This window comes from Ensifer sp. GW101-20A05 (genome assembly GCF_059424735.1).
Map to the genome: position 1 here is coordinate 341,292 of NZ_JBWKZT010000004.1, position 55,233 is coordinate 396,524.

The window sequence follows — 55,233 nt, forward strand, 5'->3', positions numbered from 1 at the left end:
CTGGGAGTTCAAGCCGGTCCAGCGCGACATCGATATCCGCATCGGCGAAACTGTGCAGGTGATGTACCGGGCGAAGAACCTGTCGTCGAAGCCGACGACGGGCCAGGCGACCTTCAATGTCACGCCGATGCAGGCCGGTGCCTATTTCAACAAGGTACAGTGCTTCTGCTTCACCGAGACGACGCTACTGCCGGGAGAGGAGATGGAGATGCCGGTGGTATTCTTCGTCGATCCGGAGATCGTCAAGGCGGTGGAGACCAAGGACATCAAGACGTTGACGCTTTCCTACACCTTCTACCCGCGCGAACCGTCGAAACCGGTGGCGCAGGTGAAGACGGAAGAGAACAAACTTTGACTGGAGGTCCTTTTCGGCTATGCCGGAAGGGCGACAAGAGAGAGACATTTCGGGGATTACTGACATGGCCGGTGCGCATCAGAAGAATCACGACTACCACATCATCGACCCGAGCCCCTGGCCGTTGCTTGCCTCGATCGGCGCCTTCGTCATGGCGTTCGGCGGCATCTGCTACATGCGCTACCTCGCGGGCAGCTCGCTGAAGATCTTCGGCCTCGAGCTCGCCAACGTCTGGATCCTGCTCGCCGGTCTGATCATCGTTCTCTACACCATGTTCGGCTGGTGGTCGGACACGGTGAAGGAAGCGCATGAAGGCCACCACACCCGTGTCGTGTCGCTGCACCTGCGCTACGGCATGATCATGTTCATCGCTTCGGAAGTGATGTTCTTCGTGGCCTGGTTCTGGGCCTTCTTCGATGCGAGCCTGTTCCCGGGCGAAGCCATCCAGGCAACCCGCGCCACCTTCACCGGCGGCGTCTGGCCGCCGAAGGGTATCGAAGTGCTCGATCCGTGGCACCTGCCGCTCTACAACACCGTCATCCTGCTGCTTTCGGGCACGACGGTCACCTGGGCACACCACGCGCTCCTGCACAACGACCGCAAGGGCCTGATCTCGGGCCTGATGCTGACGGTCGCGCTCGGCGTGCTGTTCTCCTTCGTTCAGGGCTACGAATACGCCCACGCTCCGTTCGCCTTCAAGGACTCGATCTACGGCGCGACCTTCTTCATGGCGACCGGCTTCCACGGCTTCCACGTTCTGGTCGGCACGATCTTCCTGCTCGTCTGCCTCATCCGTGCCCTGCGCGGCGATTTCACGCCCAAGCAGCACTTCGGCTTCGAAGCGGCTGCCTGGTACTGGCACTTCGTTGACGTCGTCTGGCTCTTCCTCTTCTTCTCCATCTACATCTGGGGCAGCTGGGGTGCGCCGATCGCTCACGGCTGATAGCGCGAGCATCTCGATCTTTATGAACAGGGCGGTTGCAGCCATGCAGCCGCCTTGTTCTTTTGGTGGCTTGTGATGATGGCAACGCGACGGGGGTGCGAAATGCGGGTTGCGTCGATCATGGTCATGGCGGTGCTGGCCGGCTCCGTCTCGGCTGCGGCGGCCGACGTTGCGGATAGGGTCGTCGTCCACAAGGAACGGCGGCTCTTGCAGCTCTTCCACGGTGGCCAGTTGATCCGCGAATATGCGGTCGCGCTCGGCGGAAACCCCGTTGGTCACAAGCGGCAGGAAGGCGACGAGAGGACGCCGGAAGGGCTCTATCTCCTCGATTGGCGCAATCCGGGAAGCGGCTACTACAAGTCCATCCACGTCTCCTATCCGGCGCCGGAAGATACCAAGGCCGCGGTCGCAAATGGGGTCGATCCCGGCGGCATGATCATGATCCATGGCCAGCCCAATTATTTCGGTTGGCTGGCGTTTTTGACGCAGCGCTTCGATTGGACGAATGGCTGCATTGCCGTTACCAATGCCGAAATGGAAGAAATCTGGACGATGGTCCCCAACAACACGCCAATCGAGATCAAGCCGTGAGCGAAGACAAGGCACATTTCCCGCCGGTGGACCCGGTGATGACAGGGATCAAGGGGCTTTGCCCGCGCTGCGGCCAGGGCAGGCTGTTCGACGGCTTCCTCAAGGTCAAACCGGCCTGCACAAGCTGCGACCTGGACTATCGCTTTGCCGATGCCGGCGATGGCCCGGTGGTCTTTGTCATCCTGATCGTCGGCTTCGTCGTCGTTGGCGCGGCGCTTTGGGCGGAGGTCAACTTCAACCCACCGCTGTGGCTGCATTTCCTGTTGTGGATCCCGCTCGCGACCATCCTCAGCCTCGGGCTGACACGCATTCTGAAGGGCGTCCTGATCAACCTGCAGTACCGCAACAATGCGCGCCCGGGCGAAATCGACCGTGGCTGAGATCGAAGTCAAGAAGCGCGGCCTCCTCGGACGCCTCGGCGCCTTCCTATTGCTCGCCGTCGCCTTCGCCATCCTTATCTCGCTCGGCACCTGGCAGATGCAGCGGCTGCACTGGAAGGAAGGCCTGCTGACCGCGATCCAGGAGCGTCGGTCGGCGCCTCCGGTGTCGCTTGGCGACATCGAGAAGATGCTCGCAGATGGGGTGGACATCGATTACCGCACCGTCACGGTTACAGGCACCTTCGATCACAGCAAGGAGCGGCATTTCTTCGCGACCTTTAACGGCCGCACCGGCTATTACGTCTTCACGCCACTGACGCTCGACGATGGCCGCGTGCTCTTCGTCAATCGCGGCTTCGTGCCCTTCGAACAGAAAGAATCGTCGACCCGTCTCGCGGGCGAGCTTCCGGCCTTCGTAGGTGTCCACGGTCTTGCAAGACCGAAGCTCACCGAAAAGCCGTCGTCGCTCGTTCCGGACAATGATCTCGCCAAGAACATCTTCTACTGGAAGGATCTCGACACGATGGCGTCGTCGGTCGGGCTTCCGGCCGACAGGGTGCTGCCGCTGTTCGTCGATGCCGATGCGACACTCAACACTGGCGGTCTGCCGATCGGCGGCGTTACCCAGTTCGACCTGCCCAACAACCATCTGCAATACGCCCTGACTTGGTATGGGCTGGCGGCAGCTTTGGTGCTGGTCAGCGGCATTTACGTGGCGCGCCGCGGGCGATAGCCCGGACGGCGCCGCCGTGCTAACCCTGCTGAAGGGATCGACAGCGGGGAACAAGGATGGCGATTATCGCGAACACTCTGATTGCGTTGACGGGTTTGCTGCATGTCGGCTTTCTCGTGCTCGAGATGTTCCTGTGGACAGGGCCTCGGGGGAGGGCTGTCTTCCGCATGACACCGGAGCAAGCGGAGACAACACGCGTCCTTGCGGCGAACCAGGGTCTCTACAATGGTTTTCTCGCGGCCGGCCTGTTCTGGTCGTTGATCCAGTCGGAACCGTCCTTTGCCTTCGAGCTGAAGGTGTTCTTCCTTGTGTGCGTGATCGTTGCCGCTATATATGGCGCGTGGTCGGTCAAGCCGCGCATCCTCTTAATCCAGGGCGGCCCGGCGATCGCAGCGCTTGTTTTCCTTCTATTGGCATTCTGATCCATGGCATCATCAGCGGCAGCAAAATCCCCGATCACCATTCGCCTCTGCGGGCCGCGCGGTTTTTGCGCCGGCGTCGACCGGGCGATCCAGATCGTCGTCCTGGCGCTGAAGGAGTTCGGCGCGCCCGTCTATGTCCGCCACGAGATCGTGCACAATCGCTATGTCGTCGAGGGCCTTGAGGCCAAGGGCGCGATCTTCGTCGAAGAGCTCGACGAGATCCCGCCGGAGCACCGCAAGCAGCCGGTGGTCTTCTCGGCCCATGGCGTGCCGAAATCGGTGCCCGCGGATGCTGACGCCCGCAATCTCTTCTATCTCGACGCCACCTGCCCGCTGGTCTCCAAGGTCCACAAGCAGGCGATGCGCCATCACCGCCTCGGTCGGCACGTCGTGCTGATCGGCCATGCCGGTCATCCGGAGGTGATCGGCACCATGGGGCAATTGCCGGAAGGCGCCGTATCGCTGGTCGAAACGGTCGAAGATGCCGACGTCTACCAGCCGCCGGACCCGGACAATCTCGGCTTCGTCACCCAGACGACGCTGTCGGTCGACGACACGGCCGGCGTTATCAAGCGGCTGCACGAGCGCTTCCCGAACCTGACGGCGCCGGCAGCCGATTCGATCTGCTACGCCACCACCAACCGCCAGGAGGCGGTGAAGCAGGCAGCGCCTGGCTGCGACCTGTTCCTTGTGGTCGGTGCGCCGAATTCGTCCAACTCCAAGCGTCTGGTCGAAGTGGCGCTGAAAGCGGGAGCGAAGAAATCCGTGCTGGTGCAGCGTGCATCGGAAATCGACTGGGATGCGATGGGCGACATCTCGACGGTAGGTCTGTCGGCCGGCGCCTCGGCGCCCGAAGTGATCGTCAACGAGATCATCGAGGCATTCCGCGAACGTTACGACGCGAAGGTGGAACTTGCCGATACGGTCGAGGAAAACGAAAACTTCCTCGTCAACCGCGAGATCCGCCATGTGCCGCTGACATCAGCCGATATGGCCTTCGTCAACGGCGAATAATCACATTTCTTGCCCGCATTTCTTGAGAGTGGAAGCCCTTGGCAGTTTACACCGATATCACGGAAGACGATCTCTCCCGTTTTCTCACCGCCTATGACGTCGGCCAGCTGACCTCCTACAAGGGGATCGCCGAGGGCGTCGAGAATTCCAATTTCCTGATGCACACGACCAAGGGCTCCTACATTCTCACGCTTTACGAAAAGCGGGTGAACGCCGATGACCTGCCATTCTTCCTGGGATTGATGCACCATCTGGCCGACGGCGGCCTGTCCTGCCCGCTACCGCTGCCGCGGGCCGATGGTAAATTGCTCGGCGAGCTCTCCGGTCGCCCCGCCGCCGTCATCACTTTCCTCGAAGGCATGTGGCTAAGGAAGCCCGAGGCAAAACACTGCCACGAGGTCGGCAAGGCGCTTGCCGCCATGCATCTTGCCGGCGAAGGCTTCGCGCTGAAGCGCACCAATGCGCTTTCGGTTGGCGGCTGGCGGCCACTCTGGGTCAATTCAGAGGCGCGCGCGGACGAGGTGCAGTCGGGTCTCAAGGACGAGATATCGGCGGAACTCGAGCATCTGGAACGTCATTGGCCGCAGTCCTTGCCGGATGGCGTCATCCACGCCGATCTCTTCCCGGACAATGTCTTCTTCCTCGGCGACCAGCTTTCCGGCCTGATCGACTTCTACTTCGCCTGCAACGACTATCTCGCCTATGACGTTGCCGTCTGCCTGAATTCCTGGTGCTTCGAGAAAAACGGCTCCTACAACATTACCAAGGGCATGGCGATGCTTTCGGGCTACGAGAGCGTGCGCAAGCTGACGCCGGCGGAGGTCGACGCCCTGCCGCTGCTCTGCCGCGGCTCGGCGCTGCGCTTTTTCCTGACGCGGCTCTATGATTGGCTGATGACGCCCGCTGGCGCGCTCGTGGTCAAGAAAGATCCGCTCGAATATCTGACGAAGATCCGCTTCCACCGCGCCATCGCTTCGAGCGCTGAATACGGCCTGAGACGCGAAGAGGGCCGGGCATGAAACACGTCGACATCTTCACGGACGGTGCCTGCTCCGGCAATCCGGGGCCGGGCGGCTGGGGCGCCGTGCTGCGTTACGGCGAGGTGGGAAAGGAACTCTCCGGCGGCGAAGCCGAGACGACCAACAACCGCATGGAATTGTTGGCGGCGATCTCGGCGCTCGATGCGCTGAAGAGCGCCTGCGAGGTCGATCTCCATACCGACAGCAAATATGTGATGGACGGCATCTCCAAGTGGATCCACGGCTGGAAGAAGAACGGCTGGAAAACCGCGGACAAGAAGCCGGTGAAGAATGGCGAACTCTGGCAGGCGCTGGACGAAGCCAACCGCCGTCACAAGGTGACGTGGCACTGGGTCAAGGGCCATGCCGGCCATCCGGAAAACGAGCGCGCCGACGAGCTCGCCCGCAAGGGCATGGAACCCTACAAGAAGGGGCGCCGTCCGGACTCTCTTCTCGTGAAATGAAAAACGGGCCCGTTGAGGCCCGTTTCCATTTGCACTTAACTCTGCGCTCAGAGCTGCTCGAGCATCGCCGCAGCGCCGGAAACGGTCGCCTGTCCCGGGCTTTCTTCGAGATTGAGCGACTTCACCACGCCGTCTTCCACCAGCATCGAATAGCGCTTCGAGCGGACGCCAAGCGTGCCGGCCGACAGGTCGATGTCCATGCCGAGTGCCTTGGTGAAAGCGGCGTTCCAGTCGGAAAGGAAGTGGATTTTGCCCATGCCGCCGGATGCGGTTGCCCAGGCACCCATCACATGCAGGTCGTTGACCGAGACGACGGCGATATCGTCGATGCCGCGGGCAAGGATCGCGTCGCGGTTTTCGAGGTAACCTGGCAGATGGTTGAGCGAGCAGGTGGGCGTGAAGGCACCTGGAACGGCGAAGAGCACGACGCGCTTGCCCGCGAAGAGCTGATCGGTGGTGACCTCCACCGGACCGTCGGCGGTTTTTTCCTTGAAGGTTGCGGCTGGCAGTTTGTCTCCGACGGCAATGGTCACGGCACTCTCCTTGCGTTGCTTGCGTCTTCACTTCTCCGTACTCGTCGGAGAACTCGGCGGACTATAGATGCGGCCTAGTCAAAGGCAAGGGTCGTCTCCATGCTGCGGCCCTTGGCGCGTATGGTGACAACGATCGGCTTGCCCTTGAGTTCCCTGTCCTTGCCGGAGAGGCGAACCGGGACGGCTGCGCTGAGGCCCGTCTCGCCCTCGATCGCGATCTCGGGCTTGCCGAAGGAAACGCCGGAGGGGCCGGCCAAGAACAGCCCCGGATGGTCCGCGCCATCAGGCAAGTGCACGGAGAGGTGCAGCACGGTTTTTTCCGCATCATAGCGGCTCGCCGTGATGGCAAAGTCCTTGGACGGCGCTTCCGGCAGGGCGGCAACGGCGTCATCGATGCGCGCGCTGTCGAGCGGATTGTCGAAGTCGCCCTGCTTCAGCGCCAGCGTCAACTCGCCCTGGACCGGGATGCAGATGTCCTCGCAGATGCCGAGAAACACTGAGGCGCGAATATTGATGTCGCCCGTGCCCTGGACGCGCTTCAGCGTCAGCGGGAAAGCGACCGACTTGTCGTAGCCGACATAGCGCACCACGCCATCGTCGAACGTCTTCGGCACGGGGAAGCCGACCTTCTCGAGTACGACGCCGCTCGCCGGATCGATCGTCACCTGCGGAGGGATGCCGCTTGCGCCGGGCTCGCGCCAATAGGTCTTCCAGCCAGCGTTAAGCTTGACTTCGAGCGTTGCGGGGATCGTACCATCCTGCCTGGGTTGGGCTGCGACGAGGCGGATCATGCCGCCTGGAGAGGTCACCCAGTCGCTGGTGGCCGCCTGTGCAGCGACGGTAAGAAAAAAAGCGGCGATGAGGCTTGCCGCGCCAATGAACTGGGCCATGTTCTGATGTGTGGAGCGCTGGATCATGTCGGAAGCAATATCGCTTTTGCCGATGCTGCTCCAGACGCTGCGAAGAGAGCAACGATCATAATCGCTTGATCGGACACGGCGAAGTGAACGTCGTGCGTGCAATATTTCCCGGCCGCGACGCTGAGGCGCTTTTCATTTCGCGGTGAATTGGTAGGCTGTTCCCATGATGTCGACTCCGATGGCGCAGAAGAGACGGGAGCGAGGTTTCCTTGACGGTCAATTCCTGATCGCCATGCCGGGAATGTTTGATGCCAATTTCGCCCGCACGGTGATCTTCATCTGTGCCCATTCAGACGACGGCGCGATGGGCTTTGTGCTCAATCGGCCTCAACAACTGACCTTTCCGGACGTGTTGCTCCACCTCGATATTCTCGACGAGGAAGAGGCGATCCGGCTTCCGCAGATGACACGAGACTTCCAGATTCAGGCCGGCGGACCGGTTGAGACCGGGCGCGGCTTCGTGCTGCATTCCGACGACTATCTGAGCGATTCCAGCATTCCGGTCAGCGATGACATCTGCCTGACGGCAACGCTTGATATCGTCCGCGCCATTTCGCGCGGGGAGGGGCCAGTCAGGGCGACGATGATGCTCGGCTATGCCGGCTGGGGTCCGGGGCAGCTCGAGGCGGAAATCACCCAGAACGGCTGGCTCACGAGCCCGGCACGCGAGGAACTGATCTTCGACAAGGCGCTGGACGACAAATACGACCGGGCGCTGGCGCTGATGGGCGTGTCGGCCGCGATGCTCTCGGTGGACGCAGGTCACGCCTGATCGCCGTCTTAGCCGGCGTTCTTCAATCATTCATGCTGAAATGAAAAGCCCGCCGGGCTATAGCCGACGGGCTTATGGCGATCTGCGCGCTGAGCGGCGTCGTGTTGCCGAACTCACGCCCGCTTCATCAGCGGAAAGCGCTCCTTCAACAGTCGCTGGATCGATTCCGAGCCGATCGGCGGGCCGAAGAGGAAACTCTGTCCGTAGTCGCAGCCCATCTGTGAAAGCTGGATTGCATCGTCTTCGGATTCGATACCCTCGGCCACCACCTGCATGTCGAGCTCACGCGCCATGGTGATCACCGAGCGCAGCAGGATGCCGCGCTTGTCGCTCGGGTCGCGCACCAGCGCTTTGTCGATCTTGATCGTGTCGAAGGGGAAGCGGGTGAGGTAGGAAAGCGACGAATGGCCGGTACCGAAGTCGTCGAGTGCCAGTTTCAATCCGGCTTCCTTCAGCTTTTCGAGAACGAGACGGGCCTGCTCGGGATTTTCCATCACCAGCGATTCCGTCAGTTCCATCTTCACCTTGGCGGGATCGCAGCGGTTTTTGGTGAGAATTGCGCGGACGTCGTCATAGAGCTCGTTGTTGAGCAGCTGCGCGCTCGAAAGGTTGATCGAGACGAAGATCGGCAGGTCGCCGGCCTGGACTTGCCATTCCGTCAGATCGCTCGTTGCCTTGTCGAAGGCGAACATGCCGAGTTGGTTGATGAGGTCGGAATTCTCGGCAATCGGAATGAACTCGGTCGGCGAGATGTTGCCGCGCTTCGGATGATCCCAGCGCATCAGCGCTTCGAAACCGGCGATCTCGGCATCATTCAGCCGGACGATCGGCTGATAGACCAGCGAGAGCTCCTTGCGTTCGATCGCCCGCTTGAGATCGGCTTCGAGCTGAAGCCGGTCCGATCCAGAAGTACGGAAAGCAGGGCGGAAGGGCTCGACACGATTGCCGCCTTCCTTTTTCGCCCGGAACATGGCGAGCTCGGCATCGTCGAGCAGGCCTGCTGCGCTTTGCTCCTGGTCGAGCCAGGAGACGAGGCCGATCGAAGCCGTCAGGTTGATTTCGCGGTTGCCGTAGTTGAGCGGCACCATGATCGCCTTGCTCACCGCGTCGGCGAAATCCGCGACCTTGGCGGGATCGCGCTCCGACATCAGGATCAGGCCGAACTGGTCGCCGCCGAGGCGGGCAAGCGTGTCCTGCGGGCGCAGGAGCCGCCGCAACCGTCGCGTCAAGGCGATCAGGATGTTGTCGCCGGCGGCGATGCCCAGGAGATCATTGACCTGCTTGTAGCGGTCGATGTCGATTGCGAGCACCGTCGGGCGCACCGAATTGCTGCCGTCGGCCATCAGCAGGATCGCCTGCAGCCGGTCGAGGAAGACCTGGCGGTTCGGAAGGCCGGTCAGATTGTCGAGCAGCGCGTTGTGCAGCAGACGCTCCACGGAATTGCGCTGTTCGGTGATGTCGATGATGGTGCCGACACAGCGGATGATTTCGCCGTTGGCGCCGAGCACTGGCCGGGCGCGAATGGAAAGCCAGTGATAGTGGCCGTCCTCGGCGCGCACGCGGAATTCATGATTGAGCTTGCCGCGGCGGCGCTCCAGAAGCACGTCGAGCGTCGCCCGGAAGCGGTCGCGATCATCGGGGTGCAGACGCGGCAACCAGTTGCGCAAGGGGCCGTGCATGCTGCCGAGCGACAGGCCGAGCTGGGTCGAGATATCGGGCATGGTCACCACGCGGTCGCGCGCGACGTCCCAGTCCCAGACGGTGTCGCCGGAGCCGGTGAGCGCGAGCGACTGGCGTTCGAGATCCGAGAACAGGCCCTGCTGGTAGCCGCTGCCGGCAACCGCATGCTGCATGACGGTGAAGCCGATCAGGAGCACGATGAGGACGAGACCGCCGCCGAGCGCCGGCTGCACGATGTCGTTGGCGAGCTGGCCGGTGACGGTCAGCCACGCGCCGAAGAGCCAGACGAGTATGAGCAGCCAGGCCGGCACCAGAAGGATTGCGCGGTCGTAGCGGTTGAAGCCGAGATAGGCGATCAGCACGATCCCGACGGTTGCCGTCAGCGCGAAGGAGAGGCGGGCGATGCCGGACGCAATTGCCGGATCATAGACGGCGACGCCGAAAAGCAGGCCGAGGCCCAGGATCCAGGCGAGTGTGGCGTAACCCAGATGCTGGTGCCAGCGGTTGAGATTGAGATAGGTGAACAGGAAGATCACGAGGCCCGCCGCGAGGAAGACCTCGGTGCCCGCTCGCCATATTCGTTCGTCGCCTGCGGTGACGCTGATGAGCTTCGACAGGAAGCCGAAATCGACGCAGATATAGGCGAGAACCGCCCAGGCGAGCGCCGCCGTTGCCGGCAGCATCGAGGTTCCCTTGACGACGAAAAGAATGGTCAGGAACACCGCGAGCAGGCCGGCAATGCCAAGCACGATGCCGCGGTAGAGCGTGAAGGCGTTGACCGTGTCCTTGTAGGAGTCCGGCTCCCACAGATAGATTTGTGGCAGCTCCGGCGTCGCGAGTTCGGCGACGAAGGTGATGATGACGCCCGGCGCCAGCGTAATACGGAAGACGTCCGCCTCGTCGCTCGGCTCGCGGCTGAGCGCGAAGCCTTCGCTGGGCGTAATCGAAAGGATGCGCTTGGAGCCGAGATCCGGCCAGAAGAGCTTGGAATTCACCAGCCGGAAATGCGGCGCCACGATCACGCGGTCGAGCGGTTCGGCCGAAACGTTGGCGAGCGCGAACACCGCCCAGTCGCCCTGATGGTCTTCGCTGCTGGAGCGCACTTCGATGCGGCGCACGATGCCGTCGGTTCCGGGCGCGGTCGACACCTGGAAGGCCTCGTTGCGGCCGCTGTAGATCTCGGTCGTTGCCGTCAGGTCGAGCGCGGTGTCCTCGCGCGAAATCTTCACCGGCTCCAGAGCCTGGGCCGCACCGCCGAGCGCGCAGAAAAACGTCGTGAGCGTAATCAGAAACGCTGCCAGCTTCGGGGCTGACCAGGCGAAGGGCGAGCGGGCTAGAGGCATCAAAGGGGCATATTCCTGTTCGGTAGGGCATCGTCGGACAGGAGAGAAAAGAGCACGTGGTCTCGCCACTGGCCATTGATTCTCAAGTACTGTCTTAAGTAGCCTTCACGCTCAAAACCGGCCTTTTCAAGGAGCCGGATGCTTCTTGAGTTGTCCGGAATACAGGCTGCTTCAATACGGTGCAACTCAAGGGTCGAAAAGATGTAGGGAATAGCGAGCCTCAGGGCCGCGTACATATGGCCCTTGCCGGCGTGGCGCGCGCCCATCCAGTAGCCGATCATGCAGTTTTGCCCGGCGCCGCGGCGAATGTGGCCGATGGTCAGCCCGCCGAGCAGCGTCTCGTCTGGCTTGTGGAAAAGAAAGAGCGGCACGGCCTGGCCGGACGAATATTCCTGTTCGTTGCGGATGACCCGGCTGCGAAAGGAACTCTCTGTCATCTCGTCAGTACGCCAGGATGGTTCCCAAGGCTCCAGGAAGGCGCGGCTCTCGCTTCTGAGCTGGTACCATTGCCGATAATCGGCATAGCGCGGGAGCCGCAGCAGATAATTCTGGTCGGCAATTTCGATCGCCTCCGGCTGCCGCGACAGGAACCGAAAAACCGATCGTGTCATAGCTGCCTCCGAGGCCGTCCAGTTTGCGTGCGGGGACCTTTTATCATCCGCCCGGCAGCGCGCCTTTGCGCTGTCACAAACCGAAACGTTGCATAACTTTGCGCGCAAATCGAATCCGAATTTGCGAAAAGACGCAAAGACTTCACCATTTGGATTCGGTGTTTGTGTCCTCGGCGGCCCGGGGCAATTTCAGGAAAAGTGGCAAACGCTTTCCGCCAGGAGTTGCCTGCAGCGCCGCGCGCCTTGTCAGACGCGCAAAGGTCGCTGTAGCACCTTGATTTTCTGCATGTCTTTGTCCTTAAGTCGAGGTCGATTTAAGGAGACATGCAGTCGCCTCGAAACGGCAAGTTCATTTCACGGTTTCGATGAAACCATGAAATGATCTGGGCCTGTTTAGCTGGCGACGGCGTGCGGTACGGCGGCCTTGCCGGTCAATGTCGACAGGATGTCGTTCATCGGGGCGAGTTGTTCCAGCGGGCCGATGGCCGAGAGCGTCGGCGTCGTATCGAAGAACAGCCGGCCGGCAAGGTCGGTCAGACGCTCGATGGTGATGCCGGAGAGGCGCTCCATCAGTTCTTCGTTGGGGATCGGGCGGCCGTAGAGCATCATCTGGCGGGCGATCTGGCCGGCGCGAGCGGCCGGGCTTTCCTGGCCCATCAGCAACTGTGCGCGGATCTGGGCGCGGGCTCGCTCGATTTCCTGCTGCTCGATGTTCATCGAGGACTTACGCAGTTCGTCGACGATGACGGGCATCAATTCCGGCAGGTTCTCGCCGCCGGTTGCCGCGTGCACACCGAAGATACCGGTGTCGGAAAAGCCCCAATGGAAGGCATAGACCGAATAACAGAGGCCGCGATGTTCGCGCACTTCCTGGAAGAGGCGGGAGGACATGCCGCCGCCGAGGATGTTGGCGAGGATCTGCGAGCAATAGAAGTCGCGGGCGTGATAGGCCTTGCCTTCGAAGCCGAGCAGAACCTGCGCGTCCATCAGGTCGCGCGTCTCGCGGCTCTCACCACCGGTGTAGCGGGCGGTTTCGAGCACCGGGGTCGCGATCGGCGTGCGTGGAAGTGAGGCGAAACGCTCCTCCACCTGACGCACGAAGGCGTCGTGCTCGACCGCGCCGGCGGCGACCACGAACATGCGATCGGTCGTATAGTTGCGGCCGAGATACTGGCGGATCTGGTCGGCGGAAAACGACATGACCGTATCGGGGGTGCCGAGGATCGGACGTCCGACGGTCTGGTTGCGATAGGCGGTTTCGGCGAAACGGTCGAAGACCACGTCATCCGGCGTGTCGTCGGCAGCGCCGATTTCCTGCAGGATCACCTGCTTCTCGCGCCGCAGCTCTTCGTCGTCGAAAGTGGATTCGGTGAGGATGTCGGCGAGAATGTCGACCGCCAGCGGCACATGGTCCTTGAGGACGCGCGCATAGTAGGACGTCGTCTCGGTCGACGTGGCGGCGTTGACTTCGCCGCCGACATTTTCGATTTCCTCGGCAATCTGGCGGGCGGTGCGCCGCGCGGTGCCCTTGAAAGCCATGTGCTCCAGCAGGTGGGCAATGCCATGTTCGCCCAGGGTTTCATTACGCGAACCGGACTTGATCCACACTCCGAGCGCCACGCTTTCGAGATGCGGCATCTGCTCGGTTACCACCGTCAACCCGGAAGGGAGCCGGGTGCACTCAACTTTCATCATACGTTTCTTCTCGTTCTTACCCCCGGAGACGGGTGCGCTCGCCGATAAAGGTCTCGACGCTCTTCAGGTCCGTATCCAGGATATCGAAACGCTCCTCCCTGTTCATCAGGTCAGCAAGCCACGTCGGAAGCGCCGGGTCAATACCACTGGCCGATTTTACCGCGTCCGGGAATTTCGCCGGATGGGCGGTGGCGAGCGTCACCATGGGGGCGGACGGCTTCTCGTGCTTGGCGGCGACGAAGACGCCGACAGCGCTGTGGGGATCAAGCAGATAGCCGGTTTTTTCCAGCGTCTTGGCGATCGTCTTGGCCACTTCCTTCTCCGAGGCGCGGCCGGCGCGGAATTCCTTGCGGATGGCCTTCAGCGCCTTGTCGCGAATGGTGAAGGAACCGGACTGCTTGAGGCCGTCCATTGCCGCGCGCACTTCGCCCGGATCACGGTCGTTCGCCTCGAACAGAAGCCGTTCGAAGTTCGACGAGATCTGGATGTCCATCGACGGTGCCGTGGTCGCCTTGACGTCGCGCATCTCGTAGCGTCCGGTCTTCAGCGTGCGGGCGAGGATGTCGTTTTCGTTGGTGGCGATCACCAGCTTGTCGATCGGCAGGCCCATGCGCTTGGCGACGTAACCGGCGAAGATGTCGCCGAAGTTGCCGGTGGGCACCGTGAAGGAGATCTTGCGATCCGGCCCGCCGAGCGCGACCGAAGTGGTGAAATAATAGACGATCTGGGCCATGATGCGCGCCCAGTTGATCGAGTTGACGCCCGAAAGCTTGACGCGATCACGGAAAGCGGCGTCGTTGAACATGGCTTTGACGAGGTTCTGGCAATCGTCGAAGTTGCCCTTGACGGCGATGGCGTGAACGTTCGATGCCTGCGAGGTCGTCATCTGCCGCTGCTGCACCGGCGAAACCTTGCCGTGCGGGAAGAGAATGAAGATGTCGGTGCGTTCGCGGCCGGCAAAGGCATCGATCGCCGCGCCTCCGGTGTCCCCCGAGGTCGCGCCGACGATGGTGGCGCGCTCGCCGCGCTCGGCGAGCACGTAGTCCATCAACCGCGCGAGCAATTGCATTGCCACGTCCTTGAACGCGAGCGTCGAGCCGTGGAACAGCTCCATGACAAAGGCATTCGGGCCGGTCTGGACGAGCGGAGCCACGGCCGGGTGGCGGAAGGTGGCGTAGGCTTCGTCGATCATTTCGCGGAACTTGGCCGCCGGGATCTCACCGTTAGTGAAGGGCTCGAGGACGGCGAACGCGATCTCCTGATAGGATTTTCCGCGCAAGCCGCGGATTTCCTTCTTCGAAAACTTCGGCCATTCCTTGGGGAGATAAAGGCCGCCATCGCGCGCAAGACCGGCAAGCAGTGCGTCGCAGAAGCCGAGAGGAGCGGCTTCGCCGCGCGTCGAGATATACTTCACCATGATTGTCCTTCGTCCCACCTGCCGATCGCGACGACCCTAGAAAGCGGCGCCGCGGTTTGCCCGTCTTATTGCGTCAGTCCTTGACAAAGTCTGCATCTATTCTTGTCACCGACGCAATTTCCGACCGTAGATCAGGTTTCGGAAAATTCGGAAGGGACACGCCGACCCAATCGATTTTTCAGTTTGTCGCTGCTATAGACGATGCCCGAAGGCCACGAAAGGTCTTCCGGCCGAGATTTCGGTCAAGGAGTTTCAACCGGTCCAGCAGAGGTTGTTCAACGTGTTTGGCAAAGTATCCCGGCCTGTTCTCGCAATATCTTTTCTCGCGGTCCTCGCCGGCTGCAACAAGACGCAATCCGGCGGAGCGATCGATGCGGGCGGCAGCGCCACCGCTCCGACGCCAGCCGTCGTCCAAGCCGCGTGCCCGCAGGTCATCCTGCGCGATGGCACGTCGGTGTTCACCAGCTACGCCAAGGGCGCCAAGAACGACCCGACGAAGGTCGTTTATCAGGCCTCTCTTGCCGACACGACGCGCCAATGCGTACAGAGCGAGAGTGCTATGACCATTACGGTCGTGGTCCAGGGCCGCGTCGTCAGCGGTCCCGCCGGCGGTCCCGGCAAGATCACCATGCCGATCCGCGTGGCTGCGACCGACGAGGACAAGACGCTCTATTCCGAGCTGACGCAGCATGCGGTCGAAATTCCTTCGACCGGCTCGACGCAGTTCGTCTTTACCAAGGCCGACGTGACGCTACCGGCAGGGTCCGGTTCCAATGCCACGGTCTATGTCGGCTTCGACGAAGGTCCGCCGGCAAAGGGCAAGAAAAAGTAAGCTGCGATTGCAGCCTGCAAACAAAAACGCCGGGGCAAGCCCCGGCGTTTCTATTTGATATCGCGCTCTAGCTTACTCCGCCGGAACGCTCTTGCCGCCTTCCCACTTGTAGAGCGAGAAAGCCTGCGAGGTGAGGTCGCCGGCTTCGCCGTAGGTCAGCTTGCCGAGCACCGTGTCGATCGCTTCGCCGGACTTGATCGCAGTAGCAACTGCAGTCGCGTCTTCGGCGGAGCCGGCCTTCTCGATGCCGGCCTTCAGCACCTGCACGGCGGCATAGGCGTTGAGGGTAAAGGCTTCGGCCGGGATGTTCTTCGCCTTCAGCGCTTCGACGGCCGGCGCCGATGCCGGGTTGCGGGTCGCGTCGCTGGCGTTGGTGTAGACCGTGCCGGTCGCAGCTTCACCGCCGATTGCCCAGAACTCGGTGTTCGACAGGCCGTCGCCGCCGAAGATCTGTGCCTTCACGCCCTGGTCGTGCATCTGGCGTGCGAGCAGGCCGCCTTCCGGATGGTAGCCACCGAAGTAGACGACATCGACATTCTCGGCCTTCAGGCGGGTGACGATGGCGCTGAAGTCCTTGTCGCCCGGGTTCAGGCCTTCATAGACGACCTCGGTGATGCCGCCTGCGTTGATCGCCTTCTTGAAGCCGTCAGCGAGGCCCTTGCCGTAGGGTGCCTTGTCGTGCAGCACGGCGACCTTCTTGTCCTTGAGGTTCTTGACCACATAGGCGGCAGCGACTTCAGCCTGCTGGTCGTCGCGGCCGCAGGTGCGCAGCACGTTCCAGAGGCCGCGGGTGGTGAGGTCAGGCGTCGTTGCCGTCGGCGTCACCATCAGAATGCCGTTCTCGGCGAGAACGTCGGAAGCCGCCATCGAGGTGCCCGAAAGCACCGGGCCGACGACGTAGCGGATGCCTTCGCCGGCCGCCTGGTTGGCAACCGAAACGGCCTGCTTCGGATCACCGGCATCGTCGAGCAGCTTCAGGACGATCTTCTCGCCGTTGATGCCGCCAGCCTTGTTGATCTCTTCAGCGGCCGTTTCCGCCCCGTTCTTCACCTGCTCGCCATAGGCCGCGACCGGGCCGGTGAGCGGCGTGATGACGCCAACGGTGATATCGGCAAAGGCGAGCGGGCCGAAGGCGACGCTGGCCGCCAGGGTCAGGCCTGTCAACATTGAAAGACGCATAGTGTTTCCTCCTAGAAATACCCCTGATGGGGCTTGCTTGATATGGCCCTCGTGCGCGGCTTTTCGAAAACCGGGGAGATTTTCTAGGGGACGCGACGCGACTGCAATGTGTCATCGTGTCCCTCGACGCCTATTTGGACGCCTGCCGTGGTGGCCGAAGGCTTCTTTTCCGCTCCGGCTGAAGGCCGGGGCGAAAGGGGGCAAAATCGGTCGGCCGCGGCGTCTCAGGCTGTCAGCGATTCCGACCATTCGGAAAGTGCTGCGATCACGCCCGGAAGGGCCGTCATGCGCGAGATCACTGTCTCCGCGCCGGCTTCCGTCAGCTTGTCGGCATGCGACGGGAAGGTGTGGGAGCCGCCGGTGAAGCCGACGACGCGCATGCCGGCGGCACGCGCGCCGTGGATGCCATGCACCGAGTCCTCGATGACCAGCACCCGCGACGGGTCTACGCCCATCTGCTTGGCACCATGCAGGAAGATGTCCGGCTTCGGCTTGACGCGATCGGGTCCGAGGTCGCGCGCCGAGTAGATGCGCGGGCCGAAGTGGTCCTTGATGCCGACCTTGCCGAGCATCATGGCGAGGCGCGCCGAGGTGGAGTTCGAGCAGATGCAATGGGGCAGTGTGAGCTGCAGCAGCATCGGCTTGACGCCGTCGATGATCTTGACGTCGCGCTCCAGACGTTCGTCGAGAATGGTGTCTACCTTGCCGATCAGCGACGCGGAAAGCGGGATGCTCGCTTCCTTCTCGATCTGCAACAGTGTGTTGTGCCAGGTCATGCCGGCAAAACGCTCCGCCATTTCTTCGACGCTGATCGGATAACCCGCTTCGGTGAGCAGCGCGGCTTCGACTTCCGAAGCGATGATTTCGGAATCGACGAGAACGCCGTCGCAATCAAAAATGATGAGATCGATACCGGACATTTGAAACAGTTCCCTGGGAGAAGAAGGCGCCGCAGGCAGGGGGAGGATAGCTTGCGCGGCGCGGGGCTTTCGTACGCCAGAGCTTTATACGAAGGCGGCCGAAAGCTCAACCTTTGGAAATTATCGAAACCGCTGTTCCGCTTGCTCGACAGTATTGTTTCGCGGCTCTATCTGTAGGCGATGGAAAAGCAACAGGACGACACACTTGCAAGTCGCATCAGCAGGGCACTCGCCGAGAGGATCATCTCCGGCATTTTGATGCCCGGGGAGCGCTTGCGGCAGGATCACATCGCCGAGGAATTCGGCGCGAGCCACGTTCCCGTTCGCGAGGCTTTTCGGCGGCTGGAGGCCCAGGGGCTTGCCGTCAGCGAACCGCGCCGCGGCGTCCGCGTCGCCTCCTTCGATCTCAAGGAGGTGAGGGAGGTTGCCGAGATGCGCGCGGTTCTCGAAGTGCTGGCGCTTCGCCATGCGATCCCGCATTTGACGCCGGCGATCCTTGATCGGGCCGAAGCGGCGACGGTCGCCGCCGACACCTCGCGCGACGTGCGCTCCTGGGAAGCGGCGAACCGCGCCTTTCACCGATTGATCCTGCAGCCCTGCGGCATGCCGAGGCTCTTGGCCGCGATCGACGATCTGCATGCGGCCAGCGCCCGTTTTCTCTTCTCCGCCTGGCGCACGAGCTGGGAAGCGCGCACCGACCACGATCACCGCGCGATCCTCGCAGCCTTGCGCGAAGGCCGCGGCGACGAGGCTGCAAAGATCCTGGAACGCCATGTTGGATGGATCGGCAAGACGCCGGTGAGGACAGCGGCCGGCGAAACCCGCGAAGCCTTCTCGATCGTCGGCTAGAAGCAATTCCAGGAAAAGTGTGAAGCGGTTTTCCGTCCGGAATTGCGTCGATTGAGACGCGCAGCCACTACTGCGGGAACAGCTCCGAAAACGCCTTGTCGCCATTGGCCGTAAAGCGGATGGCGCGGCTGTTGGCCTCGCGTTTTGCCCAGCCCTTGTCGATGAACAGCGTCAGCAGCGCTTCGCCCAGAGATCCCGCGAGATGCGAGCGACGCTCGCTCCAGTCGAGACAGGTGCGGCAGATCGGCCGGCGAGATTTTTTCAGTGCCGCATAGTCGATGCCGAGCGCCTCGATCCGGCTCTGGCCGGCCGGCGTCAGCGCCAGGTCGTCACCGGTGATCTCGATCTGCTTCTCGGCAATCAGGCGGTCATACATGCGTACGCCATAGTCGCCGGCGAGATGGTTGTAGCAGACGCGCGCCTTCCGGAGCGCCGGATCCTTCGGGCCTGGTCGATGGCGGTTCATGCCGCGGCTGGCGGCAAAACCCATCAGGTTCTCGAGCATCAGCCCGACTTCGTCTTCCGCGAGTTGGAAATAGCGGTGCCGTCCCTGCTTGCGCTGGGTGAGCAGGCCACCGGCTTCGAGTTTGGAAAGGTGGGAACTGGCGGTCTGCAGCGTGATGCCGGCGTGGGTCGCAAGTTCGGTCGCCGTCAGGGCACGGCCGGCCATCAGCGCCGTCAGCATGTTGGCGCGGGCGGGATCGCCGATCAGCGATCCGATGAGAGCGATGTCAGGACCTTCCTTCATACTTCGATCGTAGTCGAAGCATCCCTATCGAACAAGCGGGCATACTCCACTCATCGAAGGCCCGCAAAATGCCGTGGCCACAAGGAGACGACGATGATCACCTGCTTCATCCGCTACGAAATCGATCCCTTCAAGAAGGAGGAGTTCGCCACCTATTCGCGCAACTGGGGCGAGGCGATCCCGCGCTGCGGCGCTGATCTCATCGGCTATTTCGGACCACACGAGGGTTCGGCGACAACGGCCTACGGGGTCTACAACATCGAGAGCCTCGCGGCTTACGAGGCCTATCGCGCCCGGCTTGCCGCCGATCCGCTCGGCCGAGAGAATTACGCCTTTTCCCGCCGCGAGCGGTTTATCCTGAAGGAGGAGCGAATCTTCCTGAAGAACGTATCTATGCCTGCCGGAGGTAAGTGAAACATGATTGCCGTCATCTTCGAAGTCCTGCCGGCCGAGGGTTGTCGCGACACCTATCTCGGCATTGCCGCCGATCTGCGCCCACTGCTCGACGACATCGATGGTTTCATCTCGATCGAGCGGTTCCAGAGTCTCGCCAATCCCGACAAGGTGCTGTCCCTATCCTTCTGGCGCGACGAGGAGGCGGTGAAGGCTTGGCGGAACGGCGCCGAACATCGCGCTGCGCAGGATGCGGGACGCCATGGCGTCTTTGCCGACTATCGCCTGCGCATCGCCTCCGTCATCCGTGATTACGGGCTGAACGAGCGCCGTGAAGCGCCGGCCGACAGCCGCACCTTTCACGACGCCAAATGAAACGCCGCTGCAAAAGTTCTCACTAACATGGCGTGAATACGAACTTTTTCGGAACGGCCTTCAGGCTTTGGTAACCATCTTCGGTAACCATAAGCTCCATAGTCCGTTCCGAGTAAGCGTATTTGCGAGTTGTCCATGTCTTCAGTTGTTTCGCTTGCCGAAGTCTCCCGTTCCACCCGCCCGCTGGGCTGGCTCGACAGCATCATCAAGGGTGACTGCGTTGCGGCGCTCAATGCGCTTCCCGACAATTCGGTCGACGTCGTTTTCGCCGACCCGCCCTACAACCTCCAGCTCGGCGGCATGCTGACCCGTCCCGATCAGTCGGTGGTCGATGCGGTCGATGACGAATGGGATCAGTTCGCCTCCTTCGAGGCCTATGACGCCTTCACCCGCGCCTGGCTGCTCGCCTGCCGCCGCGTGCTGAAGCCGACCGGCACGCTCTGGGTCATCGGCTCCTACCACAACATCTTCCGCGTCGGCGCCATCCTGCAGGACCTGCACTTCTGGATCCTCAACGATATCATCTGGCGCAAGACCAACCCGATGCCGAACTTCAAGGGTCGCCGGTTCCAGAACGCCCATGAAACGCTGATCTGGGCGACGCCGAACGCAAATGCCAAGGGCTACACCTTCAACTACGATGCGATGAAGGCGGCCAATGACGACGTGCAGATGCGCTCCGACTGGCTGTTTCCGATCTGCTCCGGTCACGAGCGCCTGAAGGGCGACGACGGCAAGAAGGTGCATCCGACGCAGAAGCCGGAAGCACTGCTCGCCCGTATCCTCATGGCCTCCACCAAGCCTGGCGACGTCGTGCTCGATCCCTTCTTCGGCTCCGGCACGACCGGTGCCGTCGCCAAGCGCCTCGGCCGCCATTTCGTCGGCATCGAGCGCGAGCAGGATTATATCGACGCGGCATCGGCACGCATCGACGCGGTCGAACCGCTCGGCAAGGCCATGCTGTCGGTGATGACCGGCAAGAAGGCCGAACCGCGTGTCGCCTTCAACACGCTGATCGAAAGCGGGCTGATCAAGCCCGGCACGGTGCTCACGGACGCCAAGCGCCGCTACAGCGCGATCGTCCGCGCCGACGGCACGGTCGCTTCCGGCGGCGAGGCCGGCTCAATTCACCGCCTGGGCGCCAAGGTCCAGGGGCTTGATGCATGCAACGGATGGACATTCTGGCACTTCGAAGACGGGAACACCCTGAAGCCCATCGACGAACTCAGAACCGTCATTCGAAATGATCTGGCAAAGCTGAACTGATCAACCAGTTCGCCGGATCCTTCGAAAAGCGCTCCGACCGGTTTTTGTACCTTCAGTCCCGGAAGGAGTGCTTTAAATGCCCGGAATCCTCACAAGGGGATTCCGGGCATTTGTATGTTCCCGGTACGCTTGCCGGGTTGACGCGATAGGCAACGAAGCTTCGCCTGATTGCCAGTCCTTGCGTCCGGAATTAGGGTTCGGAGAAACCAGTCTTCACCCGAACATGGGGTGCCTTCCGCATGACCTCTCCCGATCGACTCAAGCGCGTGAAGCAATGGGCGCGTCAAATCAAACGCGACGTCGTAGCACTCTGGTTCGCTGCACGAGATCCTCGAACGCCGCTTTCAGCGAAATTCGTTGCCGGCGCCGTGGCGGCCTATGCGCTGTCGCCGGTCGACTTGATCCCCGATTTCATTCCGGTGCTCGGCTACCTTGATGATCTGGTCATCGTTCCGCTCGGCATCCTGTTGGCGGTGCGTCTCGTGCCGCCGGCGCTGATGCACGAATTTCGGGAGCGGGCGACGGCACAGGAGGGGCGCCCGTCCAGCCGCGGCGGTCTGGTCGCGATCCTATGCATCTGGCTGGTGGTCGCAGCGCTTGCTGGCTGGGTGGTGTGGCGCATGGTTTCAGCCGAAAGCTGACGATACCGCAACTTAGCTGGCCATCGGCTGGTTTTCGGCGAGACGGCCTGCGTCAGGGATGGATGCCGTAGGCGACGAGGTCGGCCTTCAGTTTCTCCGGATCGACGAAGTGTACCGCATGCCAGCCGGCGAGCCGTGCGGCTTCGACATTCGGCACGCTGTCGTCGATGAAGAGCGTGGCCGAGGGGGTAAGCCCGAAGGTGCGGGTGTGCGTCTCGTAGATGGCAATATCGGGTTTGATTAGCTTCACGTCGCCCGAAACCGTGACGCCGCGCGGCAAGGTCAGGAAGGGATAGAGCTGCTGGGCCTCGCGGAACGTATCAGAGGCGAAATTGGTCAGCATGGTCACGTCGCGCCCTTCGGCGATCAGCCGCTCCAGCAGCGAGACCGTTTCGACATAGGCGTGCGGGACCATCTCCTGCCAATGCTTGCGGAACGCACGGATCTGCTCTTCGCGTTCCGGATGGTCTTTCATCAAAAGCGCTTCGGCTTCCTCCCAGGGGCGGCCACGGTCCTGCTCGATGTTCCAGTCATGGGTGCAGACATTGGCGAAGAACCATTCGCGCTCCGCCTCGTCGGGAATGATGCGGCTGTAGGGCAGGTTGGGGTCGTAGTGGATCAGCACCTTGCCGATGTCGAAGACGATATGGCGAATATCGATGCTGCTCATAACTGCATTCCTTGCTCGATCTTTCAGCGTTCAGCCTTGAAGGCGTCAGGGATCGCCTGAGTGATCGCCTTTTTCATGACCGTCGGCAGCGCCTGGGCCGTGAGGGAGTGAACCGGTTCCCACCAGCCGTCGCCCTCCGTTCCGGCGCGCGCGACATTGGCGCGGTAGACGGAGAGACGCAACTCGAAATGTGTGAAGACGTGGCTGATGGTTCCGCAGTCTTCCCAGGGCGCAACGAAGGGTTGGGAGGCGAGCGAGGTGTCGCCGTCCTGTCGCGATGTCCAGTCGGTGCCGGGCACCTCGGTCATGCCGCCAAGAAGGCCGGTTTCGACCCGCTTGCGCAGATAGACGGCATTGTCGGCGTCGATCGCGACGAAGGCCGCGCCGCGCCGAAGCGGTTTGTCCTTCTTCTGCGCCTTGCGCGGAAAGGTCTCGGGATCGGCAACCGAGAGCGCGCGACAGTGCGCACGGAAGGGACAGAGCGAGCAGGCAGGGCGCTTCGGCGTGCAGATCGTTGCGCCGAGATCCATCATCGCCTGGGCGAAATCGCCCGGACGATCATCAGGCGTGAGGATGGCGACGCGCGCCCGCATTTCGGGCTTCGCTGCCGGCAGGGGCGCTTCGATCGCATAGAGGCGCGAGATCACCCGCTCGACATTTCCGTCGAGTACGGCGCTCTTGCGATTGAAGGCAATCGCCGCGATCGCGGCTGCGGTGTAATCGCCGATGCCCGGAAGGGATTTCAGCCCGTCTTCCGTGTCGGGAAAACGGCCACCGTGACTGTTCGCGACGGCTTCGGCACATTTCTTCAGGTTGCGGGCACGGGCATAATAGCCGAGCCCGGCCCAGGCCTTCATCACGTCCTCGTTCTCGGCGCGCGCCAGGTCCTCGACTGTCGGCCACAGCGACAGGAACTTCTCGAAATAGGCCTTCACTGCCTGGACCGTCGTCTGCTGCAGCATGACCTCCGACAGCCAGACGTGATAGGGATCGGCAACGATCCCTCGGCTCGCCATAGGCGGAGAGACCCGCCAGGGCAGGTCGCGGTGGTGCCTGTCGTACCATTCCAAAAGTAGGGGAGCGGCGTCGGCCGCTGGGATTGAATCGTGCATGATTTGCCGGGAGTTCTCTTTCCGGCCTATACTTGGCGAAGCGGAGCCGCGGCATCAAGGCTCAATCGACGTTGCATACAGAAAGTCGCTTTCGTGAGTGAGCAGAAGCCCCGCAAGGGTGTCGTCCAGATCAGCGAAGTCGCCAACGGCCTGATCGACCCCGTCCTCGCCAAGCGGGCAGGCATCAACACCATGCTGCTCGGCTCCTGGGACGAAATTGCCGGGGAAGGCTTCGCCGATTGCACGCGGCCGGAGAAGATCGCCTGGCCGCGCCGCGCCTCGGAAATCTCGGGTGAGGGCGGCTACCAGCCGGGCGTGTTGACGGTCGCTTGTGAAGGCGCACGTGCGCTCTTCCTGACCCATGCCCAGGGCGAACTGATCCAGCGCATCAACGGTTTCTTCGGTTTCTATGCCATCGGCCAACTGCGCATCGTTCAGAAGCCCGTGTCGCCGCAGCACAAACACCGTGGCAAGCCGAAGCCACTTTCGGGCGAGCCCGCGCGCCGGCTGGAAGCGATGGTCGAGGGCATAGAGAGCGAAGAACTGAAGGCGGCTTTGCGTCGGCTTGGGACGGCCGTGCTCGCGCCGCGTCGGCGGTAGGGCCATCAGCCGGTCACAATTCTTTGAATTCTGTTGACGACCGGCCACTTGCCGCCCCGCGCGCAGCAAGATATCGAATCCACACCATAAATCCCTCCGAACACGGGTCAAATTCATGTCCGCTTCCGCAATGAACCTTACGAAACGCCTGCTTAGCGGTGCCGCCATCGCAACCGTCGCCCTGGTGCTTGCTGCCTGCAGCGACGAAAAGAAGGAAACGGCATCAACCGCGCCGACCGAGGCGAGCGAGACGGCGGCAAATCCCGCTACGGACGCCATCACCACGGCATCGACGGCCGCGGCCCCTGCAAGCACCGAAGCAAAGCCGGCTGCAGGCACCGAAGTCGCCCAGTCGACCGCCGCTCCCGTGAAGGTCGAGCTTCCTTCTTCGGAAGGCTCGGTCGATCAGGCAAAGCTGCTCGAGCCGGGCGTCCTGCCGGAAATGGCGCTGGGCGAAGCCAATGCGCCGGTCACCATCGTCGAATACATGTCGATGACCTGCCCGCACTGCGCGGCCTTCCACAACAACACGTTCGAAGCGATCAAGACGAAGTACATCGACAGCGGCAAGGTCCGCTTCATCGTGCGCGAATTCCCGTTCGATCCGCGCGCGGCCGCCGCCTTCATGCTGGCGCGTTGCGCGCCGGAAGGCCAGTATTTCCCGATGATCTCCATGCTCTTCAAGCAGCAGCAGCAGTGGGCCGCGGCCCAGAACGGCCGTGATGCGCTGCTGCAAATGTCCAAACTCGCCGGTTTTACACAGGAGAGCTTCGAGGCCTGCTTGACGAACCAAAAACTTCTGGATGATGTGAACTCTGTCATGCAGCGGGGCGCAAAGGATTTCGGCGTACAGTCGACGCCGACCTTCTTCGTCAATGGTGAGCACTATTCGGGGGACATGTCGGTTGACGTTATGTCGGCCCTCATCGACAGCAAGCTCTGATCCTTCGCTTTTCCTGAAAACGGGCGACGGCAGCAGCCGTGCGCCCGTTTTTTTCGTTTCGCGGCGCTGTAGAGGGGGGTATCTCGTCGCCCCAGCGTCGCCCGCATGAAGTTCAACAAGCTCCGCCTGCTTGGCTTCAAATCCTTCGTCGAACCGACCGAGTTCATCATCGAGCGGGGCCTGACCGGCGTCGTAGGACCGAATGGTTGCGGCAAGTCGAACCTCGTCGAAGCGCTGCGCTGGGTGATGGGGGAAAACTCCTACAAGAACATGCGCGCCTCCGGCATGGACGACGTGATCTTTTCCGGATCCGGCAACCGTCCGGCGCGCAACACGGCGGAAGTCGGCCTCTATCTCGACAACGGCGATCGCACGGCACCGGCCGCCTTCAACGACAGTGACGAGATCCAGGTGACGCGCCGCATCGAGCGCGAACAGGGCTCCGTCTACCGCATCAACGGCAAGGAGGCGCGCGCCAAGGATGTGCAGCTCCTCTTTGCCGACGCCTCCACGGGCGCGCGCTCGCCGTCGATGGTCGGGCAGGGGCGTATCGGCGAGCTGATCGCCGCCAAACCGCAGGCGCGTCGGCAACTCCTCGAAGAAGCAGCCGGCATTTCCGGACTGCACTCGCGCCGCCATGAGGCGGAACTGCGCCTCCGGGCAGCGGAAACCAACCTTGAACGCCTCGACGACGTAACCTCGCAGCTCGAAAGCCAGATCGAGAGCCTCAAGCGCCAGTCGCGTCAGGCCAATCGCTTCAAGATGCTTTCGGCCGATATCCGCAAGCACGAGGCGATCCTGTTCCATATCCGCTGGGTGCACGCCAAGGAGGCGGAGGCCGAGGCGACGAGCCAGCTCAATCAGATCACGGCGCTGGTCGCGGAAAAGGCGCAAGCGCAGATGCAGGCGGCGAAGGATCAGGCGATTGCCAGCCTGAAGCTGCCGGAGTTGCGCGAGAACGAGGCGCGGTTCGCCGCCGCCTTGCAACGCCTGCAGATCGCCCGCTCGCAGCTTGAAGAGGATGCCGGCCGTATCCTCAGGCGGCGCGACGAGTTGCAGCGCCGTCTGGCGCAGCTTGCCGAAGACATCGCCCGCGAAGAGAGGCTTGTCGTCGACAATGCCGGCATCCTGGCGCGGCTCGACGAAGAAGAAGCCGAACTCAGCGACATGCTGGCCGAGGCCGATGACCGTGCGACGGAAGCACGCGAGCGGCTGGAAGAGGCGAACGAAAAGCTTGCCGGCAACGAAGCGCTGTTGGCGCGGCTGACGGCCGAACGTGCCGAGGCACAGGCCGGTCGCAACCAGCTCGAGCGCACGCTGCGCGATCTCTCGGAGCGCCAGGCCCGGCTTGCGCGTCAGCTCGCCGATCAGTCGCGCGATCTCGACGAGCTAAACCGGCAGATGGCCGCACTTCCCGATCCGCATGAGAAACAGGGCCAAGTCGAGGTTGCCGAGGCCGCGCTCGAAGAAGCGGAAATCAATGTGCTTGCGATCGAGGAGGCTCTGGCAGAGGCGCGCCGCGCCGAGGTCGAGGCGCGTCCGCCTGTTGATCGTTCACGCGCTACTCTCAACGGCATCGAAACCGAAGCGCGCACGATCCGGCGGATGCTGGAAGCGGCATCGGGCGGCACCTATCCCGCCGTCGTCGAGGAGATGAAGGTCGACCGAGGCTTCGAAATCGCGCTCGGCGCAGCCCTTGGCGACGATCTCGATTCACCGCTCGAAACGGACGCGCCGGCCCATTGGCGCGCCCCGGGAGATCATGCCGGCGACGCCGGCCTGCCGGAGGGCGTTACGTCGCTGATTGCGCACGTGAAAGCACCGGATGCGCTGACCCGCGCGCTGAAGCAGATCGGCATTGTCGCAAGCGAAGCGGACGCGGAACGGCTGCTGCCGCTGTTGAAGCCGGGCCAGAGCCTCGTCACCAAGCAGGGCTCCGTCTGGCGCTGGGACGGGCACGTGACCGGCTCCGAGGCGCCGAGTGCGGCCGCCCTGCGACTGGCCCAGAAGAACCGGCTGGCAGAACTCGATGCCGAAGCCGAGGGCGCAGCAGAGGCGCTGCGTCGCGCCGAGGCCGAACTCGCGGCCGCCGGTACGCGCATCCGCGCCGAAGACGAAAGACTGAGGCTTGCGCGCGATGCGCAGCGCATGATCACGCGGCAACTCGCTGAAGCCCGTGACGCCCTTGCTGCCGCCGAGCGCGCCTCCGGCGATCTTGCTCGCCGCCGTGCGGTGTTGGCGGAAACGCGCAGCCAGATCGAGGTCCAGGTCGAGGAAGTGGCCGAGCAGATCGAGACGGCCAACGACGCACTGGCGGATGCGCCCGATCTCTCCGAACTCGAATTGAAACTGCGCACCCAGACGGCCGATGTCGCCGCCGATCGCGCCGCCGTTGCCGAGGCCCGTGCCGCACATGACGGTCTGGCGCGCGAGAACGAGGCCCGCCAGCGGCGCATCACCGCGATAACCAACGAGCGCCAGACCTGGAAGGCGCGCGCCGCGAGCGCCGAAGAGCATATCTCCACGCTGCGTGACCGCGAAGCGGAAGCCCGCGACGAAGTGGAGGAACTGATCGACGCGCCCGACGAGTTCGACGACAAGCGCCGTGCGTTGATGAACGAATTGCAGAAGGCCGAAGCGGCACGGCGCGAGGCGGCCGACCTTCTCGCCGAGGCCGAAAATCACCAGCGCGAGGCGGATCGGCTGGCGGCGACGGCGCTCTCCGAGCTGGCGGAATCGCGCGAGAAGCGTGGCCGCGCAGAGGAGCGGCTGGTTTCGGCCCGTGAGCGCCGTGTCGAAATCGAAGCGCGCATCCAGGAAGCGCTCTCCTGTGCGCCGCACGAGGTGATGCGCCTGACCGGGCTCGCTGTCGATGCGGCGTTGCCGGACATGCGCAACATCGAGCGCGAACTCGAACGGCTGAAGATCGAACGCGAACGGCTTGGCGCCGTCAACCTGCGCGCAGAAGAGGAGCAGAAGGAGCTTTCCGAAAAGCTTGCTCTTCTCCTTAGGGAGCGCGACGACGTCATCGAGGCGATCCGCAAGCTCAGGAGCGCCATCCAGAACCTGAACCGCGAGGGCCGCGAGCGCCTGATCGCCGCGTTTGATGTGGTCAACGTGCAGTTCCAGCGGCTCTTCACCCACCTCTTCGGCGGCGGCACCGCCGAGCTGCAACTGATCGAGAGCGACGATCCGCTGGAGGCAGGCCTGGAAATCCTCGCTCGCCCGCCGGGCAAGAAGCCGCAGACCATGACGCTGCTTTCGGGCGGTGAGCAGGCGCTGACGGCGATGGCGCTGATCTTTGCGGTATTCCTCACCAATCCGGCGCCGATCTGCGTGCTCGACGAAGTGGATGCACCGCTCGACGATCACAATGTCGAGCGCTACTGCAACCTGATGGACGAGATGGCGGCCTCGACCGAGACCCGCTTCATCATCATCACCCACAACCCGATCACCATGGCCCGCATGAACCGCCTCTTCGGCGTGACCATGGCCGAGCAGGGCGTGTCCCAACTCGTCTCCGTCGACCTGCAGACGGCAGAGCGGTTGAGGGAAGTGGTGTAGCCACTCACTCGAATTCGGTGATGAACCCCGGCACCGGCCGCAATGCATCGCGCGCTCCCCAGGTATCGATGTAAGCGGCCAGGGGGACTTTGTTTGCGCGATATGCCGCATATAGCGTCGCAGCGCCTGCCTTCTCCGGCGGTCGCCTGAACCACCTGCTGTAGGTGACAACGGCGCCCGTCACCCAGGTCCATGCGTCGCCGATGCCGTTCTCGTTGACGAGCCCGAGCCAGGGTCCGACGCGGCGATGTTCCCCGCCTTCGAACAGGCTGTTGAAGAACCTGGCGTCCGTGTTTACCAGCGAGGCGACGAACGCATTTTCGTCACTGGATTCAATCGTGGCAAGGTGACCGCCGCAGCGTTCGGCAGTCGCCTTGGCTTCCTGCCAGCTGATCTGCTGCGCATTGTAGGCGGCCGCGTAGAGGCGCCCGTCGAACATGCCGTAGGTCAAGGACAACGGCGACAGGCAACGCACCATGGCCACCACTGCCGCATCCTCAAGCCCCTCGAGATCGGCGGCATCATAGCGGCGTGCGATTGCAGCCGAGAGGATTTGGTGGTCGACGCGAGCAAATCCCAGGCACCGGGCGGCGCTGGTCTCCTGGTCGAGAAATCCGGATTGCGTCAGACCGCGGGCTGTCTGAAACGAGGTTACCGCCCGGCGCGTCTGGCCACCGAAGGTCCCGTCTGTCTGGCCCGTATCGAACCCTTCGCTGCGCAATGCCTCTTGCGCGCTTGAACGCTTTTCCCTGCTGTCGAACACCTTTTGTTCCTGCGCCATCGCTACCAATGGCGACCGCAGGTCGTCAATTGCTCCGAGACGCCGAACGGATTGGCGGGCTGCGTCGGCGTAGCTGCCGCTGCCATGTTTGGCGATGAAGCGTTTCCAGGTTCGAATGGTGTCGACACGCATCGCCTTGCCAAAGTCGAGCGCGGCGAGATCCACGGTGGTCGCCGCCGAATGGGCAGGCTCTCTAACGGCTGTGTCGCGGCCGAGATAGAACTCCAGATCGAGCGAAGACAGAATCTGCGGTGACTGTTTCCCGTCCGTCTCTGAGCGTACTTCCCGGATCACGCGCTTGAAGGCCGTGCCGATTTCAAGGCCAGGGCCGGAGAGATTGGCGATCAGCGCACGGGTAAAGGGGGAGTGCCCGTCGGTGCCGTCTGCGGCGACCTGTCCGGGTGCCGCGGCAAAGGCCACGAGCGTGCCTGCACCCTGTGTGTCAATCGGTGCGAGCCCCCTGATGGCGCCACCGCGGCTTGCGCCCTCCACTTCGCGATTGAGCCGGTCTGCGAGCGGATTGTTGCGGCAGGCATCGAGGAAGATCAGCGAGATCTTCGCACGCTTTTCCAACGCGTTGACAATTTCGGAGAGTGCCATGGTTTCGGCTGGCACGTCGAATTCGCTTTCGAGCCTCGCATCGGTTGCGACAAGGAAATTATCGCCGTGCAGCTGCATGCCATGTCCGGCGTAGTAAAACAGTGCAACGTCTTTGGGGCCGATCTTGCGCGAAAAGCGCGCAAGCGCCTCGGCGAGACCCCTGCGATTTGTATTGAGCACGAGGTCGGCCTCAAAGCCCTGGTCATCGAGGAAGGTCTTGAACGCTTCGGCGTCGCGCGAAGCATTGGGCAGAATACCTGCAACGACGTAGTTGCTCATGCCGACGATCAGCGCCAACCGTTTGCCGTCCTCCTCGGCGAGGGCGTGCCCGACTGCAAGCAGGACGATCAGGGCCGAGGAGACCCAGGACGTGAGTTTTGTACGCCATTTCATGACCTACCCTCCGAGCCTCTGAGCCTGAACGGATTGCCATGACGGGACATTCTTGAATGCACCCCATCGCCGGAATCGATATGCGTGACTACTCAAATTCAAGAACGAGGCTCGGGGACATGTTGATGAGCCCCATGTCTTGCCACGTGTTGAGGTAGGTACTCCTCATGTCTTGCCGGCCGTCACGCTGGGTAAAATACATCGCGGAATCGGCGCCCGGCTTGAATTCGTATGGCGCGCCTGGGACCCATTTTGTGTAAGTCATCGCCTCGCCGCTGTCCCAGTGCCAGCCGCCTTTTGGCTCTTTGCCTTGCGGGTCCTGAACCAGGCCAATCCACGGCCCGATTTTGTAGCTTGTCCGGAGCGTAGTAGCCCATATCGAAAAAGCCCGGGTCGGCGTTAAACAGCGATGCGATAAAGGCATTTTCCGCGTCCGATGTGATCGAGGCAAGATATGTGCCGCAGTTCTTGGCGACGGTTTCGGCATAGGGTGCGCGAGTCGACCCCGTTCGTGCCACGACATAGAGATGGCCCCCGAAAGCACCATAGACGGACGGCTCGTGACCCAGGCATTTGATGGCGGCAAGGACACGCTCGTCTGTTTCGAGCCCGGTAAGGTCGTCGATGTCATAGATTCGCGCCGTCGTTGAACTGTATATGCCCTCTGCCCTGTCGTTGACCTTTATGCCAAGGGCTGCTGCAGTGAGCTCGGTGATGAAACCACTCGCCGGCTGACGGTTGGTGCTTTGGAAGCGTTTGATCGCTTCGCGTGTCTGTCCGCCGAAAACGCCGTCGGCCACGCCGGATGCAAAGCCCTTGGCTGCGAGTGCTAGCTGGACGTTTTTGCGCTGTTGCTTGTCCGGCAAGAGCCGCGCTTCTACCGACAGCGGAAGATGCGACTGGTTGCGCACCGCTGCGGGTTCGATCTGTGCCAGTGTCTGGCGCGCGAGTTGCGCATACTCGCCGGTGCGGTGCTTTTCGACGAAGAAGTGCCAGATCCGTGGCGTGCCGATCCTCAGGGCCTTCTTGAAATCCGCTTCCGCCCCAAGCGCAGCCGGGTCGACTGCCGGTGCCTGTATTGCAGGCAGGGTGGCATTGGTATGCGGCACTATCATCTCCGGCCCGAAGTAGAATTCCAGCGACAGGGAGGACAGGATTTGCGGCTGCTGTTTGCCCTGCGTTTCCTTGCGCACGTCGCGAACGACCCGCTTGAAAGCGGTGCCGACCTCAAGGCCAGCGCCGGAGAGATTGGCGATCAGCGCGCGGGTGAACGGCGAATGTCCGTCGGTTCCGTCGGCTGCGACCTGGCCAGGGGCGGCGGCGAAGGCGACGAGCGTTCCGCCACCCTGGGTCTCGATCGGCGCCAATCCTCTGGTTGCGCCGCCGCGGGTGGCACCCTCAACTTCGCGCGTGAGTCTTTCGGCGAGTGGGTTGTTGCGGCAGGCGTCGAGGAAGACCATCGATATCCTGGCACGTTTCTCCAGTGCATTGATGATCTCGGAAAGCGCTACGGTTTCGGCCGGGACGTCGAATTCGCTCTCAAGCTTTGCATCGGTCCCGACGAGGAAGTTTTCGCCGCGCAGCTGCATGCCGTGCCCGGCGTAGTAGAACAGGGCTGTGTCTTCAGGCCCGATCTTGCGCGAAAAGTTTGAAAGCGCGCCGGCGAGACCCTTGCGATCCGCGTTGAGCACGAGGTCGGTTTCAAATCCCTGGCCCTTGAGGAAGGCGTCAAACGCTTCGGCATCACGTGAGGCATTGGGCAGCGTTCCGGCAACGACGTAGTTGCTCATGCCGACGATCAGCGCCAGCCGTTTGCCACTTCCTTCGGCAAGAGCGTTCCCTGCAGCAAATAGGACCATCAGCGCCGAGAGGAGCCAAAATCTCAGATCCGCACGCCATTTCATGACCTACCCTCCGAGCCCTCGAGACTGAAACGGATTGCCATGACGGGATATTCATGGATGCGTCCCCATCGCGTGAATTATATTAGATAATTGTGATTTATCCAGTTATGCGGGCGTGCCGACCTGCGCGGTGGTCCAGGCGGTCACTCGAATTCGAGAATGAGACCGCCCGTTCCGTCGGTTGGCCCCATATCGTCCCAGGTGTCGACATAGACGGACTTCGTGTCGGCTCTGCCGTTGCGGTGCGCGTAGTACATGCCGATATCGTCGCCCTTCTTGCCCTCGTTCGGCATGTCCTGGAACCATTTCGTGTAGGTCAGAGGCTTGCCATTATCCCAGTGCCAGCCGCCCTTGGGCTCCTTGCCCTGTGGATCTTGCGTAAGGCCGATCCATGGGCCCATCTTGTAGCTGACGTTTCCGGTGGGATCGTAGCCCGTCTGGAAGAACCTTTGGTCGGCGTTGAAAAGCGAGGCGACGAAAGTGTTCTCTTCTTGAGAGGAAATCGCCGCAAGATGCGCGCCGCAACCGCTGGCTATCCCGCGCGCGTAAACTGCCAGAATCGTACCCGTTTGCACGGCGACATTGATGCCCGCCGAACGCGCCGTATACGGTATCGAAGTGGCGCAGGCAGGTTAAAGCCTCCAGAACACGTTTATCGGTTTCGAGACCTTCGAGGTTGGCAACATCGTAGCGTCGGGCTTTGGTCGCGCTGTAGATGCCTTCCGCGCTGTCGTTGACCTTGATGCCGAGGGCTGCTGCGGTGCGCTCGGTAATGAAACCGCTCGCCGGCTGGCGGTTGGTGCTTTGGAAGAGTTTGATCGCTTCGCGCGTCTGTCCACCGAAAACGCCATCGGCCGTGCCCGCCGCAAATCCCTGGGCGGCAAGTGCGAGCTGGACGTTTCGCCGCTTGTCTTTGTCCGGCAACAGCCGTGCTTCGACGGATTGTGGCAGATGAGACTGGTTGCGCACCGCCGCGGGCTCGATCTGTGCCAGCGTCTGGCGAGCGAGTTCCGCATATTCGCCGGTGCGATGCTTTTCGATGAAGAAGTGCCAGATCCGAGGCGTGCCGATCCTCAAGGCCTTCTTGAAATCTGCTTCGGCCTCCAGTCCTTCGGGGTCTATGGCCGGTACCGCAACGGCCGGCAGGGCGGCCTGGATCTGCGGCGCGGCCGCTTCCGGTCCGAAATAGAATTCGAGCGAAAGCGATGACAGGATCTGAGGCTGCTGCTTGCCCTGCGTTTCCTTGCGCACGTCGCGAACGACGCGTTTGAAAGCAGTGCCGACCTCCAGGCCAGCGCCGGAGAGATTGGCGATCAGAGCGCGCGTAAACGGCGAGTGCCCGTCGGTTCCATCGGCGGCCACTTGCCCGGGCGCGGCGGCAAAGGCGACGAGCGTGCCGGCACCCTGGGTCTCGATCGGCGCCAACCCTCTGGTCGCGCCGCCGCGGGTGGCGCCTTCGACTTCGGTATTCAGCCGGTTGGCGAGCGGGTTGTTGCGGCAGGCATCGAGGAAGATCATCGATATCCGGGCACGCTTCTCCAGCGCGGTAATGATCTCGGACAGGGCTATGGTTTCGGCGGGAACATCGAACTCGCTCTCGAGCTTAGCATCCGTGCCGATGAGAAAGTTCTCGCCGTGCAACTGCATGCCATGGCCGGCGTAGTAGAAGAGGGCGACATCCTCCGGGCCGATTTTGCGCGAAAAGCTTGAAAGCGCGGCCGCAAGGCCCCTGCGATCTGCGTTGAGCACAAGATCGGTTTCAAATCCCTGCCCGTTGAGGAAGGTGCCGAATGCTTCGGCGTCGCGTGAGGCGTTGGGCAGCGTTCCTGCCGCCACGTAGTTCGTCATGCCGACGACGAGCGCAAGCCGCTTGCCGCTCTCCTCGGCGAGGCCATGCCCGACCACGAGCAAGACCATCGCGACCGAGAGGAGCCAGGATCTCACTTTCGCACGCCATTGCATGACCTACCCTCCAAGCCCACGGGACTGAAACGGATCGCCATGACGGGATATTCTTGGATGCGCCCCATCGCGTGCATTTATATTAGGTTTTTATAATGGATCGGGCAATGTCGACACTCAAGCCTCTGGCGGGCATTTGTGGTGCCGATAGAAGAGGCAAAGCCCATGTTGTGCGGGTTCTGCCCCTCGGCCTGCCAATATGTTGCATTGTTACAGAAAATGATGCGGTGCAGCATAAATCTTCGCCGGATGCATTTTCAGCATGAAGCATATACTGTAAATCGTCATAAAACACTGTATCTGGGTGGAGAGCAGGCATGACGAAATGGGTTTACACCTTCGGTGGGGGCAAGGCCGAAGGACGTGCAGGTGACCGCGAGCGGTTGGGTGGCAAGGGCGCAAACCTTGCCGAGATGTGCAACCTCGGCTTGCCGGTGCCGCCTGGCCTGACCATCGTCACCGATGCCTGCAACAACTTCTTCGATAACGACAGGCAAATGCCTGACGGCCTGCACGATCAGGTGCGCGAGGGTATCCGCCGGATGGAGGAGGTGACGGGCCGCGTCTTCGGCGACACCAGCCATCCCTTGTTGCTTTCGGTTCGCTCCGGTGCCCGCGCCTCGATGCCGGGCATGATGGATACGGTTCTCAATCTTGGGCTCAACGACGAGTCGGTGCACGCGCTCGGTCATGACGCCGGCGACGCGCGTTTTGCCTGGGACAGCTACCGCCGCTTCATTCAGATGTATGGCGACGTGGTCATGGGCGTCGATCACGACGTCTTCGAGGAAATCCTCGAAGATGAGAAGGCGCGGCTCGGCCACGAGCAAGACACCGAGCTTTCCGCGGTCGAGTGGCAGCATGTCATCACCCGCTACAAGGAAGCGATCGAAGAGGCGCTCGGCGAGCCGTTTCCGCAGGATCCGGAAGTACAGCTCTGGGGCGCCATCGGCGCCGTCTTCTCAAGCTGGATGAACGCGCGCGCGGTGACCTATCGTCATCTGCACGGAATTCCGGCTGCCTGGGGCACGGCGGTCAACGTCCAGGCGATGGTCTTCGGCAATCTCGGCAATTCGTCGGCAACCGGCGTCGCCTTCACCCGCAATCCGTCGACCGGCGAGAGCGAACTCTACGGCGAGTTCCTCGTCAACGCGCAAGGCGAAGACGTTGTTGCCGGCATTCGCACGCCGCAAAACATCACCGAGGCCGCGCGTCTCGCCTCCGGTTCCGACAAGCCGTCGCTCGAAAAGCTGATGCCGGAAGCCTTCGCCGAGTTTCGGTCGATCTGTGATACGCTCGAGCGGCACTACCGCGACATGCAGGATCTCGAATTCACCATCGAGCGCGGCACGCTCTGGATGCTGCAGACGCGCTCGGGCAAGCGCACCGCCAAGGCGGCGCTGAAGATCGCCGTCGATATGGCGGAGGAGGGCCTGATTTCCGAGCAGGAGGCCGTCGCCCGCATCGATCCGGCGTCGCTCGACCAGCTGCTGCATCCGACGATCGATCCGCATGCGCGGCGCGACATCATCGGCTCCGGCCTGCCGGCCTCGCCAGGTGCTGCGACCGGTGAAATCGTCTTTACCTCCGAGGAGGCGGTGCAGGCCGACAAGGAAGGCCGCAAGGTCATACTCGTGCGCGTCGAGACCAGCCCGGAAGACATTCACGGCATGCACGCCGCCGAAGGCATCCTGACGACCCGCGGCGGCATGACCAGCCATGCGGCTGTCGTTGCCCGCGGCATGGGCACGCCTTGCGTTTCCGGCGCCGGCAGCATCCGCGTCGATCTTCGCAACGAATTGCTGACGGCCGGAAGCGTGACGCTCCGCAAGGGCGACATCATCACCATCGACGGCTCGTCCGGCCAGGTGCTGAAAGGGTCGATCGCCATGCTGCAGCCGGAGCTTTCCGGCGACTTCGGCAAGATCATGGCCTGGGCGGATGCCAGCCGCCGCATGACTGTCAGAACCAATGCCGAAACCCCGGCGGATGCGCGCGCGGCGCGCTCCTTCGGCGCCGAGGGCATCGGCCTCTGCCGCACCGAGCACATGTTCTTCGAGGATGACCGCATCAACGTCATGCGCGAGATGATCCTCGCCGACGACGAGGCCGGCCGGCGCTTGGCACTCGCCAAGCTCCTGCCGATGCAGCGCTCGGATTTCGCCGAATTGTTCTCGATCATGCATGGCCTGCCGGTGACGATCCGCCTGCTCGACCCGCCGCTGCACGAGTTCTTGCCGAAGACCGACGAGGAGATCGCCGATGTCGCCGGCGCACTTTCGCTCGACCCGTCGGCACTGCGCCAGCGTGTCGACGAGCTGCACGAGTTCAACCCGATGCTCGGCCATCGTGGGTGCCGTCTGGCAATCTCCTATCCTGAGATCGCCGAGATGCAGGCGCGCGCGATCTTCGAGGCCGCGGTGGAGGCCGCCCGCGAAACCGGCGCGGCCGTCGTTCCCGAAATCATGGTGCCGCTGGTCGGCCTCCGGGCCGAGCTTGACTACGTCAAGGAGCGCATCGATGCGGTCGCCAAGGAAGTGATCGGCGAGGCCGGCATCGGCATCGACTATCTCGTGGGTACGATGATCGAACTGCCGCGCGCAGCACTCCGCGCCGGCGTAATCGCCGAAGCGGCTGACTTCTTCTCTTTCGGCACCAACGACCTGACGCAGACGACCTTCGGCATCTCGCGCGACGACGCCTCGCAGTTCCTGGCGACCTACCAGCAGAAGGGCATCATCGAGCAGGACCCCTTCGTCTCGCTCGATTTCGAAGGTGTCGGCGAACTGATCCAGATCGCCGCCGAACGCGGACGACGGACCAAGAACGGTCTGAAGCTCGGCATCTGCGGCGAACATGGCGGCGACCCGGCCTCGATCCGCTTCTGCGAGGACGCCGGTCTCGACTACGTCTCCTGCTCGCCGTTCCGCGTGCCGATTGCCCGTCTTGCCGCCGCCCAAGCAGCGATCAACGGCAAGGGGTAGGGGCGCCCTCTGCGTGTTGCAACGATGCAACGCGCGGACGCCGGTTTATCGGAGCCCTGCATTCCTGGTTGCAAGCGGCGAGCGGATAGTGCATCAGCGCCTCGTTCGCGCCGTATCGGCGCGGGCGATCATTCGCTATGCATGTGCATAGCGGTTTGTTCAGAACGGGAGCGGAAAATGACGCAGTGCGTTTCCACACGCCCCTTGGGGCTTCGCGGCTAATCAGCGTTGATGCGCTGAAAGGGCCCGTCCTGCTGGCCAATGTGCCGGCTGTTTGACCCTGTTCTGGATTATTTTTCATGGGCAATCATTCTTTTGGGGACATCGTCCCCGAAGGCGACGATGGTGCGCGCAGAGCGACCGTCACGCATTATTTTACTGCCGGCAGCTGGATTGAAGGCGCGGCAGTTCATCAACTGGCGGAAATTGCCAGTCTCCCCGGCATGATCTCGGTCGCCGGTTTCCCGGACCTGCACCCGGGCAAGTATGGCCCCGTCGGCATGGTCGCGCTTTCGCAGCGGCTCCACCCGCAGCTGATCGGCAACGATATTGGCTGCGGCATGTCATTCTTCGAGCTCTCCTTGCCGCTGCGCAAATTCAAGGTCGAAAAGGCGGCCGAGCAACTGCGCAGGCTGGAGCAGATCGATCTCGGCGACATGGCAACCCGCCTGGCGGAGCACGATCTTTCGCCTGACATGGGCCCGCAATCCCTCGGCACCATCGGCGGCGGCAACCACTTCTGTGAGCTGCAGGCCGTGGACGAAGTGTTCGAGGACGAGGCGGAAAGTGTGGCCGACCGGCAGAAGCTCTATCTTCTGGTCCACTCGGGCTCGCGTTCGCTGGGCGCCAATCTTTTCGGTCGCACGCTCGGCACAGAACACTTGCGGGACGGTCTGGCTGCCGGTTCGGCCGCCGCCGTTGAATGGCTCGCCGGAAGCGGCGAGTGCGTTCGATGGGCTTCGCTTAACCGGCGAATGGTGGCGGAGCGGGCAGCGCGGACGTTGCGCGCCGATCTGTCGCTGGTTGCCGATATCCCGCACAACCTGGTGCGGGCCACGGCGTCGGGCTTCCTGCACTATAAGGGCGCGGCCGCAATCGGTGAGGATGCCGTCGCGCCGGTCGCTGGATCGCGCGCAACGCGAAGCTTTCTGGTGCGCGCCCTGGCCGGTGCGGAGCGATCGCATTGGGGCATCTCGCACGGTGCGGGGCGGAAATATGACCGTAAGGCCATGCACGGCCGCGTGGGTGGCAATCGCTCCGAGCGTGATGCCTTGCGCATCAATGCCTGGGGTGGTCTCGCAATCTGCGAGGATCGCAACCTGCTGATCGAGGAGGCGGCCGGCGCCTACAAGGATGCCGCTAAGGTTGTCGCAGACCTCGAGGCGTTCGGGCTTATTCGACCGATCGCGGCGATGAAGCCGCTCGTCACCTACAAGAACGTGCAGCCGCAGGAACGGGTGCGCGAGAAAACGAAGTGGGAGCGGACGACGATAAGGAGGATGCGCCATGGGTGAAGTGACGCTCTTTCTGACCTCCGGCAACGGTCCGGTGGAATGTCGCATTGCCATGGCCGCGCTGATCGACATCTTGGGCAAGGAAGCGAAGGTCAACGGCTGCAGCTTTGACCTGGCCCTTGGCGGGCAACCGGATGCGTTCGGTCCAAAATCCGCAATCGTCACGATGGCAGGCGCTCGATCCGAAGATTTGGCAAGAGCCTATTGCGGGACGATTCGCTTTGTTTTCAAGAGCCCGGTTAGAAAAGGGCATCAACGAAAGAACTGGTTTGTCGGTGTCCGGCAAGTGGATCTTTCCGGCGCGGGCGTCGTACCGACGATCGAGCTTGGGGATTTGCGCTTCGAAACCTTGCGGGCCGGCGGGCCCGGTGGCCAGCATCAAAACACCACCGATAGCGCCGTGCGGGCGACGCATGTCCCCACGGGCCACACGGTCGTTTGCCGAGAGGAGCGATCGCAGCATCGCAACAAGGCAACTGCAATCCGCAGGCTTCAAGCCATTCTGGATCTCATCGCCGCCGGGAACGAGCAGCAAGAAAAGACGGCCTTGTTCATGGCCAGCAAGGAGCTGGAGCGGGGTAACGCGGTCAAGACCTTCCGCCTGTAGCCTTCCTTGGCGACCCGGGCTTGTGCGCCCGGGTCGCCTTGATACGCTGATCGTCGAGCCGCGACATTACCGGTTGCTTCGGTTGAACGCCTCCGTCAGCGCATGATGACGACGGGGCGGTCCCAGCCCCACATCATCACGTCGTTCTGATAGCGGAAGGCGCGCGATTCAGCGCGCCGGTCGAGTTCGATGCGTTGCAGGCAGGTGGCAAAGGCGTCGGTGCCGCGGCGGAAACCGTAGGAGGCGCAGGTGTTGCCGTCGGCGATGCGCCGTTCCTCAGGTGTCGTCGTCTGGCACGCCGTCAGCAGCAGGGCGGCTGCGACTAGCATCGTCAATCGGGTCGTCATGATGTTCGTGCCTCCTGAGTGCCGGCGCGTGCCGCCTTCGGGTCCATGTCTCGAATCGCAATTAATATAGGGAGTTGCGCCGAAAATCGAAGCGGACCACGCCAATTCTGCGGCAGGCGCGCGGTCGCACGCAGGGGAGACGTAAAGCGTCCGATGTCGTCCTGAAAGTTGATTTTCTGAGGCTTGGCCCGACGTGATCAGCACGCCAGAACCGACACGTCAGCGCGTAGGTTTTTCGATTGAAGCCAGTTTAAACCGCCGCCGGCAGGCGGCGATCACATGCGTTCGAGCACGCCGACGAAGGACTCGGCGAAGCGCTCCAGGTCTCGCGTGCCATCGCCCGGGTGCTCGAGGCGGATGGTCGTGCCCTGCTCATCAAGGCAGGCAAACAGGATCGATGTTTCGCTGTCCTGCTCGCCATGCCGGAGCACGGCGATACTCAGGCAATCTTCGACCAGTTCCGAAGCAGGCAATGCAAACAGAAACTCGCCGCCGGCATTGTCGGCAACGGTCCGGACAAAACCAGGGAAATCGTCCTTGTTTCCGGAAAAGCCGTCGAGGGAGAGTTCGAGCTCGAGGAGCCCCATCGGAATTCCGCCGTCACGCGGGGGAAGAGGGGTAGGGGTGGCAATGGCCACGGCTGCCTGCGATGCGCCCATGTAGGTTCTCCGTCGATCGCCGCGTACTTTCACATGAAGCCGTGCGCGGCCGTTGCCTCCGATTGAAACTCCGCGCGCCGGCCGATTCTCGGGCGCGCGGGCACATTCCCATGTGTTGATAGGTGGTTAACGAGAATGGCGATTTTGCGGCGAAGCCTCAGGCGTGGCCCGCGGCGCGGCGGCCGACTGGGCATTGCCTGTTTTCACGGCACGGGGCATGGTCTAAGAATGCGATCTGTTTCGCGGCAGGGGATTGATTCAACTACATGATGGTCCGGTACGAGCGTCCCTATTCCTATGCCGCCCATTGGGCGCGTCGCTTCGCCCGTGTCTCCTTCGTGCTCTTTGTGCTCTCGCTGCTGGCGCACCGCTTCGGGCCACTGACGACACCGCATTTCCTGACTCTTGTCGGCCTGTCCGGCATTTTTGCGCTGCTTGGCGTATTGCTTGCGGTCGTCGGCCTTGCACGCCTCTGGCAGGTCGCCGCGATCGGCGGCCTCGCGTCTGCTGCGGCTCTTGTCTATGCCGCGCCGGCGCTCGGTTTCATCGGCTTCGGCGTCGTGCAATATCTGACCCGCCCGGCGATCTACGATGTCAGCACCGACACGGTGACGCCGCCGCCATGGCTCAAGGTACCGCAGACCGAAGAGAGCTGGCTGAAACGCAAGGACGCTGTGACGCCCGAGGACCGGGAAGCGCAGATCCTTGCCTATCCGGGCCTCACCGGCCGGCGCTATGATGGCGCGCTCGACCGAGTTTACCAAGGCGTGCGCACCGTCATCGAACAGAACCGCGTCGGCATCACCGAGGAGCTTGGCGTCGAAAACGCCCGCGCCGATCTCGAGGATCTGACCGTACGGCCGAATGCCGGAGCGGAGACGACCGTCGAACCGGAGAACGTACCGGTGCCGGCGGCGCGGCCGGAACTCTCGCTCGAAGGGGCGATTGCGGGGCGCCGCGCCAGCGACGTCGTGCTCCAGGGTGAATGGCGCACGCTGATCGCCGGCTTCCGTTTCGATGTGTTGATCCGGCTGCGCGAAGAGGCCGAAACAACCTTCGTCGACCTGCGTGTCGCCTCCCGCTATGGCCCGCATGACCTCGGCATGGGCGCCGCCTTCGCTGATCAGTTCCTGCGGGCGCTCGATGCCGAGCTGCTCGGCATTGCCGGCGATTGATCGGCAGAGTACCGCTAGGAGACGTCAGTCGTTCACGGCGGCGCCGCGGCCATCGAATTGAGCGGTAGCTTTTCGATCGAGGGCGGACGCCCGCAACGACGTCGACTCATCGGCTGGTGCAAGCCAGCCGCGATAGCGCACGATCAAGCCGGTCAAGGGGCTTTCGACCTCGACATGGAAGTGAAACAGGCCGTCGCGATCTTCCTCGAACGTCCGGCCGCCCGGCGCGAGCCGCAAGGGAAGCGGGAGGCCGAGGAAGGACCAGGCGCGAACCGAGAGGTGCAGGCGATTTTCTGCAGGCTCCAAGGCGCACAGGATGCGGACCGGTCCGAAATCCTCCACCAGCAGTTGTTCGTTCCGCTTCTCTATCTTCTGCTGTGAACTGCGCAGGATCTTTTCACGGAAGCGCCGGGTCCAGACCTCCCGACCATTGCCGCAGGCGAAGCGGATATCGACCGGCACATCCGCACCGGCGCTAGGAAAGCCGAAGACAGAGGCGACAAGACGGGCCCAGATCGATCCGCCTCGCTCGACGACCGCACGTCCGCAAAAGGTGGCGTGTCCTTCCGACCTGTCATGCAGGGCGCGGATAGAGGCAGGCACGCGATCCCAGTCGCGTCCGAGGATCCGCCGGTAGAGGCTCTGCTGTTGGACCATGATTTCCGTCGTCATGCGATGAAGCGTCCACGCTCCTCGGGCGTCGGCACCATGCAACTCTGACGGCGCCCGGCGATGCGATAGCGGTTTTTCGCAACGAGATCATAGAGTGGATCGCGAAGGGCAGCGGGCAGGATACGGCAGACGTTCACCAGCGACCATGGCAGGCCGAGCCGCGCAAGCGTCCGCATCGAGCCGTCGGATTTGAAGCGGGCGACGCCGTCCTCGATCAGGATGTTGCTTTCGAAGCTGCTGGCGTCAAGGCCGTAGTGCCGATAGAGCGCCTGGCCAAGCGGCGACTGCGCCGTGAGATAGCGATATTGCGCTCGCCGGTCATGGCGAAGCAGGAAGCGCACCCAGCCGGAACAGAAAATGCATTCGCCGTCGAAGACGATTACGGGTTTGTCGTCGGCAAAGGCAGGCACCGCGGCATCGCTGCGATAGCTGTAGGCCTCCCGCCGCATGATCAGCCGGCTCCGCCAGGCGCCAGCCGGTAGGCGCCAAGGAGCGAGGGCGCCCCATCGGTCTCGACCCGCCCTTGCTCGATCAGGTCTTCCAAATGGGCAAGGACCGAAAGTGCGGCCGCCCCATGCAGCCGGACATCGGTCGAGGCATAGATAACCTTGACCATATCCGGGATACGGCTGTCGCCGGCGCGGATGCGTTCGAGCACGGCGCGTTCGCGCATCTTGCGGTGGGCGCGCAAGCCCCGAAGGAAGGAGGCGGGCTCGGTCACCGGCCCGCCATGGCCGGGTAGGTAGAGATGCTCGTCGCGGTAAAGCAGCTTTTCGAGTGAGGCCATGTAGTCGGCCATGGCCCCATCCGGCGGCGCGACGATCGTCGTCGCCCAGGCCATGACATGGTCGGCGGAAAAGAGGATACCGGTGCCGTCGAGTGCGAAGGCTATGTGGTTGGCCGTATGGCCTGGCGTCGTCAGCCCCGTCAGGCTCCAGCCATCGCCCTCGATCCGCCCGCCATCGGCAAGCACGAGATCGGGGGCGAACTCCATGTCCGAACTCTCGGCGAAAGGATTGGTCTCGCCCGTATGCAAGGGGCGGGCGGAGCGGTGCGGGCCTTCGCCGACGATCAGCGCGCCGGTCGCAGCCTTCAGCCGGCGCGCAAGTGGCGAGTGGTCGCGATGCGTATGGCTGACGGCGATATGGGTGACTTCACGGCCAGCAAGGGCCGCCATCAGCGCCTCAAAATGCGCCTCGTCGTCCGGGCCGGGGTCGATCACCGCAACGGAACGCTTTCCGACGATATAGCTGTTGGTGCCGTGGAAGGTGAAGGGGCCGGGATTGTTGACGGTGATGCGCTGCACATCGTCCGCAACTGTCACGGCCTCGCCGTGGGCCGGCTTGAAATCGAGATCGAAGTCCGGGCCCTGCATGCGTCTCTTCCTGGCTTTCACTTGTATTCGATCTCGATGAACGACATCGGCTCGGCTCCGGCATTGACGACATTGTGCGCCATGCCCGCCTTGCGGCGATAGGCCGCCCCCTTGGCGATATCGACGCGGCGGCTGCCGCCTTCCTCCTCGAGCAGGAACTGGCAGTCGGTCATCGGCACGACGACATAGCCGAGCCCGTGCACATGATGGCCGGTGTCGGCGCCGGGCTCGAAATCCCAGCGGGTGATCCGCACAACCGCGTCATCGACGAGCACGCTCGGAACGGCAGGAGGGCGGGCGCGAAACTGGCTCATGATCTTCTCCATTTCGGCGGGACAATAGGAGGTGCGATGCAGGAAGGGAAGGGTGCAGGCGGCAGCGGCAGACGTTGTGTCGCGGTGTGCTCGCCGGCCATTTGCACAGCTGATCGACAAATCCGCCGAAAAACCAACTTAGTGTCAACTTAGTGATTGTGACGGACGGCGAGCTTTGATAATCAGGCGCTCGATTTGGCGGGCTTGTTTTCCGTCAGTCCAGTTGGGGCGTCGCCAAGCGGTAAGGCACCGGTTTTTGGTACCGGCATTCCCAGGTTCGAATCCTGGCGCCCCAGCCATCATCTTCCAAACATGCGATTGAGAACCGGCAAGCGTGCCGGATATGCGTGTGCTCTTGTCAAGTCACTCTGCAACTGACACGCTAGTGCCGTTGATTCCTACTTGTATGAGGGAGAAGATGGCTCACAAATTCGAAATCTACAAAGACAAGGCTGGCGAGTACCGCGTTCGCTTCAAGTACAACAGCGAAGTGATGTTCTCGACCGAGGGCTACAAGACCAAGGCCAGCGCCCAGAACGCCATCGACTCGATCAAGAAGAACGGTCCCGACGCACCCGTCGAGGACAACAGCAGCAGCTGAGTTCGACATTCTTTCCATAGAAAAAGCCCGCCGATTTTCACCGGCGGGCTTTTTTGTTTCTTGGCGTTTAGCTTGCGGTTGCGGCCGGCTTGGTCTGTGCCGGTGCGCCCAGGAACTCTTCGCACCAGCTCGGGCCATCGGCACGCTTGCGGTCGCCGGCAATGCGGATCGAGCGGATGACATAGTCGGACGAGACGGTAAGCTGGACCGAGCAGCTCAGATATTCCGTGCGGGCCGATGAGATGCGCTTGCCGCGCTTGCCGTCCTTGGTGGTTTCGTACTGCGCCGGAACCTTGCGGGTCTTGTAGCCGCCCTTCCAGCTATAGACGGTTGAGCTGCCGCTTTCGACGTCGGAGATCGGCGGACCGTATTGAGCGAAGAAGCCGCCGGCCGGCTGGCCGAGCCAACGAGCTTCGACCGCGTTCTTGGAGATCCCCGTTCCGGTCGTCGTGCAGCCGGCAAGCACGAGCGCAAGGCCCGCCACCGTCATCATGCGGAAGTTCATGTTTCTGTCCCTTTGGTTCTCGTTCTGAAATAGGCATGGCGCGGAAGCCCGTATCCCCTGGTTTTCCGCGCTTTCCGTTGTGCCTCTAGCGCCAAACCAGGCGAAAGGAAATCCACGCCGCGCCTTGCATTTCAGGAAAATATGAAGCGTTGCACAAAGTCCCTATCGGGCGGGCTTTCAGGCGCCGCCGCCCCCGGAAAACGGCAATTTCCGCATGAGTTTTCCACTGTCACAAGTTTTTTGAAAAAGGCGCAAGGTTTTTCGAGATAGGCGCTTGTGAAATCAAAATGCCTGTTCTATAGAGGCGCCGCTGGTCACGGAGTGTAGCGCAGTCTGGTAGCGCACCACGTTCGGGACGTGGGGGTCGCAAGTTCGAATCTTGCCACTCCGACCAGCCAAATCAATCCTTTACCGATCATTCCCTTGCATGCCGCTCGGCGCCGCACCGTATGCGCTTGCGCGTTGCGCGCCTGTTCCGGCGTCGATCCTTACGCCCGCTCATCCTCCATCTTAGCCGTTCGTCGCTCCCTCGAAGCCGTTGGTCGAATAGCCGTGCATTCGCGCCCGGGTCGGCCTGTCTGCACGCAAACGAAGGTTCTAGGGTCCCGTCATTCGATCAATGACGACGAGGAACGGGAATGTCGATCAAGCATCTATTCATTGCAGCGGTTCTGCTTATGGCCGGCCATTCGGTGGCGGCGGCGCAGAGCTGCGAGAAGAATTTCAAGGCTTCGGGCGTGCCGCTGGTGACGCCGGTCTTTTACAAGACCTGGCAGGAGTTTCCGAAGCTGAAGCCCGAGGCCGCCTTGCAGCGGATGGCACGGGGTGTCGCGGCGGAAGGATTTTCGGGAATCGAGATCAACAAGTCGCTCGGGACCATCGAGGCCTATCAGGATACCGCCGGCTCCGGACGGCTGCAGACGCTGCGCGTCGTTGCCCGCAAGCGCGGTTCAGGCACGCGGGTTGATGCGATGTTCGATATTCAGGTGGGGCAGGTGACCACCAAACAGGTGGTGCAGGAGGGGCTCTGCAATATCATCCGCTCCGCAGTCGAGTAGGGACCAGCGGGCGCAACGGACAGGCAGCAGCAGGAGAGCGTTTCCATTGTCGATATGGTAACGCTCCGTCCGCTTGTCAGCCCTGCCGTTCGAGCGCCTTTAGCGTCGATTGGGCCGCGGCCTGTGCTTGCAGCATCGACGTGAAATTGCCCTGGGCGGGATAGGTGACGCCGCGATACTTGATGACGAAGCACCATTTGCCGTTGACGCGTTTCTCGACCTTCACGGTGGTTTCCGGTTGCTTGTCCGTGCTCACCTTTTCGTCTCCCTGATTCGGCGCATCGTTGCGCGAAAGTCGTCCAGATACGCCGGAGAGGTCGGCTCTGTCCATCGATACCCCGCATACATGGGGCGCTGTGGCGGGGGAGAGGCCAGGGAAGAGCGCCTATGCCGGGCAGGAGCCTTGCTGCCGGTCCACGGTCAGGCGGACTGTCCCACAACGTCCAGGAACGGTGAAACAGCCCTATCGATCCTCATGATCGACGCGCCAACTTACGAATGCGGAGACGGATGAAAAGGTGCGATCTGTGCGTTTTCGGGTCAAGGTGAAGCGATTGTCAGCCCTGTCCCGTTTTGGGACGGTGCGACTTCAGGACGTCGGAGAGCCTCCCGCAGGGAAGCGGATCGGGTGCCGGCATCAGGCAGTCCTCCAACCGCGGCGGATCACTCTTGCACCAGCAATGCGCGGCTTTATTGTTCACTTTGAAACGACGTGTTCACGGAATGATGTCTTATCAGAGTGAACAATCAGGGCGATATTTCCATCAACACTTGTTCTTGCCCGAGAGGCCCAGATGTTGAAGGAACCGATATTCACCTTTCGCGAGATCGCCATATGGACCGCCATACTTGGCAGCGTCGTAGGCTATCAGCTTTGGCAGCACGCCGAACCGGCGCCGTTGACGATGGTTCTCCCGGCGATCGAGCAGCAGCTTTGATGATGAATGCCGGCAGGAGTTCACTCCTCCGGCATGCCGTTGCGCCTGGCCGCCTGCAGCAGGTCGATTTCGCCGGCGACCGGACCGAACTGGTTCTCCAGCCGCTCGGCTTCCTCCGCATCGAGCCGATATTTCCGGGCAAATGCTTCGATCGATACCATGCGCCCGCGAAAGCCTTTTTGCCTCGCATCGTCGCCTTGATGTTCCATTTTCATGGTGCTTCTCCCATGCGCCAGGGAGATAGGGCGACGGACTTGTTTGAAAAGGCCCAAATCGACCGGTAGCAACCGCGGTTTCAGCAACGAAAAAGGGGCCCTGTTCGGGGCCCCTTTTTTGCGTGTGCTGCGGCTTTCGATCAGCCGTCGATATCGTCGATGATCTCGACCGCCTTGCCGGCGCTTACGCGTCGGATTTCGGCCTCCTCGCGGCGGCCCGCGAAGAGTTCGGTCGCCATCAGCTGGTCGGCGAGGTCCGCCGGCAGCGAGAGGATGACGCGGGCGTCTTCCGTGTGGATGCCGCCGAGTGCCGAGCGCTTGGCCGTAATCATGCCGCCAGCCACCGTGTTGTTGGTGTCCGGATCGATCAGGATGAAGGCGCCGGTCGTGCGGTTCTGCTCGTAGGTGTCGAAGACCGCCTGTTCGTCGAAGGCGAGATGCACCTTGCCAATGGCGTTCATCGGCAGCTGCTCGGCATGGTCCCACTTGCCGGTCTTAAGGTCGAGCTGGCTTGCCGGCTGGATCTGGACGCGCTGGCGGCGGCTGCCGCTCTTCAGCCAGTAGCGCTTGCCCGGCTGGATGCCTTCCGGCTGCAGGGCAACGAGCTGGGCATCGAAGGCAAGGCCTGTCAGCGGCTGGCTGTCGATCGCCACGATCATGTCGCCGCGCGACACGTCCACCTGGCGGTCGAGCACGAGCGTGATCGCGTCGCCGGCGACGGCGGCGTTGCGCACGAGGTCGAAGGTGACGATCTTGGTGACGTTGGCCACCATGCCGGAGGGCAGGATGACGACACTGTCGCCCGGCTTCACCGAGCCACCGGCAACCGTGCCCTGATAGCCGCGGAAGCTTTCGCCGGGCCGCGAGACGCGCTGTACCGGCAGGCGGAAGCCGACGGTCTGGGCCGAACGGGTGGTTGCCAGTTCCAGCACTTCGATCAGCGTCGGGCCGTCATACCAGGGCATGGAGGCGCGGCCGTCATAGACGACATTCTCGCCCTTCAGAGCCGAGACGGGAATAGCGGTGACCTGACGCACGCCAAGCGACAATGCCAGTTCCCGGAACTCGTGGTTGATCTCTTCGAAGCGGGCGCGATCGTAGTCGGTGAGGTCGATCTTGTTGACCGCCAGTACGAACTGCTTGATGCCCATCAGCGTTGCGATCGTCGCATGCCGGCGGGTCTGCTCGAGCAGGCCGACGCGGGCATCGACCAGCAGCACGGCGAGGTCGGCGGTCGAGGCGCCCGTCGCCATGTTGCGGGTATATTGCTCGTGGCCGGGCGTGTCGGCGACGATAAAGGAGCGCTTGTCGGTCGAGAAATAGCGATAGGCGACATCAATGGTGATGCCCTGTTCACGCTCGGCCTGCAGGCCGTCGAGGAGCAGCGCGAAGTCGGGCAGGCCGAGATCGTTCTGCTTGCCGTTGGAATCGCGCTGGAGCGTCGCGGCCTGGTCTTCCTTGACCGCCTTGGTGTCCCAGAGCAGGCGACCGATCAGCGTCGACTTGCCGTCATCGACCGAGCCGCAGGTGATGAGGCGAAGCGGGCGGCTGTCACGCGCGGCGCGCGCCGGCTCCTGCGCCGGAAAGGCCAGAACCTCGCCGGCAGCAACGTGCTCAACGGCATTCGCGGTTGCGGGAGCAGTCATCAGAAATATCCTTCGCGTTTTTTCTTTTCCATCGAGCCGGACTGGTCGCGGTCGATGGCGCGGCCCTGGCGTTCGGATACGGTCGCCGTTTCGAGTTCGGAAATGATGTCGTCGAGTGTCGTCGCGCTGGAGCGGATGGCGCCGGTCAGCGGGAAGCAGCCGAGGGTGCGGAAGCGGATCACTTCCTCGCGCTTGGTTTCGCCTGGCAGCAGTTCGAGGCGCGGGTCTTCGGCCAGGATCATCATGCCGTCGCGTTCGACGATCGGGCGCTTCTCAGCGAAGTAAAGCGGCACGATCGGAATCTCTTCTGCCTGGATGTAGCGCCAGATGTCGACTTCGGTCCAGTTCGAGAGCGGGAAGGCCCGCACGCTTTCGCCCTTGCGGATCATGCCGTTATAGACGTTCCAAAGTTCCGGGCGCTGGTTGCGCGGATCCCAGCGATGATCCGGCGTGCGGAACGAATAGATGCGTTCCTTGGCACGGCTTGCTTCCTCGTCGCGCCGCGCGCCGCCGAAGGCCGCGTCGAACTGGCCGGCGTCGAGCGCCTGGCGCAGCGCCTCGGTCTTCATGATGTCGGTGTAGAGCGCCGAACCGTGGCTGAAGGGCGTGACGTTCTCGGCAGCACCGCGCGGGTTGATGTGCTCGATCAGGTCGAGGTCGTAGCGCTCGACGATCTCGTTGCGAAACGTGATCATCTCGGCGAACTTCCAGCCGGTGTTGACGTGCAACAGCGGGAAGGGCACGCGGCCGGGATAGAAGGCCTTACGGGCGAGGTGCAACAGCACCGAGGAGTCCTTGCCGATCGAATAGAGCATGACCGGGCGTTCGAACTCGGCGGCCACTTCGCGGAAGATGTGGATCGCTTCGTTCTCGAGTGCCTTCAGATGCGGATCGAGCGGCGGCTTGGCGCTCTGCGGATTGTGCAGTTCCGTTTCCGGATGGATATGGGGCATTTCAGTCTCCGGGAGGATTTGTCTTCAGACGAGCGCGCCAGCCTCAGGCGGCGCTGCTCGAATTCGGGATGATGGAACTGGCGGCAGCTTCCGGAACGTGCAGGCCACATTCGCGCTTCTCGTCGTTCTCCCACCACCAGCGCCCGGCGCGCTCCGGCTCGCCGGGCTTGATGGCGCGGGTGCAGGGCTCGCAGCCGATCGACGGATAACCGCGGGCGTGCAGCGGGTTGACCGGAACGGCATTGGCGGCGACGTAAGCGCGGATGGTTTCGATATCCCAGTCCGCCAGCGGGTTGATCTTGATGAGGCCGCGTTCGGCATCGGCTTCCGCGAACGGGGTCGATGCGCGATTGCCCGACTGGCCGCGGCGCAGGCCGGTGACCCAGAAGGTTGCCCCTTCGAGCGCGCGCGCAAGCGGCTTCAGCTTGCGCACGTCACAACAGGCATGCCGGGCCTCGACGCTCTCGTAAAAGCCGTTGAGGCCATAGCGCGCCGCATAGGCGTCGATGTCGGCCTGTTCCGGATGGTAGCGCTTGATCAGGATCCCGTAGGTTTCTTCGGTCTTTTCGATAAGGGCGACCGTCTCGTTGAACAGGCGCCCGGTCTCCAGTGTCGCGACATTGATGGACAGCTTGTTCTCGCCGATGGCCGCGGTAATCACCTGATCCTCGATACCGAGCGAGGTCGTGAAGACGGCCTGCCCTTCAAGGCTTGCGACAAGCGCCAGCCGACCGGCGAGATCCAGGCCTTCGAGCGTCTCGTTCAGTGCCTTGGCGGTGGTTTCGAGGGATGACGTGGTCATGGCTGCGTCCTGTTCCAACTTGGTCGGAATATCGCAGCCCAATGCGACAATGGACAGAAATAGCGGTTTCTAATGCTGTTTGTTTGGAGCAAATCTGCCTCTCAGAACGAAAGGCAGCGAAAAACCGAATATAGACTAGTAATTTACTAGATTTTATACTGTATGGCTACGACGGCAACCCTTGAAGAGGAGGCGCGAACCTTGCGGGCCCGCGCCTCCTGCCAAGGGGAGAGCCAGACCGTCAGAACGCTGCCCAGCCGGCCTCCTGTGCCTGCGGGGCACTGCGATAGGCCGTGGCGAGTTTGCGGCCCAGGGCGCGTGCGGGCGAAGGGGCAGCAATCTCGCTCGTCACGAGGCGTGGTGCCGCCGCTTGGCCGTTGCCCGTCTTGAAGCGCATCAGCAGATCGTTGAGCGCGCCGGCCTCGCGGGCGAGGCTATGGCTCGCGGCGGTCGATTGCTCCACCATTGCCCCGTTCTGCTGCGTTCCCTGATCGATCGCGTTCACCGCCGTGTTGATCTGCTGGATGCCGGCGGCCTGTTCGCGGGCGCTTTCGACGATCGCCGTCACGTGACTGCTGATCTCCTTGACCTCGGTGATGATGCTTTCGAGCGCCGTGCCGGTCTCGCGCACCAGCGTGACGCCGGATTTGACCTGCTGGCCAGATGTGGCGATCAGCACCTTGATCTCCTTGGCGGCCTGCGCCGAGCGCTGGGCGAGCTCGCGCACCTCCTGGGCGACGACGGCAAAGCCCTTGCCGGCTTCGCCGGCGCGGGCCGCCTCGACGCCGGCATTCAGCGCCAGGAGGTTCGTCTGAAAGGCGATGTCGTCGATGACGCCGATGATGCTGGAGATTTCCCGCGACGAGGCTTCGATGCCACTCATCGCGGTGACGGCGTTGCCGACGATCTCGCCGGACTTCTCTGCTGCACCGCGGGTGCGCGTCACCAAGGTGCCTGCCTCCTCCGCACGCCGGCTGGCATCCGCCACGGTGGTCGCGATCTGGTCCAGTGCAGCCGCCGTTTCCTCGACCGAAGCCGCCTGCTGTTCTGTGCGCTTGGAAAGGTCACCGGCCGCAGAGCGGATTTCGCTGGCGCCGGCATTGATGCTGCGGGCGTTCTCGCCGACCGAGCGCAGCGCATCTTCGAGATTGGTGACGGAGCTGTTGAAGTTCGTGCGTAGCGTGTCGAGCCGTTCGGCAAGCGGCGTGTCGATGCGATAGGTGAGGTCGCCTTCCGCCAGCCGGTCGAGACCGAAGCCGAGCGCATTGACCGCGGTCTGGATCTCGGCAGCTTCCTTGACCTTCTGCGCCTCGCGCTGCTCGCGCTCGCGTTCGGAAAGTGTTCGACCCGCCTCCGCTTCCTGCTCGAGCCGCTGGCGTTCGAGCGCATTGTCGCGGAAGACAGCGACGGCACCCGCCATCTGGCCGATCTCGTCACGGCGGCCTTCGCCGAAGATCGTGGCCTTGAGGTTGCCGGCTGCAAGCTGCCGCATGGCCTCGCACAGCTGCGTCAGCGGCCGAAAGAGACCGGCGGCCACGAACCAGACTGTTGCCCCGAGAAGCGCGATGGCAAAGGCGGCGATCATGACCTGCCAGCGTGTCAGGGTGTCCTTTTCCACCTGGGCCGCCTCCAGCTCCTGGTCGGCTTCCGCGAGCTGGAGCTTGACCAGGGCGCCGATCGGTTCGGCCAGCGGATCGATGGCCGCGTAAAGGCGGCTGTCGATAAACCGGCCGAACTCGGCGATGTCCTGTCGATCGATGATCTCGAGCATGTCCCTGACCGCCTGCTCGCTGCCGACGCGGGCTGCGTCGAAGGTCTTCGCAAGCTTCTTTTCCTCAGGCGTCAGTCTCGTTGCTTCATAGGCGCGCCATTGTTCGTCGATGGTGGCAAGCGCCGCGTTGATCTTCTCCTTGCCGTCAGCCCACCGAAGCGCGCCGCTTCGCATCTTGTGGGTCGTATCGACGATTTCGACGGCGTACATGTCGGCGACGGTATCGAGCTGCGCCACCGGCAACAGCCGGTCGGCGACGATCGATTCGGTGCGCTTGGAGATCGATGTCATCGCATTGAAAGCCGTGACGATCATGACCAGCATGGCGACGGCGAGCAGGGACAAGCACACGAGCAGGCGTGCTTTGATTGTCATGAAAAACGCTCCTCGGTTGCCCGCAAGGCAAATCATCCTCGGCCGGTGACCGCGGACAAGGCCGCATGGTCATCGGGAAGCGAGCTCGCCTTGGCAGGGAGTAATGACGATGATGGGGATGGAGCACGCGTTACTACGCGGCGAAACTGCCCTCATGGCACGTTCGCCCAGCGTTCACTCCGTCTTATCTAGACATAACAACCGGAGATTAAGAATGGCTAAATTTTAAGGTGTTGAACAAAGCTCGCGCAACCCATGGTCATCGCAACCACAGGAGGCGGTTGGCGATGCTCAAGAAGTGTTGAAGACCACATCCTTTCGCAAATCGTTCTTCGGGTTCAAGCTGCCGCCTCTCCGAAACAGGCGAAGGAGCACGCACATGTTGAAAGCCATTTCACGCCGTGGCGTTGCAGCGGGTGTCCTGACGGCGCTTCTGGTCACCGGCGCCTATGCCCATCACGGATGGTCCTGGGCCGAGGCCGACCAAATCGAGCTCAAGGGCATCATCCGCGAAATATCGATGGCGCCGCCGCATCCGACCTTGCAGGTGGAAACGACCGCGGATGGCATGTGGCACGTCGAACTCGGCAATCCCCGGCAGACGGAGCGCTCCGGCTTTGTGGAGGGATAAGCCAAGGCCGGTGACGCCGTCGTCGTTCTCGGCAACCGCTCGCTCGACCCGAACGAAAAGCGCATGAAGGCGGTGCGCATCACGGTCTCCGGCAAGACCTATGACATCTATCCGGAACGCATCCGGGCCGGTGGATGAGTGGGGCGGAGCTTGTCGAATGGATCGCCGGCTGGCCGGTCGGCGCTGCGCTCAGGCATTCGGCGCTTCTCTATCTCTTGGTCAATGCGGCCCACATTCTCGCGATCGGGCTGCTGATGGGCGCCATCGTGCCGTTGGATTTACGGTTGCTCGGTTTCTTCGGCAACACCTCACTTGAAGTGCTCGGACCGTTTCTGTCGCGTGCGGCGGCAGTTGGCTTTTCATTGGCGATCACCACTGGCTTATGCCTCTTCAGCGTGCGCCCGGCGGCCTATGTCACGAATGCTGCCTTTCTCGCAAAGATCGCTCTGCTGGGGATCGGTGCCGTCAACGCTGTCAGTGTGCATATGGGCGGCGCCTGGCGGGCCGCCGTAAATGGCGGCCCGGTCTCATGGCGTCTTCGCATCCCGGCAGCCGTCTCGCTGACGGTGTGGCCGGCAGCGCTCCTGGCTGGGCGCTGGATCGGCTTTCTCTGATGCTGGTTCTATCGGTCGTTGGCCGTTTTCCACGCGGGGAGGGCTGGCTCCTGCTTGAGCGCTCTGCCGCGCACGAACTGCAGCGTCGCTTCGGCCACCCGTTGCCCGAGATGCGTTGCGGTGGCGAGATCGGATTGCGGCGGCGCAAGATCGGCCCCCTGGTCGACATTCGACTGCGCCCCAGCACCCAGCCAGAAGCCTAACCGGTTGAGATCGTCAGAAGATCCTGTGGTCGAGTGGTTGGCCGGCGGCAGATCGAGGTTGATCCAGTGCATGCCGTGCTGGGCAGCAAAGAGTGCAAGTTGCATCAGCGTCGCGAGCTTGTCGCCGGAAGCGGTTCCCGAATTGGTGAAGCCAGCGGCAATCTTGTCTTTCCAGAGATAGCCTTTGGCCATCACCGCGTTCGAACTTGCCTCCTGGAAAGATTTGAACGCGGCTGATGGACCCCCGACATAGGTTGGCGTGCCGAAGATGATCGCCTCAGCCGAGAGCAGATCGTTCCACCGGTCCGGTGCTTCGTCGACGGTCAAGAGCAGGCATTGCGTGCCGTCGACCCGCTCGATTCCGGCTTTGACGGCTTCCGCCTGACGTGCGGTGTGGCCGTAGCCGCTGTGATAGATAACGGCGATGCATATGTTGCTCATGGTTTGGTCTCCATTGGTTTTGGGTGATGGATCTGCCGCGCGCGAGCGAAGACGCGCGCCGGCGGCGCGTTGCACGTTGAAGGCAACGCTGGTCAGGATCGGTTGATGGGGCGGTGGGCTCTACAGTGCCGCGCTTCTTATGAGACGCGCAAAGGTCGCTGTAGCACTTTGCCTTGCTGCAAGTTTTTGTCCTTAAATCGGCTACG

General features: G+C 62.6%; 55 protein-coding genes, 2 tRNA genes and 3 pseudogenes (1 of these 60 cut by a window edge). 30 read left to right on the plus strand and 30 right to left on the minus strand.

The annotated features are described in order from the left end of the window. From AC070A_RS13470 to rnhA, 9 genes are all read left to right on the plus strand, one after another. Positions 1-355, plus strand: the 3' portion of a protein-coding gene (locus AC070A_RS13470; RefSeq protein WP_113736779.1) for a cytochrome c oxidase assembly protein. The gene continues 239 nt to the left of window position 1, outside the view; the window shows 355 of its 594 coding nt (coding positions 240-594); its start codon lies beyond the left edge, outside the window; it ends in the stop codon at positions 353-355. A 64-nt stretch (positions 356-419) separates the two neighbouring features. Continuing rightward, positions 420-1,298, plus strand: a complete 879-nt coding sequence (locus AC070A_RS13475; protein ID WP_057250682.1) for a cytochrome c oxidase subunit 3 — start codon at positions 420-422, stop codon at positions 1,296-1,298. Positions 1,299-1,400: 102 nt separating this feature from the next. Continuing rightward, positions 1,401-1,889, plus strand: coding sequence for a L,D-transpeptidase family protein (locus AC070A_RS13480; protein ID WP_057250679.1), 489 nt, complete (start codon positions 1,401-1,403; stop codon positions 1,887-1,889). Beyond that, on the plus strand, positions 1,886-2,269 hold the full coding sequence (locus AC070A_RS13485; protein ID WP_057250677.1) for a DUF983 domain-containing protein: 384 nt from the start codon (positions 1,886-1,888) through the stop codon (positions 2,267-2,269). Before AC070A_RS13480 ends, AC070A_RS13485 begins: the two co-directional genes overlap by 4 nt. Then, positions 2,238-3,002: an SURF1 family protein gene (locus tag AC070A_RS13490; RefSeq protein WP_113736780.1), complete on the plus strand. Its 765-nt coding sequence runs from the start codon at positions 2,238-2,240 to the stop codon at positions 3,000-3,002. Before AC070A_RS13485 ends, AC070A_RS13490 begins: the two co-directional genes overlap by 32 nt. A gap of 56 nt (positions 3,003-3,058) precedes the next feature. Beyond that, entirely contained in the window at positions 3,059-3,424 is a 366-nt protein-coding gene (locus AC070A_RS13495) for a DUF1304 domain-containing protein (RefSeq protein ID WP_058320379.1), read from the plus strand. A 3-nt stretch (positions 3,425-3,427) separates the two neighbouring features. Beyond that, positions 3,428-4,438 carry a 4-hydroxy-3-methylbut-2-enyl diphosphate reductase gene (ispH, locus tag AC070A_RS13500; RefSeq protein ID WP_113736781.1) on the plus strand — a complete coding sequence of 337 codons (1,011 nt, stop codon included), beginning with the start codon at positions 3,428-3,430 and terminating at the stop codon, positions 4,436-4,438. A gap of 38 nt (positions 4,439-4,476) precedes the next feature. Beyond that, complete coding sequence (locus tag AC070A_RS13505) at positions 4,477-5,457, plus strand: homoserine kinase (RefSeq protein WP_113736782.1); 981 nt, start codon at positions 4,477-4,479, stop codon at positions 5,455-5,457. Beyond that, positions 5,454-5,921, plus strand: coding sequence for a ribonuclease HI (rnhA, locus tag AC070A_RS13510; RefSeq protein ID WP_113736783.1), 468 nt, complete (start codon positions 5,454-5,456; stop codon positions 5,919-5,921). Before AC070A_RS13505 ends, rnhA begins: the two co-directional genes overlap by 4 nt. Before the next feature lie 47 nt (positions 5,922-5,968). On the opposite strand, the gene AC070A_RS13515 is transcribed toward rnhA, so the two are convergent. Together AC070A_RS13515 and AC070A_RS13520 are read right to left on the minus strand one after the other, a co-directional pair. Then, the gene (locus AC070A_RS13515; protein ID WP_057250664.1) at positions 5,969-6,454 is read right to left on the minus strand and encodes a peroxiredoxin; all 486 of its coding nucleotides are present in this window, start codon (positions 6,452-6,454) and stop codon (positions 5,969-5,971) included. 74 nt (positions 6,455-6,528) lie between these two features. Then, entirely contained in the window at positions 6,529-7,371 is an 843-nt protein-coding gene (locus AC070A_RS13520; RefSeq protein WP_113736784.1) for a protein-disulfide reductase DsbD domain-containing protein, read from the minus strand. Between the two features lie 169 nt (positions 7,372-7,540). Here AC070A_RS13520 and AC070A_RS13525 point away from each other — a divergent pair, with 169 nt between their 5' ends. Further along, positions 7,541-8,146, plus strand: a complete 606-nt coding sequence (locus tag AC070A_RS13525; protein ID WP_057251089.1) for a YqgE/AlgH family protein — start codon at positions 7,541-7,543, stop codon at positions 8,144-8,146. Positions 8,147-8,259: 113 nt separating this feature from the next. Here the strand turns inward: AC070A_RS13525 and AC070A_RS13530 are convergent, their stop codons facing one another. From AC070A_RS13530 to thrC, 4 genes are all read right to left on the minus strand, one after another. Then, entirely contained in the window at positions 8,260-11,169 is a 2,910-nt protein-coding gene (locus AC070A_RS13530) for an EAL domain-containing protein (RefSeq protein ID WP_112995329.1), read from the minus strand. Further along, the gene (locus AC070A_RS13535) at positions 11,169-11,780 is read right to left on the minus strand and encodes a GNAT family N-acetyltransferase (RefSeq protein WP_057250658.1); all 612 of its coding nucleotides are present in this window, start codon (positions 11,778-11,780) and stop codon (positions 11,169-11,171) included. The genes AC070A_RS13530 and AC070A_RS13535 overlap by 1 nt, the downstream gene beginning before the upstream one ends. 393 nt (positions 11,781-12,173) lie before the next feature. Continuing rightward, positions 12,174-13,475, minus strand: a complete 1,302-nt coding sequence (locus tag AC070A_RS13540; RefSeq protein ID WP_112995330.1) for a M16 family metallopeptidase — start codon at positions 13,473-13,475, stop codon at positions 12,174-12,176. Between the two features lie 16 nt (positions 13,476-13,491). Beyond that, the gene (thrC, locus tag AC070A_RS13545; protein WP_112995331.1) at positions 13,492-14,892 is read right to left on the minus strand and encodes a threonine synthase; all 1,401 of its coding nucleotides are present in this window, start codon (positions 14,890-14,892) and stop codon (positions 13,492-13,494) included. A 280-nt stretch (positions 14,893-15,172) separates the two neighbouring features. Here thrC and AC070A_RS13550 point away from each other — a divergent pair, with 280 nt between their 5' ends. Beyond that, positions 15,173-15,724 (plus strand): hypothetical protein, encoded by a 552-nt coding sequence (locus tag AC070A_RS13550; protein ID WP_058320523.1) that lies wholly within the window; start codon positions 15,173-15,175, stop codon positions 15,722-15,724. 72 nt (positions 15,725-15,796) lie between these two features. Here the strand turns inward: AC070A_RS13550 and AC070A_RS13555 are convergent, their stop codons facing one another. Next, positions 15,797-16,903, minus strand: a complete 1,107-nt coding sequence (locus tag AC070A_RS13555; RefSeq protein ID WP_058320374.1) for an ABC transporter substrate-binding protein — start codon at positions 16,901-16,903, stop codon at positions 15,797-15,799. A 224-nt stretch (positions 16,904-17,127) separates the two neighbouring features. Beyond that, on the minus strand, positions 17,128-17,823 hold the full coding sequence (locus AC070A_RS13560) for an HAD family hydrolase (RefSeq protein ID WP_057250653.1): 696 nt from the start codon (positions 17,821-17,823) through the stop codon (positions 17,128-17,130). Positions 17,824-18,003: 180 nt separating this feature from the next. Between AC070A_RS13560 and AC070A_RS13565 the strand changes: the two genes are divergently transcribed. After that, positions 18,004-18,672, plus strand: a complete 669-nt coding sequence (locus AC070A_RS13565; protein WP_057250651.1) for a GntR family transcriptional regulator — start codon at positions 18,004-18,006, stop codon at positions 18,670-18,672. Between the two features lie 67 nt (positions 18,673-18,739). Here the strand turns inward: AC070A_RS13565 and AC070A_RS13570 are convergent, their stop codons facing one another. After that, positions 18,740-19,420, minus strand: coding sequence for an ArsR/SmtB family transcription factor (locus AC070A_RS13570; RefSeq protein WP_113736785.1), 681 nt, complete (start codon positions 19,418-19,420; stop codon positions 18,740-18,742). A 93-nt stretch (positions 19,421-19,513) separates the two neighbouring features. On the opposite strand from AC070A_RS13570, the gene AC070A_RS13575 reads away from it, so the two are divergent. The 4 genes from AC070A_RS13575 (at position 19,514) to AC070A_RS13590 (ending at position 22,095) form a co-directional block, all read left to right on the plus strand. Continuing rightward, positions 19,514-19,834: an NIPSNAP family protein gene (locus AC070A_RS13575; RefSeq protein ID WP_057250647.1), complete on the plus strand. Its 321-nt coding sequence runs from the start codon at positions 19,514-19,516 to the stop codon at positions 19,832-19,834. Positions 19,835-19,837: 3 nt separating this feature from the next. Continuing rightward, positions 19,838-20,188 carry an antibiotic biosynthesis monooxygenase family protein gene (locus AC070A_RS13580; protein WP_112995335.1) on the plus strand — a complete coding sequence of 117 codons (351 nt, stop codon included), beginning with the start codon at positions 19,838-19,840 and terminating at the stop codon, positions 20,186-20,188. A 135-nt stretch (positions 20,189-20,323) separates the two neighbouring features. Beyond that, on the plus strand, positions 20,324-21,454 hold the full coding sequence (locus AC070A_RS13585; RefSeq protein WP_057250643.1) for a site-specific DNA-methyltransferase: 1,131 nt from the start codon (positions 20,324-20,326) through the stop codon (positions 21,452-21,454). 239 nt (positions 21,455-21,693) lie between these two features. Further along, on the plus strand, positions 21,694-22,095 hold the full coding sequence (locus tag AC070A_RS13590) for a YkvA family protein (RefSeq protein WP_057250641.1): 402 nt from the start codon (positions 21,694-21,696) through the stop codon (positions 22,093-22,095). Positions 22,096-22,147: 52 nt separating this feature from the next. Here AC070A_RS13590 and AC070A_RS13595 read toward each other — a convergent pair whose 3' ends face one another. Together AC070A_RS13595 and mutY are read right to left on the minus strand one after the other, a co-directional pair. Further along, on the minus strand, positions 22,148-22,765 hold the full coding sequence (locus tag AC070A_RS13595) for an HAD family hydrolase (protein ID WP_113736786.1): 618 nt from the start codon (positions 22,763-22,765) through the stop codon (positions 22,148-22,150). A gap of 23 nt (positions 22,766-22,788) precedes the next feature. After that, a complete protein-coding gene (gene mutY, locus AC070A_RS13600) occupies positions 22,789-23,877 on the minus strand; it encodes an A/G-specific adenine glycosylase (RefSeq protein ID WP_113736787.1) in 1,089 nt (362 codons plus the stop codon). Between the two features lie 93 nt (positions 23,878-23,970). Between mutY and AC070A_RS13605 the strand changes: the two genes are divergently transcribed. From AC070A_RS13605 to smc, 3 genes are all read left to right on the plus strand, one after another. After that, entirely contained in the window at positions 23,971-24,477 is a 507-nt protein-coding gene (locus AC070A_RS13605; RefSeq protein WP_057250635.1) for a DUF721 domain-containing protein, read from the plus strand. Between the two features lie 115 nt (positions 24,478-24,592). After that, complete coding sequence (locus AC070A_RS13610; protein WP_058320367.1) at positions 24,593-25,420, plus strand: DsbA family protein; 828 nt, start codon at positions 24,593-24,595, stop codon at positions 25,418-25,420. A 105-nt stretch (positions 25,421-25,525) separates the two neighbouring features. Next, entirely contained in the window at positions 25,526-28,987 is a 3,462-nt protein-coding gene (gene smc / locus AC070A_RS13615) for a chromosome segregation protein SMC (protein WP_113736788.1), read from the plus strand. A gap of 4 nt (positions 28,988-28,991) precedes the next feature. Here smc and AC070A_RS13620 read toward each other — a convergent pair whose 3' ends face one another. The 5 genes and pseudogenes from AC070A_RS13620 to AC070A_RS13640 form a co-directional block, all read right to left on the minus strand. Next, a complete protein-coding gene (locus AC070A_RS13620) occupies positions 28,992-30,761 on the minus strand; it encodes a caspase family protein (protein WP_113736789.1) in 1,770 nt (589 codons plus the stop codon). 182 nt (positions 30,762-30,943) lie between these two features. Then, positions 30,944-32,665 carry a caspase family protein gene (locus AC070A_RS13625; protein WP_218372961.1) on the minus strand — a complete coding sequence of 574 codons (1,722 nt, stop codon included), beginning with the start codon at positions 32,663-32,665 and terminating at the stop codon, positions 30,944-30,946. 143 nt (positions 32,666-32,808) lie between these two features. Next, positions 32,809-32,958 (minus strand): hypothetical protein, encoded by a 150-nt coding sequence (locus AC070A_RS13630; RefSeq protein ID WP_218372977.1) that lies wholly within the window; start codon positions 32,956-32,958, stop codon positions 32,809-32,811. 24 nt (positions 32,959-32,982) lie between these two features. After that, positions 32,983-33,240, minus strand: a pseudogene (locus AC070A_RS13635) (C-type lectin-like domain-containing protein); the annotation flags it as partial. A 184-nt stretch (positions 33,241-33,424) separates the two neighbouring features. Continuing rightward, positions 33,425-34,627 (minus strand): annotated as a pseudogene (locus tag AC070A_RS13640) (caspase family protein); the annotation flags it as partial. A gap of 317 nt (positions 34,628-34,944) precedes the next feature. Between AC070A_RS13640 and ppdK the strand changes: the two are divergent. The 3 genes from ppdK to prfH all read left to right on the plus strand — a co-directional run bounded on the left by ppdK (position 34,945) and on the right by prfH (position 39,732). Beyond that, positions 34,945-37,611: a pyruvate, phosphate dikinase gene (gene ppdK, locus AC070A_RS13645; protein ID WP_113736793.1), complete on the plus strand. Its 2,667-nt coding sequence runs from the start codon at positions 34,945-34,947 to the stop codon at positions 37,609-37,611. Positions 37,612-37,910: 299 nt separating this feature from the next. Next, on the plus strand, positions 37,911-39,125 hold the full coding sequence (locus AC070A_RS13650) for an RNA ligase RtcB family protein (protein WP_113736794.1): 1,215 nt from the start codon (positions 37,911-37,913) through the stop codon (positions 39,123-39,125). After that, positions 39,118-39,732, plus strand: a complete 615-nt coding sequence (prfH, locus tag AC070A_RS13655; RefSeq protein ID WP_113736795.1) for a peptide chain release factor H — start codon at positions 39,118-39,120, stop codon at positions 39,730-39,732. The genes AC070A_RS13650 and prfH overlap by 8 nt, the downstream gene beginning before the upstream one ends. A gap of 95 nt (positions 39,733-39,827) precedes the next feature. On the opposite strand, the gene AC070A_RS13660 is transcribed toward prfH, so the two are convergent. Continuing rightward, a complete protein-coding gene (locus AC070A_RS13660) occupies positions 39,828-40,079 on the minus strand; it encodes a hypothetical protein (RefSeq protein ID WP_110878088.1) in 252 nt (83 codons plus the stop codon). A gap of 275 nt (positions 40,080-40,354) precedes the next feature. After that, positions 40,355-40,738: a hypothetical protein gene (locus AC070A_RS13665; protein WP_057250616.1), complete on the minus strand. Its 384-nt coding sequence runs from the start codon at positions 40,736-40,738 to the stop codon at positions 40,355-40,357. 266 nt (positions 40,739-41,004) lie between these two features. Between AC070A_RS13665 and AC070A_RS13670 the strand changes: the two genes are divergently transcribed. After that, the gene (locus AC070A_RS13670; RefSeq protein WP_058325505.1) at positions 41,005-41,913 is read left to right on the plus strand and encodes a DUF1499 domain-containing protein; all 909 of its coding nucleotides are present in this window, start codon (positions 41,005-41,007) and stop codon (positions 41,911-41,913) included. Between the two features lie 24 nt (positions 41,914-41,937). Here the strand turns inward: AC070A_RS13670 and AC070A_RS13675 are convergent, their stop codons facing one another. Genes AC070A_RS13675 through AC070A_RS13690 form a run of 4 tightly spaced genes read right to left on the minus strand, consistent with a single transcriptional unit; the run spans position 41,938 to position 44,274 of the window. After that, positions 41,938-42,585 carry a DUF4166 domain-containing protein gene (locus AC070A_RS13675; RefSeq protein WP_113736796.1) on the minus strand — a complete coding sequence of 216 codons (648 nt, stop codon included), beginning with the start codon at positions 42,583-42,585 and terminating at the stop codon, positions 41,938-41,940. Then, complete coding sequence (locus tag AC070A_RS13680) at positions 42,582-43,034, minus strand: thiol-disulfide oxidoreductase DCC family protein (protein ID WP_113736797.1); 453 nt, start codon at positions 43,032-43,034, stop codon at positions 42,582-42,584. Before AC070A_RS13680 ends, AC070A_RS13675 begins: the two co-directional genes overlap by 4 nt. Positions 43,035-43,036: 2 nt before the next feature. Continuing rightward, a complete protein-coding gene (locus tag AC070A_RS13685) occupies positions 43,037-43,960 on the minus strand; it encodes an MBL fold metallo-hydrolase (RefSeq protein WP_113736798.1) in 924 nt (307 codons plus the stop codon). A gap of 17 nt (positions 43,961-43,977) precedes the next feature. Continuing rightward, positions 43,978-44,274, minus strand: a complete 297-nt coding sequence (locus AC070A_RS13690) for a cupin domain-containing protein (protein WP_113736799.1) — start codon at positions 44,272-44,274, stop codon at positions 43,978-43,980. Between the two features lie 224 nt (positions 44,275-44,498). Between AC070A_RS13690 and AC070A_RS13695 the strand changes: the two genes are divergently transcribed. Beyond that, a tRNA-Gln gene (locus AC070A_RS13695) sits at positions 44,499-44,573 on the plus strand. Positions 44,574-44,692: 119 nt separating this feature from the next. Beyond that, the gene (locus AC070A_RS13700) at positions 44,693-44,875 is read left to right on the plus strand and encodes a YegP family protein (protein ID WP_057250604.1); all 183 of its coding nucleotides are present in this window, start codon (positions 44,693-44,695) and stop codon (positions 44,873-44,875) included. Positions 44,876-44,942: 67 nt separating this feature from the next. Here AC070A_RS13700 and AC070A_RS13705 read toward each other — a convergent pair whose 3' ends face one another. Continuing rightward, positions 44,943-45,380: a hypothetical protein gene (locus AC070A_RS13705; protein ID WP_112995348.1), complete on the minus strand. Its 438-nt coding sequence runs from the start codon at positions 45,378-45,380 to the stop codon at positions 44,943-44,945. 317 nt (positions 45,381-45,697) lie between these two features. Between AC070A_RS13705 and AC070A_RS13710 the strand changes: the two genes are divergently transcribed. After that, positions 45,698-45,774, plus strand: a tRNA-Pro gene (locus AC070A_RS13710). Positions 45,775-46,018: 244 nt separating this feature from the next. Then, positions 46,019-46,438, plus strand: coding sequence for a hypothetical protein (locus AC070A_RS13715; protein ID WP_255570930.1), 420 nt, complete (start codon positions 46,019-46,021; stop codon positions 46,436-46,438). Between the two features lie 76 nt (positions 46,439-46,514). Here AC070A_RS13715 and AC070A_RS13720 read toward each other — a convergent pair whose 3' ends face one another. Further along, positions 46,515-46,694 (minus strand): hypothetical protein, encoded by a 180-nt coding sequence (locus AC070A_RS13720; protein ID WP_057251083.1) that lies wholly within the window; start codon positions 46,692-46,694, stop codon positions 46,515-46,517. Between the two features lie 538 nt (positions 46,695-47,232). Here AC070A_RS13720 and AC070A_RS13725 point away from each other — a divergent pair. Continuing rightward, positions 47,233-47,376 (plus strand): hypothetical protein, encoded by a 144-nt coding sequence (locus AC070A_RS13725; RefSeq protein ID WP_093232085.1) that lies wholly within the window; start codon positions 47,233-47,235, stop codon positions 47,374-47,376. Positions 47,377-47,396: 20 nt separating this feature from the next. Here the strand turns inward: AC070A_RS13725 and AC070A_RS13730 are convergent, their stop codons facing one another. The 5 genes from AC070A_RS13730 to AC070A_RS13750 all read right to left on the minus strand — a co-directional run bounded on the left by AC070A_RS13730 (position 47,397) and on the right by AC070A_RS13750 (position 53,138). Beyond that, positions 47,397-47,591: a hypothetical protein gene (locus tag AC070A_RS13730; protein WP_113132842.1), complete on the minus strand. Its 195-nt coding sequence runs from the start codon at positions 47,589-47,591 to the stop codon at positions 47,397-47,399. A gap of 140 nt (positions 47,592-47,731) precedes the next feature. After that, entirely contained in the window at positions 47,732-49,237 is a 1,506-nt protein-coding gene (cysN, locus tag AC070A_RS13735; RefSeq protein ID WP_113132841.1) for a sulfate adenylyltransferase subunit CysN, read from the minus strand. Continuing rightward, on the minus strand, positions 49,237-50,190 hold the full coding sequence (gene cysD / locus AC070A_RS13740) for a sulfate adenylyltransferase subunit CysD (protein ID WP_113132840.1): 954 nt from the start codon (positions 50,188-50,190) through the stop codon (positions 49,237-49,239). The genes cysN and cysD overlap by 1 nt, the downstream gene beginning before the upstream one ends. A gap of 43 nt (positions 50,191-50,233) precedes the next feature. Beyond that, entirely contained in the window at positions 50,234-50,992 is a 759-nt protein-coding gene (locus AC070A_RS13745) for a phosphoadenylyl-sulfate reductase (RefSeq protein WP_058325511.1), read from the minus strand. Positions 50,993-51,233: 241 nt separating this feature from the next. Beyond that, entirely contained in the window at positions 51,234-53,138 is a 1,905-nt protein-coding gene (locus AC070A_RS13750; RefSeq protein WP_162770914.1) for a HAMP domain-containing methyl-accepting chemotaxis protein, read from the minus strand. A 379-nt stretch (positions 53,139-53,517) separates the two neighbouring features. Between AC070A_RS13750 and AC070A_RS13755 the strand changes: the two are divergent. Continuing rightward, a pseudogene (locus AC070A_RS13755) lies at positions 53,518-53,907 on the plus strand (DUF6152 family protein). Then, on the plus strand, positions 53,904-54,383 hold the full coding sequence (locus tag AC070A_RS13760) for a DUF2214 domain-containing protein (protein WP_113736801.1): 480 nt from the start codon (positions 53,904-53,906) through the stop codon (positions 54,381-54,383). The pseudogene AC070A_RS13755 and the gene AC070A_RS13760 overlap by 4 nt, the downstream one beginning before the upstream one ends. A gap of 8 nt (positions 54,384-54,391) precedes the next feature. Here AC070A_RS13760 and AC070A_RS13765 read toward each other — a convergent pair whose 3' ends face one another. Next, complete coding sequence (locus tag AC070A_RS13765; protein ID WP_057250584.1) at positions 54,392-55,027, minus strand: flavodoxin family protein; 636 nt, start codon at positions 55,025-55,027, stop codon at positions 54,392-54,394. Positions 55,028-55,233 lie beyond the last annotated feature (206 nt).

Excerpts from the sequence above, each read along its gene's own strand:
- AC070A_RS13475 (WP_057250682.1), top strand. The coding sequence starts at position 420 with ATGGCCGGTGCGCATCAGAAGAATCACGACTACCACATCATCGACCCG.
- AC070A_RS13480 (WP_057250679.1), top strand. The coding sequence starts at position 1,401 with ATGCGGGTTGCGTCGATCATGGTCATGGCGGTGCTGGCCGGCTCCGTC.
- AC070A_RS13490 (WP_113736780.1), top strand. The coding sequence starts at position 2,238 with ATGCGCGCCCGGGCGAAATCGACCGTGGCTGAGATCGAAGTCAAGAAG.
- AC070A_RS13495 (WP_058320379.1), top strand. The coding sequence starts at position 3,059 with ATGGCGATTATCGCGAACACTCTGATTGCGTTGACGGGTTTGCTGCAT.
- ispH (WP_113736781.1), top strand. The coding sequence starts at position 3,428 with ATGGCATCATCAGCGGCAGCAAAATCCCCGATCACCATTCGCCTCTGC.
- rnhA (WP_113736783.1), top strand. The coding sequence starts at position 5,454 with ATGAAACACGTCGACATCTTCACGGACGGTGCCTGCTCCGGCAATCCG.
- AC070A_RS13520 (WP_113736784.1), bottom strand. The coding sequence starts at position 7,371 with ATGATCCAGCGCTCCACACATCAGAACATGGCCCAGTTCATTGGCGCG.
- AC070A_RS13525 (WP_057251089.1), top strand. The coding sequence starts at position 7,541 with ATGTCGACTCCGATGGCGCAGAAGAGACGGGAGCGAGGTTTCCTTGAC.
- AC070A_RS13530 (WP_112995329.1), bottom strand. The coding sequence starts at position 11,169 with ATGCCTCTAGCCCGCTCGCCCTTCGCCTGGTCAGCCCCGAAGCTGGCA.
- AC070A_RS13535 (WP_057250658.1), bottom strand. The coding sequence starts at position 11,780 with ATGACACGATCGGTTTTTCGGTTCCTGTCGCGGCAGCCGGAGGCGATC.
- AC070A_RS13540 (WP_112995330.1), bottom strand. The coding sequence starts at position 13,475 with ATGATGAAAGTTGAGTGCACCCGGCTCCCTTCCGGGTTGACGGTGGTA.
- thrC (WP_112995331.1), bottom strand. The coding sequence starts at position 14,892 with ATGGTGAAGTATATCTCGACGCGCGGCGAAGCCGCTCCTCTCGGCTTC.
- AC070A_RS13555 (WP_058320374.1), bottom strand. The coding sequence starts at position 16,903 with ATGCGTCTTTCAATGTTGACAGGCCTGACCCTGGCGGCCAGCGTCGCC.
- AC070A_RS13560 (WP_057250653.1), bottom strand. The coding sequence starts at position 17,823 with ATGTCCGGTATCGATCTCATCATTTTTGATTGCGACGGCGTTCTCGTC.
- AC070A_RS13565 (WP_057250651.1), top strand. The coding sequence starts at position 18,004 with ATGGAAAAGCAACAGGACGACACACTTGCAAGTCGCATCAGCAGGGCA.
- AC070A_RS13570 (WP_113736785.1), bottom strand. The coding sequence starts at position 19,420 with ATGAAGGAAGGTCCTGACATCGCTCTCATCGGATCGCTGATCGGCGAT.
- AC070A_RS13575 (WP_057250647.1), top strand. The coding sequence starts at position 19,514 with ATGATCACCTGCTTCATCCGCTACGAAATCGATCCCTTCAAGAAGGAG.
- AC070A_RS13580 (WP_112995335.1), top strand. The coding sequence starts at position 19,838 with ATGATTGCCGTCATCTTCGAAGTCCTGCCGGCCGAGGGTTGTCGCGAC.
- AC070A_RS13585 (WP_057250643.1), top strand. The coding sequence starts at position 20,324 with ATGTCTTCAGTTGTTTCGCTTGCCGAAGTCTCCCGTTCCACCCGCCCG.
- AC070A_RS13590 (WP_057250641.1), top strand. The coding sequence starts at position 21,694 with ATGACCTCTCCCGATCGACTCAAGCGCGTGAAGCAATGGGCGCGTCAA.
- AC070A_RS13595 (WP_113736786.1), bottom strand. The coding sequence starts at position 22,765 with ATGAGCAGCATCGATATTCGCCATATCGTCTTCGACATCGGCAAGGTG.
- mutY (WP_113736787.1), bottom strand. The coding sequence starts at position 23,877 with ATGCACGATTCAATCCCAGCGGCCGACGCCGCTCCCCTACTTTTGGAA.
- AC070A_RS13610 (WP_058320367.1), top strand. The coding sequence starts at position 24,593 with ATGTCCGCTTCCGCAATGAACCTTACGAAACGCCTGCTTAGCGGTGCC.
- smc (WP_113736788.1), top strand. The coding sequence starts at position 25,526 with ATGAAGTTCAACAAGCTCCGCCTGCTTGGCTTCAAATCCTTCGTCGAA.
- AC070A_RS13620 (WP_113736789.1), bottom strand. The coding sequence starts at position 30,761 with ATGAAATGGCGTACAAAACTCACGTCCTGGGTCTCCTCGGCCCTGATC.
- AC070A_RS13625 (WP_218372961.1), bottom strand. The coding sequence starts at position 32,665 with ATGAAATGGCGTGCGGATCTGAGATTTTGGCTCCTCTCGGCGCTGATG.
- AC070A_RS13630 (WP_218372977.1), bottom strand. The coding sequence starts at position 32,958 with ATGCCGAACGAGGGCAAGAAGGGCGACGATATCGGCATGTACTACGCG.
- ppdK (WP_113736793.1), top strand. The coding sequence starts at position 34,945 with ATGACGAAATGGGTTTACACCTTCGGTGGGGGCAAGGCCGAAGGACGT.
- AC070A_RS13650 (WP_113736794.1), top strand. The coding sequence starts at position 37,911 with ATGGGCAATCATTCTTTTGGGGACATCGTCCCCGAAGGCGACGATGGT.
- prfH (WP_113736795.1), top strand. The coding sequence starts at position 39,118 with ATGGGTGAAGTGACGCTCTTTCTGACCTCCGGCAACGGTCCGGTGGAA.
- AC070A_RS13660 (WP_110878088.1), bottom strand. The coding sequence starts at position 40,079 with ATGACGACCCGATTGACGATGCTAGTCGCAGCCGCCCTGCTGCTGACG.
- AC070A_RS13665 (WP_057250616.1), bottom strand. The coding sequence starts at position 40,738 with ATGGGCGCATCGCAGGCAGCCGTGGCCATTGCCACCCCTACCCCTCTT.
- AC070A_RS13670 (WP_058325505.1), top strand. The coding sequence starts at position 41,005 with ATGATGGTCCGGTACGAGCGTCCCTATTCCTATGCCGCCCATTGGGCG.
- AC070A_RS13675 (WP_113736796.1), bottom strand. The coding sequence starts at position 42,585 with ATGACGACGGAAATCATGGTCCAACAGCAGAGCCTCTACCGGCGGATC.
- AC070A_RS13680 (WP_113736797.1), bottom strand. The coding sequence starts at position 43,034 with ATGCGGCGGGAGGCCTACAGCTATCGCAGCGATGCCGCGGTGCCTGCC.
- AC070A_RS13685 (WP_113736798.1), bottom strand. The coding sequence starts at position 43,960 with ATGCAGGGCCCGGACTTCGATCTCGATTTCAAGCCGGCCCACGGCGAG.
- AC070A_RS13690 (WP_113736799.1), bottom strand. The coding sequence starts at position 44,274 with ATGAGCCAGTTTCGCGCCCGCCCTCCTGCCGTTCCGAGCGTGCTCGTC.
- AC070A_RS13700 (WP_057250604.1), top strand. The coding sequence starts at position 44,693 with ATGGCTCACAAATTCGAAATCTACAAAGACAAGGCTGGCGAGTACCGC.
- AC070A_RS13705 (WP_112995348.1), bottom strand. The coding sequence starts at position 45,380 with ATGAACTTCCGCATGATGACGGTGGCGGGCCTTGCGCTCGTGCTTGCC.
- AC070A_RS13715 (WP_255570930.1), top strand. The coding sequence starts at position 46,019 with ATGTCGATCAAGCATCTATTCATTGCAGCGGTTCTGCTTATGGCCGGC.
- AC070A_RS13725 (WP_093232085.1), top strand. The coding sequence starts at position 47,233 with ATGTTGAAGGAACCGATATTCACCTTTCGCGAGATCGCCATATGGACC.
- AC070A_RS13730 (WP_113132842.1), bottom strand. The coding sequence starts at position 47,591 with ATGAAAATGGAACATCAAGGCGACGATGCGAGGCAAAAAGGCTTTCGC.
- cysN (WP_113132841.1), bottom strand. The coding sequence starts at position 49,237 with ATGACTGCTCCCGCAACCGCGAATGCCGTTGAGCACGTTGCTGCCGGC.
- cysD (WP_113132840.1), bottom strand. The coding sequence starts at position 50,190 with ATGCCCCATATCCATCCGGAAACGGAACTGCACAATCCGCAGAGCGCC.
- AC070A_RS13745 (WP_058325511.1), bottom strand. The coding sequence starts at position 50,992 with ATGACCACGTCATCCCTCGAAACCACCGCCAAGGCACTGAACGAGACG.
- AC070A_RS13750 (WP_162770914.1), bottom strand. The coding sequence starts at position 53,138 with ATGACAATCAAAGCACGCCTGCTCGTGTGCTTGTCCCTGCTCGCCGTC.
- AC070A_RS13760 (WP_113736801.1), top strand. The coding sequence starts at position 53,904 with ATGAGTGGGGCGGAGCTTGTCGAATGGATCGCCGGCTGGCCGGTCGGC.
- AC070A_RS13765 (WP_057250584.1), bottom strand. The coding sequence starts at position 55,027 with ATGAGCAACATATGCATCGCCGTTATCTATCACAGCGGCTACGGCCAC.